General features: G+C 73.5%; 54 protein-coding genes and 1 pseudogene (1 of these 55 cut by a window edge). 24 read left to right on the top strand and 31 right to left on the bottom strand.

Translation table 11 applies throughout. From position 1 onward, the window contains the following. A protein-coding gene (locus ACWGN5_RS20820) for a glycoside hydrolase family 32 protein (RefSeq protein ID WP_453517200.1) crosses the window boundary here: on the top strand, positions 1–2,831 show its 3' portion. The gene continues 766 nt to the left of window position 1, outside the view; 2,831 of the gene's 3,597 nt are visible here — the last part of the coding sequence; its start codon lies off the left edge, out of view; it ends in the stop codon at positions 2,829–2,831. A gap of 3 nt (positions 2,832–2,834) precedes the next feature. Next, complete coding sequence (locus tag ACWGN5_RS20815) at positions 2,835–3,758, top strand: carbohydrate kinase family protein (RefSeq protein ID WP_453517198.1); 924 nt, start codon at positions 2,835–2,837, stop codon at positions 3,756–3,758. Here the strand turns inward: ACWGN5_RS20815 and ACWGN5_RS20810 are convergent. The 3 genes from ACWGN5_RS20810 to ACWGN5_RS20800 all read right to left on the bottom strand — a co-directional run bounded on the left by ACWGN5_RS20810 (position 3,736) and on the right by ACWGN5_RS20800 (position 6,228). Continuing rightward, positions 3,736–5,025, bottom strand: coding sequence for an ATP-binding protein (locus ACWGN5_RS20810; protein ID WP_453517197.1), 1,290 nt, complete (start codon positions 5,023–5,025; stop codon positions 3,736–3,738). The genes ACWGN5_RS20815 and ACWGN5_RS20810 overlap by 23 nt on opposite strands. A gap of 192 nt (positions 5,026–5,217) precedes the next feature. Then, complete coding sequence (locus ACWGN5_RS20805; RefSeq protein ID WP_453517195.1) at positions 5,218–5,574, bottom strand: DUF805 domain-containing protein; 357 nt, start codon at positions 5,572–5,574, stop codon at positions 5,218–5,220. 216 nt (positions 5,575–5,790) lie between these two features. Continuing rightward, the gene (locus ACWGN5_RS20800) at positions 5,791–6,228 is read right to left on the bottom strand and encodes an SPW repeat protein (protein ID WP_453517192.1); all 438 of its coding nucleotides are present in this window, start codon (positions 6,226–6,228) and stop codon (positions 5,791–5,793) included. Positions 6,229–6,523: 295 nt separating this feature from the next. Here ACWGN5_RS20800 and ACWGN5_RS20795 point away from each other — a divergent pair, with 295 nt between their 5' ends. Continuing rightward, a complete protein-coding gene (locus tag ACWGN5_RS20795) occupies positions 6,524–6,895 on the top strand; it encodes a cupin domain-containing protein (protein WP_453517190.1) in 372 nt (123 codons plus the stop codon). A gap of 49 nt (positions 6,896–6,944) precedes the next feature. On the opposite strand, the gene ACWGN5_RS20790 is transcribed toward ACWGN5_RS20795, so the two are convergent. Further along, a complete protein-coding gene (locus tag ACWGN5_RS20790; protein WP_453517187.1) occupies positions 6,945–7,886 on the bottom strand; it encodes a TauD/TfdA dioxygenase family protein in 942 nt (313 codons plus the stop codon). 513 nt (positions 7,887–8,399) lie between these two features. Here ACWGN5_RS20790 and ACWGN5_RS20785 point away from each other — a divergent pair. The 10 genes from ACWGN5_RS20785 (at position 8,400) to ACWGN5_RS20740 (ending at position 22,489) form a co-directional block, all read left to right on the top strand. Then, complete coding sequence (locus tag ACWGN5_RS20785) at positions 8,400–9,632, top strand: ROK family protein (RefSeq protein WP_453517185.1); 1,233 nt, start codon at positions 8,400–8,402, stop codon at positions 9,630–9,632. A 76-nt stretch (positions 9,633–9,708) separates the two neighbouring features. Further along, positions 9,709–9,780 (top strand): putative leader peptide, encoded by a 72-nt coding sequence (locus ACWGN5_RS20780; protein ID WP_313896399.1) that lies wholly within the window; start codon positions 9,709–9,711, stop codon positions 9,778–9,780. A 247-nt stretch (positions 9,781–10,027) separates the two neighbouring features. Further along, entirely contained in the window at positions 10,028–11,620 is a 1,593-nt protein-coding gene (locus tag ACWGN5_RS20775; protein ID WP_453517183.1) for an ABC transporter substrate-binding protein, read from the top strand. A gap of 1 nt (position 11,621) precedes the next feature. Next, positions 11,622–12,566 (top strand): ABC transporter permease, encoded by a 945-nt coding sequence (locus ACWGN5_RS20770; protein ID WP_453517180.1) that lies wholly within the window; start codon positions 11,622–11,624, stop codon positions 12,564–12,566. Positions 12,567–12,571: 5 nt separating this feature from the next. Continuing rightward, positions 12,572–13,435, top strand: coding sequence for an ABC transporter permease (locus ACWGN5_RS20765; RefSeq protein WP_453517178.1), 864 nt, complete (start codon positions 12,572–12,574; stop codon positions 13,433–13,435). Then, positions 13,432–15,285 carry an ABC transporter ATP-binding protein gene (locus tag ACWGN5_RS20760; protein ID WP_453517175.1) on the top strand — a complete coding sequence of 618 codons (1,854 nt, stop codon included), beginning with the start codon at positions 13,432–13,434 and terminating at the stop codon, positions 15,283–15,285. The genes ACWGN5_RS20765 and ACWGN5_RS20760 overlap by 4 nt, the downstream gene beginning before the upstream one ends. Continuing rightward, on the top strand, positions 15,282–16,214 hold the full coding sequence (locus ACWGN5_RS20755; RefSeq protein ID WP_453517173.1) for a formylglycine-generating enzyme family protein: 933 nt from the start codon (positions 15,282–15,284) through the stop codon (positions 16,212–16,214). The genes ACWGN5_RS20760 and ACWGN5_RS20755 overlap by 4 nt, the downstream gene beginning before the upstream one ends. Beyond that, positions 16,211–18,526 (top strand): arylsulfatase, encoded by a 2,316-nt coding sequence (locus tag ACWGN5_RS20750; protein ID WP_453517171.1) that lies wholly within the window; start codon positions 16,211–16,213, stop codon positions 18,524–18,526. The genes ACWGN5_RS20755 and ACWGN5_RS20750 overlap by 4 nt, the downstream gene beginning before the upstream one ends. A gap of 124 nt (positions 18,527–18,650) precedes the next feature. After that, positions 18,651–20,093, top strand: a complete 1,443-nt coding sequence (locus ACWGN5_RS20745; RefSeq protein ID WP_453517168.1) for a carboxylesterase/lipase family protein — start codon at positions 18,651–18,653, stop codon at positions 20,091–20,093. 164 nt (positions 20,094–20,257) lie between these two features. Further along, on the top strand, positions 20,258–22,489 hold the full coding sequence (locus tag ACWGN5_RS20740; RefSeq protein WP_453517166.1) for a sulfatase-like hydrolase/transferase: 2,232 nt from the start codon (positions 20,258–20,260) through the stop codon (positions 22,487–22,489). 12 nt (positions 22,490–22,501) lie between these two features. Here ACWGN5_RS20740 and ACWGN5_RS20735 read toward each other — a convergent pair whose 3' ends face one another. The 3 genes from ACWGN5_RS20735 to ACWGN5_RS20725 form a co-directional block, all read right to left on the bottom strand. Continuing rightward, positions 22,502–23,119, bottom strand: coding sequence for a DNA polymerase ligase N-terminal domain-containing protein (locus tag ACWGN5_RS20735; RefSeq protein WP_453517164.1), 618 nt, complete (start codon positions 23,117–23,119; stop codon positions 22,502–22,504). Between the two features lie 33 nt (positions 23,120–23,152). Continuing rightward, positions 23,153–24,058, bottom strand: a complete 906-nt coding sequence (ligD, locus tag ACWGN5_RS20730; protein WP_453517161.1) for a non-homologous end-joining DNA ligase — start codon at positions 24,056–24,058, stop codon at positions 23,153–23,155. Between the two features lie 134 nt (positions 24,059–24,192). Then, positions 24,193–24,564: a cupin domain-containing protein gene (locus tag ACWGN5_RS20725; protein WP_453517159.1), complete on the bottom strand. Its 372-nt coding sequence runs from the start codon at positions 24,562–24,564 to the stop codon at positions 24,193–24,195. Positions 24,565–24,671: 107 nt separating this feature from the next. On the opposite strand from ACWGN5_RS20725, the gene ACWGN5_RS20720 reads away from it, so the two are divergent. Beyond that, entirely contained in the window at positions 24,672–25,580 is a 909-nt protein-coding gene (locus ACWGN5_RS20720) for an AraC family transcriptional regulator (protein WP_453517156.1), read from the top strand. Further along, on the top strand, positions 25,574–26,266 hold the full coding sequence (locus ACWGN5_RS20715; RefSeq protein ID WP_453517155.1) for an RraA family protein: 693 nt from the start codon (positions 25,574–25,576) through the stop codon (positions 26,264–26,266). Before ACWGN5_RS20720 ends, ACWGN5_RS20715 begins: the two co-directional genes overlap by 7 nt. A gap of 15 nt (positions 26,267–26,281) precedes the next feature. Here ACWGN5_RS20715 and ACWGN5_RS20710 read toward each other — a convergent pair whose 3' ends face one another. The 3 genes from ACWGN5_RS20710 to ACWGN5_RS20700 all read right to left on the bottom strand — a co-directional run bounded on the left by ACWGN5_RS20710 (position 26,282) and on the right by ACWGN5_RS20700 (position 28,689). Then, positions 26,282–26,719, bottom strand: coding sequence for an OsmC family protein (locus tag ACWGN5_RS20710; RefSeq protein WP_369142413.1), 438 nt, complete (start codon positions 26,717–26,719; stop codon positions 26,282–26,284). A 19-nt stretch (positions 26,720–26,738) separates the two neighbouring features. Beyond that, complete coding sequence (locus ACWGN5_RS20705) at positions 26,739–27,521, bottom strand: type 1 glutamine amidotransferase (protein ID WP_453517152.1); 783 nt, start codon at positions 27,519–27,521, stop codon at positions 26,739–26,741. A gap of 514 nt (positions 27,522–28,035) precedes the next feature. Next, complete coding sequence (locus tag ACWGN5_RS20700) at positions 28,036–28,689, bottom strand: class I SAM-dependent DNA methyltransferase (protein WP_453517150.1); 654 nt, start codon at positions 28,687–28,689, stop codon at positions 28,036–28,038. 192 nt (positions 28,690–28,881) lie between these two features. On the opposite strand from ACWGN5_RS20700, the gene ACWGN5_RS20695 reads away from it, so the two are divergent. The 3 genes from ACWGN5_RS20695 (at position 28,882) to ACWGN5_RS20685 (ending at position 32,252) form a co-directional block, all read left to right on the top strand. Next, positions 28,882–31,254: a molybdopterin cofactor-binding domain-containing protein gene (locus ACWGN5_RS20695; protein WP_453517148.1), complete on the top strand. Its 2,373-nt coding sequence runs from the start codon at positions 28,882–28,884 to the stop codon at positions 31,252–31,254. Between the two features lie 14 nt (positions 31,255–31,268). Further along, positions 31,269–31,748: a (2Fe-2S)-binding protein gene (locus tag ACWGN5_RS20690; RefSeq protein ID WP_453517146.1), complete on the top strand. Its 480-nt coding sequence runs from the start codon at positions 31,269–31,271 to the stop codon at positions 31,746–31,748. A 72-nt stretch (positions 31,749–31,820) separates the two neighbouring features. Beyond that, positions 31,821–32,252 carry a MarR family winged helix-turn-helix transcriptional regulator gene (locus ACWGN5_RS20685; protein WP_453517267.1) on the top strand — a complete coding sequence of 144 codons (432 nt, stop codon included), beginning with the start codon at positions 31,821–31,823 and terminating at the stop codon, positions 32,250–32,252. Between the two features lie 23 nt (positions 32,253–32,275). On the opposite strand, the gene ACWGN5_RS20680 is transcribed toward ACWGN5_RS20685, so the two are convergent. Continuing rightward, complete coding sequence (locus ACWGN5_RS20680) at positions 32,276–32,968, bottom strand: FadR/GntR family transcriptional regulator (RefSeq protein WP_453517144.1); 693 nt, start codon at positions 32,966–32,968, stop codon at positions 32,276–32,278. A gap of 174 nt (positions 32,969–33,142) precedes the next feature. On the opposite strand from ACWGN5_RS20680, the gene leuA reads away from it, so the two are divergent. Next, on the top strand, positions 33,143–34,876 hold the full coding sequence (gene leuA / locus ACWGN5_RS20675) for a 2-isopropylmalate synthase (protein WP_453517143.1): 1,734 nt from the start codon (positions 33,143–33,145) through the stop codon (positions 34,874–34,876). A 285-nt stretch (positions 34,877–35,161) separates the two neighbouring features. Here the strand turns inward: leuA and ACWGN5_RS20670 are convergent, their stop codons facing one another. Further along, positions 35,162–35,542, bottom strand: a complete 381-nt coding sequence (locus ACWGN5_RS20670) for a MerR family transcriptional regulator (RefSeq protein WP_453517141.1) — start codon at positions 35,540–35,542, stop codon at positions 35,162–35,164. Between the two features lie 63 nt (positions 35,543–35,605). On the opposite strand from ACWGN5_RS20670, the gene ACWGN5_RS20665 reads away from it, so the two are divergent. Further along, the gene (locus ACWGN5_RS20665) at positions 35,606–36,823 is read left to right on the top strand and encodes an MFS transporter (protein ID WP_453517139.1); all 1,218 of its coding nucleotides are present in this window, start codon (positions 35,606–35,608) and stop codon (positions 36,821–36,823) included. Positions 36,824–36,974: 151 nt separating this feature from the next. Here ACWGN5_RS20665 and ACWGN5_RS20660 read toward each other — a convergent pair whose 3' ends face one another. The 6 genes and pseudogenes from ACWGN5_RS20660 to ACWGN5_RS20635 all read right to left on the bottom strand — a co-directional run bounded on the left by ACWGN5_RS20660 (position 36,975) and on the right by ACWGN5_RS20635 (position 42,053). Next, on the bottom strand, positions 36,975–37,802 hold the full coding sequence (locus ACWGN5_RS20660) for a hypothetical protein (protein ID WP_453517138.1): 828 nt from the start codon (positions 37,800–37,802) through the stop codon (positions 36,975–36,977). Further along, positions 37,802–39,076, bottom strand: a complete 1,275-nt coding sequence (locus tag ACWGN5_RS20655; protein ID WP_453517136.1) for a VWA domain-containing protein — start codon at positions 39,074–39,076, stop codon at positions 37,802–37,804. Before ACWGN5_RS20655 ends, ACWGN5_RS20660 begins: the two co-directional genes overlap by 1 nt. Before the next feature lie 93 nt (positions 39,077–39,169). Further along, positions 39,170–39,570, bottom strand: a pseudogene (locus ACWGN5_RS20650) (RNA polymerase subunit sigma-24); the annotation flags it as partial. Positions 39,571–39,863: 293 nt separating this feature from the next. Then, positions 39,864–40,421 (bottom strand): hypothetical protein, encoded by a 558-nt coding sequence (locus tag ACWGN5_RS20645; RefSeq protein ID WP_453517134.1) that lies wholly within the window; start codon positions 40,419–40,421, stop codon positions 39,864–39,866. 125 nt (positions 40,422–40,546) lie between these two features. Further along, on the bottom strand, positions 40,547–41,278 hold the full coding sequence (locus tag ACWGN5_RS20640) for an NUDIX domain-containing protein (protein WP_453517133.1): 732 nt from the start codon (positions 41,276–41,278) through the stop codon (positions 40,547–40,549). A 148-nt stretch (positions 41,279–41,426) separates the two neighbouring features. Continuing rightward, complete coding sequence (locus ACWGN5_RS20635; RefSeq protein WP_453517130.1) at positions 41,427–42,053, bottom strand: hypothetical protein; 627 nt, start codon at positions 42,051–42,053, stop codon at positions 41,427–41,429. A 100-nt stretch (positions 42,054–42,153) separates the two neighbouring features. Here ACWGN5_RS20635 and ACWGN5_RS20630 point away from each other — a divergent pair, with 100 nt between their 5' ends. After that, a complete protein-coding gene (locus ACWGN5_RS20630; protein ID WP_453517129.1) occupies positions 42,154–42,297 on the top strand; it encodes a hypothetical protein in 144 nt (47 codons plus the stop codon). Here ACWGN5_RS20630 and ACWGN5_RS20625 read toward each other — a convergent pair. The 4 genes from ACWGN5_RS20625 to ACWGN5_RS20610 all read right to left on the bottom strand — a co-directional run bounded on the left by ACWGN5_RS20625 (position 42,278) and on the right by ACWGN5_RS20610 (position 44,922). Then, complete coding sequence (locus ACWGN5_RS20625) at positions 42,278–42,637, bottom strand: STAS/SEC14 domain-containing protein (RefSeq protein ID WP_453517127.1); 360 nt, start codon at positions 42,635–42,637, stop codon at positions 42,278–42,280. The two genes, ACWGN5_RS20630 and ACWGN5_RS20625, sit on opposite strands and share 20 nt — an antisense overlap. A gap of 256 nt (positions 42,638–42,893) precedes the next feature. Beyond that, positions 42,894–43,610, bottom strand: a complete 717-nt coding sequence (locus ACWGN5_RS20620) for a flavodoxin family protein (RefSeq protein WP_453517125.1) — start codon at positions 43,608–43,610, stop codon at positions 42,894–42,896. Positions 43,611–43,844: 234 nt separating this feature from the next. Further along, entirely contained in the window at positions 43,845–44,081 is a 237-nt protein-coding gene (locus tag ACWGN5_RS20615; protein WP_453517123.1) for a DUF6296 family protein, read from the bottom strand. Positions 44,082–44,127: 46 nt separating this feature from the next. After that, complete coding sequence (locus tag ACWGN5_RS20610) at positions 44,128–44,922, bottom strand: N-formylglutamate amidohydrolase (RefSeq protein WP_453517122.1); 795 nt, start codon at positions 44,920–44,922, stop codon at positions 44,128–44,130. A 172-nt stretch (positions 44,923–45,094) separates the two neighbouring features. Between ACWGN5_RS20610 and ACWGN5_RS20605 the strand changes: the two genes are divergently transcribed. Then, positions 45,095–45,670 carry an HPP family protein gene (locus ACWGN5_RS20605; RefSeq protein ID WP_453517119.1) on the top strand — a complete coding sequence of 192 codons (576 nt, stop codon included), beginning with the start codon at positions 45,095–45,097 and terminating at the stop codon, positions 45,668–45,670. Positions 45,671–45,901: 231 nt separating this feature from the next. Next, the gene (locus ACWGN5_RS20600) at positions 45,902–47,377 is read left to right on the top strand and encodes a SulP family inorganic anion transporter (RefSeq protein ID WP_453517118.1); all 1,476 of its coding nucleotides are present in this window, start codon (positions 45,902–45,904) and stop codon (positions 47,375–47,377) included. A 23-nt stretch (positions 47,378–47,400) separates the two neighbouring features. Here the strand turns inward: ACWGN5_RS20600 and ACWGN5_RS20595 are convergent, their stop codons facing one another. Next, positions 47,401–47,829 (bottom strand): ATP-binding protein, encoded by a 429-nt coding sequence (locus ACWGN5_RS20595; protein WP_453517116.1) that lies wholly within the window; start codon positions 47,827–47,829, stop codon positions 47,401–47,403. A 180-nt stretch (positions 47,830–48,009) separates the two neighbouring features. On the opposite strand from ACWGN5_RS20595, the gene ACWGN5_RS20590 reads away from it, so the two are divergent. After that, a complete protein-coding gene (locus ACWGN5_RS20590) occupies positions 48,010–48,879 on the top strand; it encodes an RNA polymerase sigma factor SigF (RefSeq protein ID WP_453517113.1) in 870 nt (289 codons plus the stop codon). A gap of 58 nt (positions 48,880–48,937) precedes the next feature. On the opposite strand, the gene ehuA is transcribed toward ACWGN5_RS20590, so the two are convergent. The 8 genes from ehuA to ectA all read right to left on the bottom strand — a co-directional run bounded on the left by ehuA (position 48,938) and on the right by ectA (position 55,431). After that, on the bottom strand, positions 48,938–49,654 hold the full coding sequence (ehuA, locus tag ACWGN5_RS20585; RefSeq protein ID WP_453517266.1) for an ectoine/hydroxyectoine ABC transporter ATP-binding protein EhuA: 717 nt from the start codon (positions 49,652–49,654) through the stop codon (positions 48,938–48,940). 106 nt (positions 49,655–49,760) lie between these two features. Then, on the bottom strand, positions 49,761–50,396 hold the full coding sequence (gene ehuD / locus ACWGN5_RS20580) for an ectoine/hydroxyectoine ABC transporter permease subunit EhuD (RefSeq protein ID WP_453517112.1): 636 nt from the start codon (positions 50,394–50,396) through the stop codon (positions 49,761–49,763). Further along, the gene (gene ehuC, locus ACWGN5_RS20575) at positions 50,396–51,079 is read right to left on the bottom strand and encodes an ectoine/hydroxyectoine ABC transporter permease subunit EhuC (protein ID WP_453517264.1); all 684 of its coding nucleotides are present in this window, start codon (positions 51,077–51,079) and stop codon (positions 50,396–50,398) included. Before ehuC ends, ehuD begins: the two co-directional genes overlap by 1 nt. 108 nt (positions 51,080–51,187) lie before the next feature. Further along, positions 51,188–52,105 (bottom strand): ectoine/hydroxyectoine ABC transporter substrate-binding protein EhuB, encoded by a 918-nt coding sequence (gene ehuB / locus ACWGN5_RS20570; protein ID WP_453517109.1) that lies wholly within the window; start codon positions 52,103–52,105, stop codon positions 51,188–51,190. Beyond that, positions 52,102–52,998 (bottom strand): ectoine hydroxylase, encoded by an 897-nt coding sequence (thpD, locus tag ACWGN5_RS20565; protein ID WP_453517108.1) that lies wholly within the window; start codon positions 52,996–52,998, stop codon positions 52,102–52,104. The genes ehuB and thpD overlap by 4 nt, the downstream gene beginning before the upstream one ends. Before the next feature lie 96 nt (positions 52,999–53,094). Next, positions 53,095–53,511, bottom strand: coding sequence for an ectoine synthase (locus ACWGN5_RS20560; protein WP_453517107.1), 417 nt, complete (start codon positions 53,509–53,511; stop codon positions 53,095–53,097). A 37-nt stretch (positions 53,512–53,548) separates the two neighbouring features. After that, positions 53,549–54,814: a diaminobutyrate--2-oxoglutarate transaminase gene (gene ectB, locus ACWGN5_RS20555; RefSeq protein ID WP_453517262.1), complete on the bottom strand. Its 1,266-nt coding sequence runs from the start codon at positions 54,812–54,814 to the stop codon at positions 53,549–53,551. Between the two features lie 86 nt (positions 54,815–54,900). Continuing rightward, positions 54,901–55,431 (bottom strand): diaminobutyrate acetyltransferase, encoded by a 531-nt coding sequence (gene ectA, locus ACWGN5_RS20550; RefSeq protein ID WP_453517105.1) that lies wholly within the window; start codon positions 55,429–55,431, stop codon positions 54,901–54,903. Between the last annotated feature and the right edge of the window lie 271 nt (positions 55,432–55,702).

Here is a 55,702-nt window from a genome sequence, read left to right as displayed (position 1 = left end):
ACGACCCCTACGCCGTCGCCGCCCTCCTCGTCCGCGCCGACGCCACCGGCACCCGCGGCTACGCCGTCGAGGCCGACCCCAACCTGGGCCGCCTCCGCCTCTACCGCGTGGACGGCGACGTCACCCTCGCCACCCACTCCACCCCGATCACGCCCGGCACCGTCCACCGCCTGCGCGTCGAGGCCGAGGGCCGCCGCCTCCGCGTCCACTGGCAGAGCGACTTCCTCCGCCCCGACGGCTACGCCCCCGTCATCGACACCGAGGACCCGGCGCCCACCCCGCACCTCTCCGGCCGCCCCGGGCTCCTCGCCTACAACGGCCGGGCCTCCTTCGAGAACGTCACCGCCGCGGGCCCGCCCGCCGAACTCCCCGGCGCCACCACCCTCTCCGGCACCTGGACCCGCGACCTCAAGGGCCTGCGCGGGAACGACGGACTGCGCACCGCGCCCGCCCCCGACGGCCCCGACCTGGTCGTCTCCGCCGACGTGCGGCTCGCCGGGGCGCACGCGGCCGGACTCCTCGTCCGCGGCCACGAGCTCCTCCTGGACACCGCGACCGGCTCGATACGGCTCCTCGACCACACGAGCCGCGCCGTCCTCGCCACCGCGCCCCCACCCGTACGCCCCCTCCGCACCGGAACGCCGTACCGCGTCGAAGTCCACCTGCTCGGGGGCGAGTTCACCGCGTACGTGGACGGCGTGGACGTCCTGCGCGCCCCGAGGACCGCCACCGGCGACACCGTCGGGCTCGTCGCGGCCGGCGGCACCGCCTACTTCCAGGACGTGTACGCCGCCGACGTGCGCGACCACTACACCGAGCCGTACCGCCCGGCGGTCCACCACTCACCACGCTCCGGACCGGGCAGCGACCCCAACGGGCTCGTGCACCTCGACGGGGAGTACCACCTCTTCCACCAGGCCGAGGGCCGCTGGGCGCACGCCGTCTCCACCGACCTGCTCCACTGGCGCGCGCTGCCGATCGCCCTCGACCGGAACGAGTACGGCCACCGCTGGTCCGGCTCGGCCGTCGCCGATCCCGGCGACGCCTCCGGCCTGTTCGGCGGCGGCTCCGGCCTGATCGCCTACTACACGAGCTACCACCCGGACAAGATCGGCGGGAACCAGGCCGTCCGCGCCGCCTACAGCACCGACCGGGGCCGCTCCTGGCAGCCCTACGGCGGTCCCGAGCCGCTCGTCGGCAACCCCGGCGGCCCGGACGGCGGCTGGGACTTCCGCGACCCGAAGGTGGTCAGGGACGAGGCGCGCGACCAGTGGGTCATGGTGGTGTCCGGCGGCGACCACGTGCGCTTCTTCACCTCCCGGGACCTCCTCCACTGGACCCGCACCAGCTCGTTCGGCTACGGGGACTGGGTGGCCGGCGGCGGGGTCTGGGAGTGCCCCGACCTCATCCCGCTCCCCGTCGACGGCGACCCCGCCCGCACCGTCTGGGTCCTCACCTTCAGCACCGGCGCCGTCCGCTCCACCGACGGCTCCACCGCCCGCTTCCTCACCGGCGACTGGGACGGCACCGCCTTCACGGCGCACCAGGCCCCGGGCCCGGCCCCGCGCAGCGACCACGGGCGCGACTTCTACGCGGCCATCACCTTCGCCGACCTGCCCGACGCGCGCCGCGTCTGGCTCGGCTGGACCACCAACTGGGACTATCCGTTCAGCGCCCCTACCCACCCGTGGAACGGCCAGCACTCCGTCCCCCGCGAACTCACCCTCGCCGACGGCCCGGACGGCCCCGTCCTGCGCCAGTGGCCCGTCGCCGAACTGGCCTCCCTGCGCACCGGCACGACCGTACGCAGGGACCTCACGGCCGGACCCGGCGCGCCCGACCCCTGCGCGGGCTTCACCGGCACCACGTACGACCTGGAGGCCGAGCTCGTCCTCCCGCGGACCGGCGCCGCGACCGGCTGCTCCTTCCATCTGCGGACGAAGGACGGGCAGGCCACCCTCGTCGGCTACGACGCCGTCCGCGAACGCCTCTACGTCGACCGCACCGCCTCCGGACGCACCGACTTCACCCGCTTCTTCGCGGGCCGCACCGAGGCCCCGCTCGCCGCCGTACGGGCCGCCGACGGCAGCCGGACGGTGCGGCTGCGGATCCTCGTCGACTCCTCCTCCGTGGAGGTCTTCGGCGGCGCGGGCGAGGCCGTCGTCACGAGCCTGGTCCTGCCCGACCCCGACGCCGACGGGATCGCCTTCACCGCCGAGGGCGGCACGGTCCGGATCGCCGAACTCGCCCTCCACCGGCTCGCCTCCACCTGCCGCCTCTCCGCGACGCTCCCCGCCCTGCCCGCGCCCCCGCCGCCGGGGGAGTTCCGCACGGACCTCGGCACCCTGACCGCCGTCCCCGCCGGCCGCTGGGAGGCCACCGGCGCCGGGCACACCGGGGTCTTCGACCGCGACAGCGACGCGATGTCCACCCGCCGCTTCGCCGACCTCGAACTCACCACCCTGCTCCGGCTCGGCGGCCCCGACGGCACCCGGGGCGCCGCCTCACTGATCTGGCGGGCCTCCGCCGACGGCGCCGACGGGTACGTCCTCAACGTCGACCCCGACCTCCGGGCCGTCCGGCTCGTCGTCCGGCGCGGCGGCACCTTCGACGACGCGGCCGCCCTCGCCCGGGTCCCCGCGCTCGTACGGCACGGCGCCACGTACGATCTGCAGATCGTCCACCAGGGCACCCGCATCCAGGTCTTCCTCGACGGGAACCGGATCATCGACCTCACCGAACCGGCGGCCACCTACCCCGACGGCCACGTCGGCCTCAACGTCTTCGGCGGCCGGGCCGGCTACCAGAACACCCACGCCAAGGAGCTCTGACCCATGACCATCCTGGTGATCGGCGAGTGCGTCGCCGACATCGTGCGCGGCGCCGACGGCACCGAACGGGTCCACCCGGGCGGCAGCCCCGCCAACGTCGCCCACGGCCTCGCCCGCCTCGGCCGGGACGTCACCCTGCTCACCCAGCTCGCCGACGACCCCACTGGCCGGCTGATCGCGGACCACCTGAAGGGCGCGGGGGTACGGGTGGAGATCGGCGGCGCGCCCGAACGCACCCCGTCGGCGGTCGTCGCCCTCGACGCGCACGGAGCGGCCTCGTACACCTTCGACATCGCCTGGACCCTGGAGGCGGATGAGCCGCGCGCGGACCGGCCCGTCCATGTGCACATCGGCTCCATCGCTGCCGTCACCGCCCCCGGCGCGGCCACCGTCCTTGCCGAGGTCGAGCGGCTCCGCGGCCGGGCCACGGTCAGCTACGACCCCAACGTGCGGCCCGAACTGATGGGGGAGCACGCCGAGGCCGTCGCCCGCGTCGAGCGCTGCGTCGCGCTGAGCGACCTGGTGAAGGCGAGCGACGAGGACCTGGCCTGGCTGTATCCCGGCGAGGAGCCGGAGGCGGTCGCCGCCCGCTGGCGGGCGCTCGGCCCGGCCGTCGTCCTGGTCACCCGGGGCGCGGCGGGATCGCTCGCCCTCACCGGGCGGGAGACGGTCACCTCCGAGGCGCCGCAGGTCACCGTCGTCGACACGGTCGGCGCGGGCGACTCCTTCATGTCGGCCGTCCTCGACGTCCTGGCCGGACGGGAGACCTTCGACGGCCTCGGCGCCGAGTACCTCGCGAGGCTGCTGCGGAGGGCGGCCGTGGCGGCGGCCGTCACCGTCTCCCGGGCCGGCGCCCAGCCCCCCGACCGGGCCGAACTGGACGCGGCCGGGGAGCGGTTCACCGTCAGGTACGGGCGTGTGAGGTGATGTCCGCGGCGAACTGCTCCACCATCTCCGGCGTGACCGTCGGCCGGCACTCGGCGATGGCCTCCAGATAGTCCGCCGTGCTGGCGCCGGGCGCCGGGTCGTCGCCGCCGCGTCCGCCGACCGCGACGAGGTCCCGCTCGAAGGAGGCCTGGGCGGCGATCCGGGCCGCGTGCTCGATGTCGGCGGGCGTGAACAGCTCGCTCGCCAGCACCAGCTCGTCGATGTCGACGTCCGGCCGCCCGTCGGTGTACCGGGCCCAGATCGCGGCGCGCGCCGCCTTGTCCGGCGTACCGATCGGGATGAGGTAGTCGAAGCGGCCGGGGCGCAGGAAGGCCGGGTCGAGGGAACGGATCGAGTTGGTCGCGCAGACCAGCAGCCGCTCGTCCCGCTCCCGGAACCCCGGTATCAGCTTCAGGAGTTCGTTCGTCACGCCGTGCATGCCGCCGGGCTGGGCGGGCTCCGAGCGGACCGGGGCGATCTCCTCGACCTCGTCGATGAAGACCAGGACCCGCTCCAGCTCGGCGATCCGCGCGAACGCGGACCGCAGGGCGGCGGCGAGGTTCCCCTCGTCGGCGAGGCGGGACGGCAGGATCTCCACGAAGGGCCAGCCGAGCCGGGACGCGATGCCGCGCGCGAAGGTGGTCTTGCCGGTTCCGGGCGGGCCGAACAGACAGACCGCGCGCGGCGGTCGCACCCCGTGCCGGGTGGCGCGCTCCGGCTCGGCCAGGGGCAGCACCACCCGGCGCTCGATCAGGTCCTTCTCCCGCTCCATGCCGGCGACCTTCGCCCACAGGTCACCGGGGAGCAGCCGGCCGCCCAGGTCGTCGAGGAGACCCGCGGCGGGGCCGTGCAGCGGCTCCACCTTCTCGAAGTACGCCACGGCCGGCTGGCGCGTGTACCCGGCGTTCAGCAGGCCCTCGCCGAGGAGTTCCTCCTCCGGCAGGACGTAGGCGATGCGTCCGACCCGGGCCGCGACGAGCCGCCGCTCCAGCTCCACGAGCAGGGCGCTGGCGAGCCCCCGGCCCCGCCACGCCGAGGAGATCGCGATCCGCATGACCCAGGCCCGCTCGCCGGAGACACAGGCGAGCGCCGCGCCGATGGGGGCGCCCTGGTGCACGGCGACCACGGCCGGCTGACGGCTGGTGAGGGCGCCGATGCACTCGGCGAGCGAGAAGACGGACTCCTGCCCGAGCTCGGCGGTGGTGTCGATCAGATGGACGACGGCGGCGAGATCGCTCTCGCGGTAGTCGTGGATGTGCCAGTTCACCGGTGGTACCGCCCCTCGTTCGTGCTGTTGCGGCGAGGCTAGGCGGGCCCGTGGGGGCCGGTCGTGCGCCATCCTGCACAAGGCGGCGCGGGGAAACGCGCCGAACCGGCACTGGGCAGGAAACGGGTGCGGCCCCCGGAGGAGAACTCCGGGGGCCGCGTGCGTGAGCGGGTCCTGCGGCGGACGGGACCGTCAGTAGGCCGGGGCCAGCTTCGGGTTCGGGCCGTGCGCGTTCTGGTGCTGCTCGCCGTCCGTGGCGAGGAAGACGATCAGGATGATGCCGCCGACCAGGGGAATGAAGCCGATGAGGATGAACCAGCCGGAGCGGCCGGTGTCGTGCAGGCGGCGGACGGTCACGCCCAGGTACGGCAGCAGGACGGCCAGGAAGTAGATTCCCGTCAGCGCCGGGTAGATGCCGATCACGCTGTCGACGATCGCGAGGACGAACACCGCGATGACGTTGAACAGGTAGAACATCCAGAATTCCTTGCGGCGCGCACGGCCGCTGAACACCGCGTACTTCTTGAGAACGTCGAGGTACCAGTTCACTTTGTCCCCCCAAGGACTGGGTATGCGAGCGGGAGCCTGTCCCTGTGGAGCAAGCTTTACGCAGAACTTATGTGGCTGAAACCACGTGGGTCAATTCGTTACCCGGTAGTTGCCGTTCACACACAGGACGCGGTGAACGGCGGCACCTCCGGGAGAGGAGATGCCGCCGTTCCGGGAGAGGATCAGCGAAGGTCCGGGAGTCGGACGATCAGCAGGTCACGTCCTTCTCTTGCTCATGAGCAGTCCGCCGGCCGTGAGGGAGAACAGGCAGACGCACGCACCGGTGATCACATTGCTGAGGATCGTGCCGGTGTCGGGGTTCCGCGCGGCCACCCACGGAGCGATGATCAGCCATGCGCCGAGCAGCAGGACGACGAAGTTCAGGTCCTGCGACCGCTCGGGGGCCATCGACATGCACAGGCCGAGGACCGCGAGGGCGATGCCGACGACCAGGTTCGTGATGGCGAGGGTCGGCATGGCGGCGGAGAAGTGAACCACCCACGGGGAGATCGCGGCGTAGACACCGGCGAGGATCACGAGTTCTTCGACCGCCGTGACACCTCTGGTCTGGAGTACACGGGCATATCGTTCCCGCATTTCCGTCGCGTCCGGGTGTCCTGCGATATCACCACGACGGTGAGAGACGTCAGACATACGACCTCGCCTCCTTCTGGCGTCATGCACGTCTGACTGCACTTGCGGCAATCGCGCCGCTGCTTCATTGTGCGCTTATCTGGCCTTTATGTGTAGGTCTGCCCGATAAGGGATGTGCACAGAAAAGGGGTCGGGGATGTGCAGGGATCCACCAAACGGAGGGAATGTTCAACAAAAATTCAATGCAAGGGTGAACGGCTCTTCGTATCGGTATGCGTGAGGACGGCAACCGCCCCCGGGCGTAGCCTGGAAGTGGACTCGGGGACCGGACCTTTCCCACCGCCGGGAGTGCGCGATGGCCGGCATCGTACGGAAGACCTTCGACTCAGCGGACGAGACGCGTCCCTTTGAGGACGGCAAGGGCAGGCTCGACCTCCTCGTCGGCGACGGCGGTGCGGTCGGCCGCGCCGTCTTCGAACCGGGCTGGCAGTGGTCCAAGCACGTCAAGCCCATCGCCGGCACCGACAGCTGTCAGGCTGACCACGTCGGATACGTGGTCAGCGGCCGCATGAAGGTCGTCATGAACGACGGGGAGACGGCCGAGTTCGGCGCGGACGACTACATGGAGGTCAAGCCGGGCCACGACGCCTGGGTGCTCGGCGACGAACCCTGCGTGGTCCTCGACTGGCGCGGCTTCACGAACTACGCCCTGCCGCCGTCCTCCTGACGCCCGCGCGCCCTCCGCCCCGGGTGCGGCCACCCGGGGCGGACCCGGATCACCCCGCCGCCGGTGCCGCCGAGTCGCCGGACGCGATGCCGAACGCCGGCTCCGGCACCGACTCGGGCGCGAGCAGCACCGAGGAGCGGCCGTCCACGCCGACCGGCACGTCGCCGTCGATGGTCACCCGGCGCAGCTTGCGCTCGTGGTCGTCCGAGTCGTCCACGCCGTAGTGCTGGGTGGCGCGGTTGTCCCAGATGGCGACGTCACCGACCTGCCACTGCCAGCGCACCGTGTTCTCCGGGCGCTCGATGTGACCCTGGAAGAGGTCGAGCAGGGCGCGGGAGTCGGCGCCCGTCAGACCGCTGATCCGCTGGACGAAGTTGCCCAGGAGCAGGGTCCGCTCGCCGGTCTCCGGGTGGACCCGCACGACGGGGTGCTCGGTGAGGAACTTCGTCGACGCGAACACCTCGCGGAAGCGCTGGAGCTGCTCCGGCAGGACCCCGGGGCGCAGGGCCGCGTAGTCGTAGTCGTTGGAGTGCACGGCCCGCAGACCGTCGGCCAGGGTGCGCAGCGGCTCGGGGAGCTTCTCGTACGCCGTCGCGGTGTTGGCCCAGAGGGTGTTGCCGCCGTAGGGCGGGATGACGACCGCGCGCAGGATGGAGAAGGCGGGGTAGGCCGGCACGAAGGTCACGTCGCTGTGCCACTGGTTGGCCCGGCCGCCGTGGTCGGAGTCGATGGGGAAGGAGTAACGGCCGTCGGCCGACGGCACGGTGGGGTGGGCCACGGGCGTTCCGAGGAGTCGGCCGAAGGCCTCGTGGGCCTCCTCGTCCAGGTGGTCCTGGCCCCGGAAGAAGACGACCTTGTGCGCGAGGAGTGCGGCGCGGATCTCGGCGACGGTCTCGGCGGGGAGGTCGCCGCCGAGACGGACGCCGGAGAGGACGGCGCCGAGGCGGCCGCCGACCTTCTGGACGGTGACGGGGGTGGTCGCGGTCGACATGAGGGGGTCCTTTCGGCGGTCCGGGAAGTCCCGGAGGAATTAATCTCGGAGAGGAAGCAATGCGCTGACAGCTGTCCGAGGAGGGCGGTACGAGCCGGGCTCCGGGTCGGGGGTGACGCGGGGCCGGGGCGGTGAGTCGTACGAGACAGAGGTGTGCGAGGCGTGCGTGGGCGGCCGTCGGACCGGTGGGCCGGTCGCCGCGCGAGGGTCGCGAGGATCAGGCGCCGCGGACGGCGGGACAGGAGGAGGTCGCGAACATGTCCCGGAGACTCGCAGCGGCCGCCGCCGCACGTCAAGCGGCCGTCCGAGCACCGAACCGCCGCCCACGATGGTTGAATCGGCGCCTGCCCGGCGCCGGGTTCCGGACTCCGCGCACTCGGCGGAACCGCCGTTGACCAGCGACGATTCCCCTCCGTACGGAAGTCCCGGCCGGGGGCGAACGAGTGGTCGGCGGGCCCGCGTCCGGCGGCCCCGGGATTTCACAGCACCGCAACAGTGACCAGAGAGGCGACCATGACGACGACCACCCCGCACGGCTCCCGCATGGCGGGCGACGGCCGGCGCGAGGCCAACGCAGCCACCGTGCTGAGGACCGTCCTCGACCACGGCCCGGTCGCCCGCAGCGCCGTCGCACGGCTCTCCGGCCTCAGCCCCGCCGCCGTCTCGCGCCAGGCCACCGACCTGACCCGGCTCGGGCTCCTGCGCGAGCTGCCCGAACTCGCCGGGGGCGGGGGAGTGGGAAGGCCCCAGATCCCCGTCGACCTGCACGTCGGCGCCACCGGCGGCCCCGTCGCGGGCGGCGTCCACCTGGGCGTCCCCGGCTCGACGTTCGCCCTCGTCGATCTGCGCGGACAGGTGGTCGCCCGGCGCACCTACCCGCACGACGGCATCGCGCCGGACGCCCTGCCCGGCGCGATCGCCCGTGAACTGCGCGGCTTCCTCGACGCCCACACACGGGGCCGGCCCCTGCTGGGGGTCGGCGCCGCCGTCGGCGGCTGGGTGGACCCCGCCGAGGGGGTGGTGGTCCGTCACGACGCCCTGGGCTGGCAGCGCCGCCCGCTCGCCGCCGAACTCGCCCGCGGTCTCGGCGGCCGCACCGTACGCCTGGACAACCACGCCCGCTCCATCGCCCAGTCGGAGATCCTCTTCGGCCGGCCCGCCGCCCGCCGCAGCCTGGTCCACCTCTTCGTCGGCAATGTCGTCGACGCGGCCGTCGGCCTCGCCGGGGTCGTGCACCAGGGACCCGGCGCGGCCGCCGGGGTCGTCGCCCACCTCCCCGTACCGGACTCCACCGCGCCCTGCCCGTGCGGGCGTTCCGGCTGCCTGGAGGCCACCGCGTCCAACACCGCCCTCGCGGCCACCGCCGTCCGCCGGGGCATCGTGCCCGAGCCCGACACCTTCCTCGTGGTGGACGCGGCCGCGGCCGGTGACCGGCGCGCCGACCGGCTGCTGCGCGAACGGGCCCGTGCGGTCGGACGCGCCGTCGCGCTCCTGCTCGACGTCCTCAACCCCGATCTGGTCGTCGTGACCGAGCACTCCAGCATCCTCGAACCCGACTACCTGGAGGAGATCCGCGGGGCCGCGATCGACCTCTCGCACGTCTGCGACGACCCCGAACGCATCGTCAGTCCACATGCCGGACCGGCCACTCTCCCCGTCGCGGCGGGCACGGTCCTGCTGAATCCCCTGTTCAGAAGGCCTTTTGAGACCGTCGACGAGCTCCTGTCGGTGAGCGGCGCCGGTTGATTCCGTCTCGGTATGCGGTCAAGGGAAGTTGACCGCTCCACGAAGCCGCTGTCATATTGCTCCCGTGAATCAGGACATGCGCCTCATCTCCCGCAGGCACGTCGACCTCTGTCGACAGGCCAGCGCGGTCTGTGCCGTTCGCGCCTGATCCCGGCGCCGGTACCCGTACCGGCCTCGCCGCCCCCGCACCGGCCCTGCCGCACGCGGGCCCCTCGCACTTCTCCCGCTGAGACGCCCAGCGCCGATCCGGCGCGGCGGCGCGTCCTCCCCGTGTCCTTCCGCGGGCCCTCGCCGGCCCCGCGGGCGTCTCTGCGCGCCCTCTTCCTTCCGCAGCGGAACGAATCCGTGCACCCCGCACCCTGCGACCTCACACTCTCCTTCACAGGCAGGCATCGATGACCGAGCTGTACCCCTCCACGCCCACCGCCCTCTCCCGGCGCACCACCCTGCGCGCCGCGGGTGGCGGCACCCTGCTGCTCGGTCTCGGCCTCGCGGGCTGCCGCTCCGCGGTCTCCGAGGCCGAGGCGCCGGCCGGCCAGGCCGCCGCGGTGCCGAGGCGCGGGGGCACCCTCACGGTCGCCATCAACGCCGACTTCACGCCGAGCCTGCTCTTCGCCCAGAGCGGCCAGTCCCTCCAGCAGCGGCTCGTCTACAACACCCTCACCCGCTACGACGACCGGCTGAAGCCGCAGCCCGAACTCGCCACCTCCTGGGAGTACGCCAAGGACGGCCGCTCCCTCACCCTCAAGCTGCGCACCGGCGTGACCTACCACGACGGGCGCCCCTTCACCGCCGACGACGTGATCTTCGCGGTGAAGAACCTTCAGAACCCGGTCCGCGCCTCCCAGCTGAGGGCCACGGCCGCCGCCGTCACCGGCTTCGAGAAGCGCGGCGACCACGAGCTCGTCCTCAAGCTCGCGCATCCGGTGAACAACCTGTTCGACCTCTTCGAGTTCATGATCCTCACCGACCGGAACAGCGTCGAGGACGCCGTCACGGGCAAGAAGCTCAACGGCACCGGACCCTTCAAGCTCACCAGATGGAGCCCCGGCTCCGGCCTCTCCTTCACCCGCAACGAGAAGTACTGGCAGCCCGACCGCCCCTACCTGGACGCCGTCGAGTTCCGCGTCGTGCCCCAGGCCGACGCCCTGCTCTCCTCCCTCCGCACCGGCCAGTCCCAGCTCTCCTTCGACGTCCCCGGCAACAACCTCGCCACCGTCACCGCCACCCCCGAACTCGCCCTCAGCGAGTACGCCACCGGCGCCGGAGCCCTGTACCTCGGCGTCAACACCACGGTCGCCCCCCTGAACGACAAGACCGTCCGGCAGGCCCTCGCCCAGGGCGTCGACCGCGAGCGCATCCTCAAGCAGGTCCTCGGCGGCCACGGCCTCGCGTCCGCCACCCCCTGGCCCAAGTCCTCGCCCGCCTTCAGCGAGGCAGGCCGCACCCACTACACGTACGACCCCGGCAAGGCCCGCGAACTCCTCAAGTCCGCCGGCCACTCCCGGCTCGACCTCCCGCTGCTCCACCTGGGCCTGCCCGGCGACACCGCCGTCGCCGAAGCGATCCAGTACGACCTCCAGCAGATCGGCGTCCACGTCACCCTCCAGCCCACCGACCCGGCCACCGCCCAGAAGAAGCTCATCTCCCAGTCCATGCCCGCCCTGTGGACCATGGGCCACGGCTTCGCCCAGGTGCAGCCCGCCACCCTCGCCGTCAGCGCCTACCCCTTCAACGAGGCCAAGAACACCTCCAAGTTCCGCTCCGCCGCCTACAGCAAGGTCGTCCGCGAGGCCTGGACCACCCCCGAGACCGGCGCCCGCGCCAACGCGCTGCACCGGCAGATCACCGACACCCTCCTCGACGAGGCGTTCATCATCGACCTCGTCATCCGCGGCTCCGTCCAGGTCTCCGCGAAGAAGCTGCACGGCGTCACCCTCAACAAGTTCTCCTACCTCAACCTCGACGACGCCTACCTGGCGGGCTGACGTGCGCGGCTACCTCCTGCGGAGACTCCCCTCCGCCCTCCTCGTCCTCCTCGTCGCCTCCGTCCTCGCCTTCGCCGTCCTCCGGCTCGTCCCCGGCGATCCCGCCGCCGTCCTCGCCGGACCCGACGCGAGCCCCGAGGCCGAGGCCGCGATCCGGGCCCGCCTCGGCCTCGACGCGCCGCTGCCCACCCAGTACGCGAGCTGGCTCGGCGACCTCCTCACCGGCGACCTCGGACCCTCCTACGCGATCGGCGGACAGACCGCCGACCTCATCGGCGACGGACTCGGCGCCACCGCCGAACTCACCCTCGGCGCCCTGCTGTTCGTGGTCGTCCTCGGCGCCGCCTTCGGCATCCTCGGCGCGACCTCCCGCAACCGCTGGGTCCTCGGCACCGTACGGATCCTCACAACCGGTGCCCTCGCCGTACCGCCCTTCGTCACCGGCGTCCTCCTCGTCCTCCTCTTCTCCGTACTCCTCGGCCTCCTGCCCCCGGGCGGCCGCGTCCCCCTCCTCACCGCACCCGACCTCGGCGTCCAGTACCTGCTGCTGCCCTCCCTCTGCCTCGCCCTGCCCAGCGCCGCCGTCCTCGGCCGCTACCTCAAGGACGGCATCGAACGCGCCCTCGCCGAGGACTACGTCCGCACCGCCACCGCCGCCGGCATCGCCCCCCGACGGCTGCTCTGGCGGCACGCCCTGCCCAACGCCCTCCCGCCCGTCGTCACCCTCCTCGGCATGCAGACCGGCAACCTGCTCGGCGGCGCCGTCCTCGTCGAGGCGATCTTCGCCTGGCCCGGCCTCGGACAGCTCGCCCACCAGGCCCTGATACGCCGCGACTACCCCGTCGTCCAGGACCTCCTGCTCCTCCTCGTCACCGTCTTCGTCCTCGTCCAGCTGCTCACCGACCTCGTCCACGCCTGGCTCGACCCCCGGATCAGGTGGGAGTGACCGCCATGACCACCAGCACGCTCCTCCAGCAGGCGCCGCCCCGTGCGCGCCGCCCCCGCCACCCCTACCTCGCCGCCCTCGCCACCGCCCGCGGCCGCACCGGCCTCGCCCTCGTCGGCACCGTCGTCCTCGCCGGACTCCTCGCCCCGCTCCTCGCCGGACACGGCCCCACCGACCAGAGCGCCCTGGCGCTCGCCGGGCCCGGCGCCCCCGGGCACCCGCTCGGCACCGACGACCTCGGCCGCGACCTCCTCGCGCGCCTCCTGTACGGCATCCGCGCGGACCTCGGCATCATCGCCGCCGCCGTGCCCCTCGGCGCCGCACTCGGCTGCCTCCTCGCCCTCGCCGCGGCCGCGCACCCGCTCCTCGACACCGTCGTCCAGCGGACCTTCGACCTGATCCTCGCCTTCCCCGGACTGATCCTCGCGCTCGCCGTGACCGCGATCCTCGGCCCCGGCCGGCTGCCCGTGATCCTCGTCATCGCCCTCGCCGAGATCCCCGTCTTCGGACGCCTCCTGCGCACCGGCATCCTCGTCCAGCGCGGCCGGGAGTACGTGACGGCCGCCCGCGTCGGCGGCACCTCGGGGGGCCGGATCCTCACCCGGCACATCCTGCCCAACGCCGCCGACCCGCTCGTCGTCCAGATCGCCGTCTCCCTCACCGTCGCCGTCTTCATCGAAGGCGCCATGAGCTTCCTCGGCGTCGGCGTCCGGCCCCCCGAGCCCACCCTCGGAGCCGTCCTCAGCCAGTCCATGCCCTACCTCGCCCAGGCACCGCACTTCGCCGCAGGACCGCTCGTGACCGTGACCGCGCTCGTCCTCGGCCTCTCCCTGACCGCCGAGGCGCTGAACCGGGAGATCCGCCGATGACCACCCCGCCCCTCCTCGAAGTCCAGGGCCTCGACGTGGAGTTCAGCACCCCGGACGGCGGCACCCTGCACGCCGTACGGGACGTCTCCTTCACCCTCCGGCGCGGCGAGACCCTCGCCGTCGTCGGGGAGTCCGGCTCCGGGAAGTCCACCACCGCGCTCGCCCTGCTCCGCATGCTCCCCGGCACCGGCCGGATCAGCGGCGGCGCCGTACGCCTCGACGGCGAGGACCTCGCCACGGCCGGCGAGGACCGGCTGCGGGCCGTCCGCGGCGCCCGGATCGGGATGGTCTTCCAGGACCCGATGACCGCCCTCAACCCCGTCCTCACCGTCGGCCGCCACCTCGACGAGGTGCTCCGCGCCCACGGCGGCCGCGACAAACCGGAGCGTCGGGCCCGCGCCGTCGAACTCCTGCGCCTCGTCGGCATCCCCGACCCCGAACGCCGCCTCGACGACCATCCGCACCAGTTCTCCGGCGGCCAGCGCCAGCGCGTCCTCATCGCCATGGCCCTCGCCGGCGAACCCGACATCCTGCTCGCCGACGAACCCACCACCGCCCTCGACGCCACCGTCCAGGACCAGATCCTCACCCTCCTCGGCGAACTCACCCGCACCACCGGCACCGCGCTCGTCCTCATCACCCACAACATGGGCGTCGTCGCCCGCGCCTGCGACCGCGTCCTCGTCATGTACGGCGGCACCGTCGTCGAGGACGGCCCCACCGCCGACGTCCTCACCCGACCCCGCCACCCGTACACCGCCGGCCTCCTCGCCGCGGTGCCCCGCCTCTCCGCCCCCTCCGGCACCCGCCTCACCGGCATCCCCGGCACCCCACCGGACCTGAGCCTCCCGCTCACCGGCTGCGCCTTCGCCGCCCGCTGCGCCCTCGCCGAGGACCGCTGCCACACGGCCGCGCCCCCGCTCACCGCGGTCACCGGCACCGTACGCGTCGCCTGCCTGCCCGTCGTCGAGCGAGCCGCACACGCCGACGACACCGAACCCCCGCTCCCGCCGCCCCCGCCGCCCGCCCGGATCGACCGCCCCGCGCCCGGCGCCGTCGTCCTCGCCGCCGAATCGCTCAGCAAGACGTACGGCAGCCGCCGGCGCCGCTTCACCGCCCTCGACGGCGTCTCGCTCACCCTCGCGGCGGGCGAGACCCTCGGCATCGTCGGCGAGTCCGGCTCCGGCAAGTCCACCCTCGCCCGGGTCCTCGCCCACGCCCATCCCGCCGACGGCGGCCGCCTCCTCCTCGACGGCCGGGACGTCACCCGACCCGGCCGCGCCGAACTGCACGCCGTACGCCGCCGCGTCCAGATGGTCTTCCAGGACCCCTACGCCTCCCTCAACCCCCGCATGACCGTCGGCGAGATCGTCGCCGAACCGCTGCGCGCCTTCGGCATCGGCGCCCCCGGCGAGCGGGCCGACCGCGTCGCGGAGCTCCTCCGCCTCGTCGGCCTCGACCCGGCCGCCGCCGACCGCCACCCGCGCGCCTTCTCCGGCGGCCAGCGCCAGCGCGTCGGCATCGCCCGTGCCCTCGCCCCCGAACCGGCCGTCCTCATCTGCGACGAACCCGTCTCGGCCCTCGACGTCTCCGTCCAGGCCCAGATCGTCGGCCTGCTCACCGACCTCCAGCGCGACCTGGGCCTCGCCCTCGTCTTCATCGCCCACGACCTGGCCGTCGTCCGCCAGGTCAGCCACCGCATCGCCGTCATGCACGGCGGCAGGATCGTGGAGACCGGCGACGCCGACGAGCTGTGCGAACGCCCCCGCGACCCGTACACCCGGGCGCTGCTCGCCGCCGCGCCCGAACCCGTACCCGTACGCGTCGTGGCCGAGGCGGTGTCCGCATGAGCGCCTGCTGCACCCCCGGACGCGGCTGCACCGGACACCAGCCGGCGGCCTCCGCACTCCTTCCGCTGCCGACCGTACGGAAAGCCCCGCCCGCCCACTCCCTCCTCGAGCTGCCCGGAGGCACCTTCCGCATGGGCGACTCCTTCGGCGAGGGCTACCCCGCCGACCACGAGGGACCCGTACGGGAGGTCACCGTCGCCCCCTTCGCGATCGACGCCACCGCCGTCACCAACGCCCGCTACGCCGAGTTCGTCGAGGCCACCGGGTACCGCACCGACGCCGAACGCTTCGGCTCCTCCTTCGTCTTCCACCTCCGGCTCCACCCGGCCGCCGAGCGCCACGTCCTCGGCCGGGTCCCGCAGGCCCCCTGGTGGCTCGGCGTCTCCGGGGCCGCCTGGCACAGCCCGGAGGGCCCCGGCTCCGGCGTCGAGGACCGCGCCGACCACCCCGTCGTCCACATCTCCCACGACGACGCCCTCGCCTACTGCGCCTGGGCCGGAGTCCGGCTGCCCACCGAGGCCGAGTGGGAGTACGCGGCCCGCGGCGGCCTCGACGGCGCCCGCTACCCCTGGGGCGACGACTTCACCCCCGACGGCCGCGAGATGTGCAACACCTGGATCGGCACCTTCCCGCACGTCTCGGAACGCCCCGGCGGCCGGGTCGGCACCGTCCCCGTCACGGCGTACGAACCCAACGGGTACGGCCTCCACAACACCTCCGGCAACGTCTGGGAGTGGTGCGCCGACCCCTGGGACGAGGAGGGCCGCGAACGCGTCATCCGCGGCGGCTCCCACCTCTGCCACGCCTCCTACTGCAACCGCTACCGGGTCGCCGCCCGCTCCCACAACACCCCCGACTCCTCGACCGGCCACGGCGGCTTCCGCGTCGCCCGCTCGCTCGCCCTTCCGGAAGGAACCACCCCCGCATGAGCACCGCCCCCCGACGCGACCCCTACGAAGGCTTCGCCGGCCGTGTCGGCCGGACCTTCGCCGAGTCCGAGCCCGCCTGGCCGACCCGTACCACCCCGCCCGCCAAGGCCCCCAACATCGTCGTCGTCCTCGTCGACGACATGGGCTTCAGCGACATCGGCCCCTTCGGCTCCGAGATCCCCACCCCGGTCCTCGACGGCCTCGCCGACGGGGGAGTGCGGCTCGGCAACTACCACACCATGCCGCTCTGCTCCCCGGCCCGCGCCGCCCTGCTCACCGGCCTCAACCCGCACCGCGTCGGCTACGGCATGGTCGCCAACTTCGACCCCGGCTTCCCCGGCTACGGCATGGAGGTCGCCGAGGACATCCCCACCCTCGCCGAACTCCTCCACGACGCCGGCTACGCCACGTACGCCGTCGGCAAGTGGCACCTCGTCCGCGACTCCGCCTCCAACGCCGCCGACCACCGGGGCAACTGGCCCCTGCAGAAGGGCTTCGACCAGTACTACGGCGTCCTGGAGGGCCTCACCAGCCTCTTCCACCCGCACCAGCTCGTCCGGGACAACAGCCCCCTCGACATCGACGAGTTCCCCGACGACTACTACTACACCGACGACATCACCGACCAGGCGATCTCCATGGTGAAGTCGCTGCGTGCCCACGACCCCGACAAGCCCTTCTTCCTGTACCTCGCGCACAACGCCGTCCACGGCCCCCTCCAGGCCAAGGCCGAGGACATCGCCCGCCACCGCGGCCGCTACGACGAGGGCTGGGACGCCCTGCGCGAGCGGCGCTTCGCCGCACAGATCGCCGCCGGACTCTTCCCGCCCGGCACCGAACTCCCCGCCCGCAACAGCGAGACCGGACTCGACGTCCCCGCTTGGGACTCCCTGACGGAGGATCAGCAGCGGCTCTACGCCCGCTACATGGAGGTGTACGCCGCCCTCGTCGACAACATCGACCAGAACCTCGGCCGGCTCACCGACACCCTCGCCGCGCTCGGCGAACTCGACAACACCATCGTCGTCTTCACCTCCGACAACGGCGGCACCGGCGAGGGCGGCCTCGAAGGCACCCGCTCCTACTTCAGCCGCTTCGTCCACCACCCGGGCCTGCCCGGCGACTGGAACCCGGACGTCGACCGCGACCACGACCTCATCGGCGGCCCCCGCAGCCTCGTCCACTACCCCCGGGGCTGGGGCATGGCCTCCAACACCCCCTTCCGCCTCTACAAGGGCGACACCTACGCGGGCGGCGTCCGCGTCCCCTTCGTCCTCTCCTGGCCCGCGGGCGTCAGGGACGGCCGGCTCACCGGCGGGCACCGGCCCCAGTACCAGTACGTCACCGACATCGCCCCGACCCTCCTCGAACTCGCCGGCCTCACCCGCCCCGAGACCCGCCGGGGCACACCGCTCCAGGAGCTGGACGGCACGAGCTTCGCACCCGTCCTCGCGGACCCCGCCCACGACTCCACCCACCCCGAGCAGTACTGCGAGATGTCCGGCAACCGCAGCCACTACCGCGACGGCCACAAACTCGTGACCCTGCACGAGCCCGGAGCGCCCTACGACGACGCCGAATGGGCCCTCTACGACATCAGGACCGACCCCACCGAGATCCACGACCTCGCCGCCGAGAACCCCGAGCTCGTCAAGGAGCTCTCGGCCGCCTGGGAGGAGGCCGCCTGGCGCAACGGCGTCTTCCCGCTCCCCGACCACACCGGCGCCCTCGCCCGCCGCAACCCCGCCGAGGAGCGCCTGACCCGCCCCCTCACCCTGCTCCCCGGCACCCCGGAACTGGAGCGCTACCGCTCCTCACGGCTCGTCTCCCTGCGCTCCTTCGAGATCGCCGTGGCCGTCGAGGAGAGCGGCGAGGGCGTCCTCGTCTCGCACGGTGACCAGGGCGGCGGCTACAGCCTGTACGTCGAGAACGACCGGCTGGCCTTCGCGTACAACGAGTACGGCGACCTCCACGAGACCGACGCGGGCCCCCTCGCCCCCGGCCCCCACGCGATCCTCCTCACCGCGACGGCCGAGGAGGGCCTCCGCTGGCGCTTCACCGTCACCGTCGACGGCGAACACCGCGCCACGCCGGACAGCGTCCACCAGCTCATCGGCATGGCCCCCTTCCAGGGCATCAGCGTCGGCATCGACCGCAAGTCCCCGGTCTCCTGGCCCCTCTACGAACGTCACCGCTCCTTCCGCTACACGGGCCGCCTCCACTCGGTCACCTACCGTCCGGGCGCCCCGGGCCCCGACGCCCCGGACACGGTGGCGGCGGCCCTGAAGGAGGCGGCAGCGGCCTTCGAGTAGACGCCCCTCTCCCTACGGCTCCGGTCCAAGGGCCGGGGCCGCCCGCCCCCGGTGTTGACACGTGTAAGTGACGGTGACAGGCTCCTTCCCGGCCCCGTGTGCCCGCGCAGAAGGAGCAGCACCCATGAGCACCGTCGTCACCACCGCCCGAGGACCCGTGCGCGGCGAGCGCCGTGCGGACGGCAGTCTGCGCTTCCTCGGCATCCCGTACGCGCAGCCGCCGGTGGGCGAGCTCCGGTTCGCCGCTCCGGTGCCGCCGGAGGCGTGGTCGGAGCCGCTGGACGCGACGGCGTACGGGCCGACGGCGCAGCGGCGTCCGTTCGCCGAGGTCACGACGATTCCCGAGCCGTCGGTCCCGGGTGCCGGGGTGCTGAACCTGAACGTGTTCACGCCGGATGCGGACCCGGAGGCCGGGCTGCCGGTCCTGGTCTGGATCCACGGCGGGGGTTACGTGGCGGGGTCGGCCGCCAGCCCCTGGTACGACGGGGCCGCGTTCAACCGGGACGGGATCGTGCTCGTCTCGGTCGGCTACCGCCTCGGCATCGAGGGCTTCCTGCACCTGGAGGGCGCGCCCGACAACCGGGGCGTACGGGACTGGATCGCGGCCCTGGAGTGGGTGCGGGACAACATCGCCGCCTTCGGCGGCGACCCCGCCAAGGTCACCATCGCCGGCCAGTCGGCGGGCGGCGGCGCCGTGCAGACCCTGCTCGCCGTCCCCTCGGCGCGGGGGCTCTTCCGGGGTGCGCTCTCCGTCTCCGGTGCCGTCATGCGGCCCGACGGGCCCGAGGTCGCCCGTGCCGCGGCCCGGCTGTTCACCTCCCGCACCGGCGTCCCGGCGACCGTCGCCGCCCTGCGCGACCTGACCGACGACGAGCTCCTCGACCTCCAGGACCGCCTGGGCGAGCCCGGACCCGACCGCGAGGGCCTGGCGCCGATGCTGGCCCTCGCCCCCTTCGCCGACGGCGAGCTGATCCCCGTACCCGTGCTCGACGCCCTGACGACCGGCGAGGCGGGCGCCGACGTGCCGCTGATGCTCGGCTTCACCGAGGACGAGTTCTCGATGTTCCCCGCGCCCGGCCCGGACGGCCCGCCGCTGCCCGTCCTCCTCGGCGGGCTCGGCCTCGACCCGGCCAGGGCCGGGGCCTTCGCCGAGGCGTACGCGGCGGGCGGCGAGGAGCGGTACTTCGGCCAGGCCCTGACGGACACCGTCTTCCGCGCCCCGAACCTCGCCGTCGCCGACGCCCGCGCCGCGCGGGAACGGCCCACCTGGTTCTACGAGTTCCGCTGGCGGTCGCCCGCCCTCGGCCTCGCCTTCCACTGCCTTGACCTGCCCTTCGCCTTCGACCTCCTCGACGCCGAGGGCGTCGCGGCCGTCGCCGGGGACGCGCCGCCGCGCGCGCTCGCCGACGGCATGCACCGGGCCTGGGTCGCCTTCGTCACCGACCAGGACCCCGGCGCCGACTGGCCGCGCTACACCTCCACGGAGCGCGCCACGAAGATCTGGGACGCGGAGCCCCGGGTCGTCGCGGACCCCGTGCGGCGGGTCCGCGAGCTCTGGCTCGACTGAGCGGGGCGGCTGCCCCGGGACCGTGTCACACGTTCTTCACGCGCCGTGCATGGTCCCGCGGGGCGGCTGCGCCGATGATCGACTGACGTCCAAGGCCCGTACCGGGGCCCGCTGTTCGGACGACGTCGTTCCTCGCCCCCGCAGCCTCCCCAAGGAGCCCCGACATGTCCAGCCGCCGCCGCTTCCTCGCCGGGTCCGCCGCCACGCTCGGCCTCGGGGCCCTGCCCGCGACCGGCGCCGCCGGGACCGCGGTGGCACAGGCAGCGGCGGCGGTGCCGGAGGACACCACCCGCCCGCCGAACCTGGTCGTCGTCCTCGCCGACGACCTCGGGTACGGGGAGCTCGGCGCGTACGGCCAGAAGCTCATCGCCACCCCGCGCCTCGACGGACTCGCCGCCGAGGGACTGCGGTTCACGGACGCGTACGCGGCGGCGGCCGTCTGCGCCCCCTCCCGCTGCTCGCTCCTCACCGGCCTGCACACCGGTCACGCGACCGTGCGCGCCAACCCGTCCGGGGCGCAGGGCTCCCTCACCGCCTCCGACACCACCTTCGCCGAGGTGCTCAGGGCCCGCGGCTATCGCACCGGCGTCATCGGGAAGTGGGGCTTCGGGCCGGAGAGCGCCGGCCAGGACAGCCACCCCAACGCCCGCGGCTTCGAGGAGTTCCACGGCTACATCGACCACACCCACGCCCACCAGTACTACCCGACGTACCTGTGGCACAACGGCGTCAAGGAACCGATCCCCGCGAACGAGAACGGCGCCCGGGGCGTGTACGCACCGGACCTGCTGCGGCAGCGGGCGCTCGACTTCCTCGACCGGCACGCCGCCGAACCGTTCCTCCTCCTGCTCACCCCGACCGTCCCGCACGCCCCCAGCGACATACCCGACACCGGCGCCTACGCCTCACGCAGCTGGACCGCGGCCAACAAGGGGCACGCCGCACAGGTGAGCCTCTTCGACTCCCTCGTCGGCGACGTCGTCGACCGGCTCCGCGCCCTCGGCCTGGAGGACGACACCGTCCTCCTCGTCACCAGCGACAACGGCCCCCACGAGGAGGGCGGGGTCAACCCCGACCTGTTCGACGCCAACGGGCCGCTGCGCGGGTACAAGCGGAACCTCTACGAGGGCGGCGTTCGCGTTCCCCTCGTCGCCTGGGGCCCGGGCCGCGTCACGCCCGGCACCAGCGACCGCCCCACCCCGCTCACCGACCTCCTCCCCACCCTCGCCGAACTCGGCGGCGCGCCCGCCCCGTCGGACGTCGACGGACTGTCCGCCGCGCCCCTCCTGACCGGCGGGGGAGCGGCCGTCGCCCGCCACGACCACCTGTACTGGTTCCGCGACGAGCGGGGCGTCACCTCCCGCGCCGACGCCCAGGACAAGCAGCGCTCCACCTGGCTCGCCGAGGCGCTCCGCAAGGATCAGTGGAAGGCGGTCAGGTTCGCCCCCGTACGCGACCACGCCCTGCCCGACGACCAGTGGCAGGTCGAGCTGTACGACCTCGCCACCGACCTCGGCGAGACCTCCGACCTCGCCGCCCGCCACCCCGCCCGGGCCGCCGAGCTCGTCGCCCTGATGCGCTCCTCCTGGCAGGACCCGTACCCGCGGGCCGCCTTCGGCGCCACGCTGGCGGTGCCGTCGCTCGCGGTGCCGGGGCAGCCGTTCACCGCGACCACCACGCTCGCCAACGGCTCCTCCAGGGCCTGGAGTTCCGCCGCCCTCACCCTGCGCGCCCCCGCCGGCTGGACCGTACGCGCCACCACGGCCACCGCCGCCGCCCAGCTCGCCCCCGGCGCGCGGCTCGCCGCCACCTGGCAGGTCACCCCGCCCGCCGACGCCCCGACGGCCACCCCGTGGACGCTGACCGCCGAGGGCACCGGCCTCGCCCCCGGCGGCCCCGTGCGGTACACCGCGGACGGCACCGTCACCACCCCGCCCCCGCCGCCCGTCCGGGACAGCTACCTCTCCGACCTGCCCTGGATCCGCGCCGTCAACGGCTGGGGGCCCGTCGAACGCGACACCTCCAACGGGAAGAACGCCGCCGGGGACGGCACCCCCATCGCCTTCGGCGGCACCACCTACGCCAAGGGCCTCGGCGTCCACGCGTACAGCGACATCGCCTTCCACCTCGGCGGCGTCGGCAACCGGTTCACCGCCCTCGTCGGCATCGACGACTTCTCGGCCCGCCAGAGCTCGGCCGGAGCCACCCGCGCCACCGTCTACGGGGACGACCGGATCCTCCTCACCACCCCCACCCTGACGGCCGCCACCGGCCCCGTGCCGGTGGACGTCGACGTCCGGGGCGTCCGCGTCCTGCGCCTGGAGGTCACCGACGCCAACAACAAGACCTCCTTCGACCACACCTCCTGGGCCCTGGCCCGCGTCACGGTCGGGTAGACCGGGGATCGCTCAGGAGGCCTCGTCCCCGGTCGCGGCGGTCTGGCCGAGCGTGTGGCCGCTGCGGGCCGAGCGGGCCCGCCTCGGGTCCGGGGTGCCGTCGGGGGCGGCCCGCTCGTCGTCGTGCTTGACGAGCAGCCACGCCTCCCGGTCCCCGTCGTCGCCCGTGCGGATGCGGGTGAGGGAGTACCCGCCGTGCAGCTTCCGGCCGTCGAGCCAGAACGAGGCGTGGCCCCGCTCCAGGGCCTCGCCCAGCGGCAGGGCGTCGCCGTGGCGGTCGGTGGACAGGTCGCGGTACGTGCCCTCGTCCCAGACGATCACGGTTCCCGCTCCGTACTCCCCGGCCGCGATCACCCCTTCGAAATCCCGGTACTCCAGCGGATGGTCCTCGGTCGGCATCGCGAGCCGCCGGTCGTGCGGGTCGGTGGACGGGCCCTTCGGGACCGCCCAGGACTTCAGCACACCGTCCACTTCGAGCCGGAAGTCGAAGTGCATGGCGGTCGCGTCGTGGATCTGCACGACGAAGCAGGGCCGGTCGCCCGTCCTGCCGCGGCCGCCGCCCTTCGGCTCGGTCGTCCTGGAGAAGTCGCGCCTGCGACGGTACGTCGCCAGCGTCTGCCGGGCGGTCATGGCCACCTCCTCGGGTGTCGGGGCCCGTGCCGCTCAGGGGCCGAGCCGGCGGAGGCGGTCCGCGGCCGCCTTGAGCGAGCGGGGCCGCGGGGCCGGGCTCCAGGGGTTCTCCTTGCGGAGCAGGTCCGCGTCGGCGAGGCTCCACCGGCGGGCGCCGAGGTCCGGATCCTCCACGTCGTCCCAGGTGAGCGGGGCCGCGACGGGCGCACCGGGGCGGGCCCGTACCGCGTAGGGCGCGACGGCGGTCTGCCCGTAGCCGTTGCGCTGGACGTCCAGATACAGCCGCCCCGCCCTGGCCTTCTTCCGCGCCTCGGTGGTGAGCCGGTCGGGGTGACGGCCGGCGAGGACGGCGGCGACGTCGGAGGCGAAGGCCCGTACGTCGTCGAAGGGCGCGCGCCGGTCGAGCGGGACGAGGACGTGCAGGCCGCGCGAGCCGGTGGTCATCGCCAGGGAGGGCAGTTCCAGCTCGTCGAGCAGCCCGTGGAGCCACCGCGCGGCCTCCCGCACCCGGGAGAAGTCGTCGTCGGGCGGGTCGAGGTCGAAGACCAGCCGGTCGGGGTGGTCGGGCCGGTCGGCCCGGGAGAGCCACCGGTGGAGGGTGACGCAGGCCTGGTCGGCGAGGAGGACCAGGGTGGCCGTGTCCTGGCACAGGACGTACGTGACGGTGCCGCCCTCCTTCGGCAGTTCGGCGCGGTGGACCCAGTCCGGGAAGTGCGCGGGGATCTCCTTCTGGAGGAAACCCTGGCCGCCGGTGCCGTCCGGGTGCCGCTCCAGCATCAGGGGCCGGCCGCGCAGCTGCGGCAGCATCCGCGGGGCCACCGTGCGGTAGTACGCGGCCAGGTCGGCCTTGGTGATGCCGTCCTCCGCGAAGAGCACCTTCTCCGGCCTGCCGACGGTGACGGAGTGCCGTCCCGTCCCGCGCTCGCCTCGTGGGGTCACACCGGGCGGCTGCCCGCTTCCGGGCTCCCCATGCATCCCGTGCATCCCGTGTACGGCGAGCCGGGCGGGGACGTCCAGGAGCCCGCCATCCAGACGTCCACCACCCTGCCGGCCGCGGCCCCGGCGCCGCACCCTCAGTCGAGGGTCTCGGCCGCCCTGGTCATCGGGCCGCCCGCGTCACCGGTGTTCATCGTTCCCGCCGGTTCCAGCAGCAGGATCGCGGTCTCCTCGTCCGCCACGGTGCGGTGCTCGACCCCGCGGGGAACCACGAACAGCTCACCGGGGTCCACCACCACGTCGCCGTCCCTGAACTGGATCGTGAGCCGTCCGCCGATGACCAGGATCAGTTCGTCGGTGTCCTCGTGGGTGTGCCAGACGAACTCCCCCTCCAGCTTGGCCAGCTTGACCTCGTAGTCGTTGAGCACCGCCACCTTCTTCTGCGACCACAGTTCGCTGAACTGCGAGAGCTTGTCGGCGAGGTTGACGGCAACAGCTGACGTGGACATACGGCATCCCTCCTCAAGGCCGGCTACCGGAAGGGCCCTCCGAGGCCCTCCCGCCGGTGTGACGAGCCTGCCGCGCCCCCGCTCCGCCGGTCTTGTACGTTCCTGGCATGGCCTCTGACCGCCCCCGCACGTCCATCAGCGCCTGGAGGCCGCCGGTTCCCGGGATCACCGAGGTCTTCCACGCCCACTTCACCGACCACGCCTACCCGGCCCACACCCACGACACGTGGGACCTGATGATCCTCGACGACGGCGCGGTGGACTTCGCGCTCGACCGTCGCCGCCATGGGGCGACCGGTAGCTCCGGCGTCCTGCTGCTGCCGCCCGGCGTTCCCCATGACGGCCGGACCGTCACCGAGTCCGGGTTCCGCAAGCGCAACCTCTACCTCGACGACTCCGTACTCCCGCAGCGTCTGGCCGGCCGCGCGGCGGACACCCCGGTCCTCAGCGATGGGCTGTTGCGCCGCCGGATCGACCGACTGCACACCGCGCTCGTTCATGCCGGAGACGCGTTCGAAGCCGAGTCCCGCCTCGCGTTCATCCGAGAGCGGCTCACCTTCCACCTCGCGGCGCTCCAGCCCCGCGCACCAGGACGTGAGGCGAACCGGCTCGCCGCCCAGCTGCGAGAACTACTGGATGCACGGATCCGCGCCGGCCTCTCCCTGCACGAAGCCGCGGCCACCCTCCATGCCCACCCCACCCACCTGATCCGCTGCTTCAAACAGACCTACGGTCTTCCGCCACACGCCTACCTCACCGGCAGGCGCATCGAACGCGCGCGCCGCCTCCTCCTCGAAGGCCACCGACCCGCCGAGGTCGCCACGGCCGTCGGACTGCACGACCAGGCCCACCTGAACCGGCACTTCACCCGCCATGTCGGCACCACACCCGCGCGTTACCAGGGCACGCGCACCGCTGCGCACGCGACCACTCCCCCTGCCGCCGGAGCACTAGCATCGCGCTCAGCACACCGCACCACCGCACCCGCCACGGACGGATCGGAACGCCCATGCTGAAGGAATTCGCCGAGCTCTCCACGCCGTTGATCGCCGACGCCTGTGTACGGCTCGGGGAACCGCTGCGGGCCGCGCCCGCCGGGATCCTGCCCGTCGTCCCCGGACAGCGCGTCGCCGGGCGGGTGCTGCCCGCCCGCCACTACGGAAGCGTCGACGTCTTCCTTGAGGCCTTCGCGCGGGCCGCGTCCGGCGACGTCCTGGTCATCGACAACGCCGGCCGACGCGACGAGGCCTGCATCGGCGACCTCGCCGTCCTGGAGGCCGAGGCGGAGGGCGTCGCCGGAGTCGTCGTCTGGGGGCTGCACCGGGACACCCCGGACCTGGTGGAGATCGGACTGCCCGTCTTCTCGTACGGACGCCACGCGCCCGGCCCCGTGCGCCTCGACGACCGGGACCCGGACGCGCTGACCACCGCGCGGTTCGGCGACCACGAGGTGACCGCCGCCGACGTGGTGTTCGGCGACGACGACGGCGTGGTCTTCGTGGCGGCCGACCGCGCCGACGCGGTCCTGGAGGCCGCCCGGGCCCTCTTCCGTACCGAGCGGGAGCAGGCCCGCCGGATCAGGGCGGGGGAGACCCTGCGCACCCAGACCCGGTTCGACGCGTACCTCGCGGGCCGCGCCGAGGACCCCTCGTACACCTTCCGCCGCCATCTGCGCCGGATCGGCGGCGCGATCGAGGAGTGAGGCCCCCGCTGCCCGTCAGCCCTCGAAGCCGACCGTGCCGTCCGGCAGGATCGCCTCCACGCGCGCGCCGTGCTCCACGGTCCGGCTGACCGTGCAGAACTTCTCGTGCGTCAGACGCACCCCGCGGGCGAACACCTCGGCCGCCTTCGGGTTGTTGTCCGGCAGGTCGAACTCGTAGCTCACCCGGATCCGGCCCAGGCGGCCGTCGTCCTCCGGCCCCGACACCGACTCCACCACGATCCTCAGGTCGTCGTGGTCCACGGCCCGGGCCGTCCGGTCGATGACGAGGCCGCCGCAGCCGCCCATCGCCGCGAGCAGCAACTCGACCGGGGTGAACGACGGCTGGGCGTCCGCGTCGTCGGCGGCGGCCATCCGGACCTCCGCGCCCCGGTCGTTGCGGGCGGTCCAGTTCCGGTACCCGGTGCGGACGGTCTCGATCCGGTAGTCGGCCATGGCGGCGAAGCTCCTTCGTTCACGTGCGTGTCCTCGTACCGTACGCGCCGGGTACGCGCGCGTGGGTGCGGGCGCGGACGACGGCGCCCCAGGCCTCGGACACCGCGCCCCAGACCGTACGGAGCTCCGCCTCCGCCTCCCGTACCGACGCGACCGTGGCCGCCGGGTCGATGCCCGCCGAGCGGAGGTGCTCGTCGTCGGCGGCCGCCCAGGCCGTGAGCGTGTCCGCGCCCGCCTCGGGATGGAACTGCAGGGCCCAGCCCACGCTCCCCGCACGGAACGCCTGGTACGGGCAGTCGTCCCCGGTCAGCAGCGGTACGGCCCCGGCCGGGAGGCGGTCCACCTCGTCCCAGTGCCACTGCGCCGCCGGGGCGCCCTCCGGCACTCCGCCGAGCACCGGATCGCCCTCGGCGCGCGGCAGCCTCCGCAGGGGGACGGCCCCCACCTCGGGGCCCTGGGCCCGCCGGGCCACCGAACCGCCCAGGGCGTGGGCGACGATCTGGCCGCCCAGGCATATCCCGAGCAGCGGGACCTCCCCGGCCACGGCCTCGCGGACGAGCGTACGGACCCGGGGGAGCCACGGCGCGGCCTCGTCCTCCTCGCAGTTGACGGACCCGCCGAGGACGAGGAGCCCCGCGTGGCCGTCGAGGGTCTCCGGGAGCGGCTCGCCCTTCCAGGCGCGGACCACGTCGAGCCGGAGCCCGGTCCGTACGAGGTGCTCGCCGACCAGGCCGGGACCGGCGTCCGCCTCGTGCTGCACGACCAGCACGGCCGGCCCCGTCTCCTGCGTCTCCGTCGTCACGGTCGCCCCGCCTCCCTGCGTCCCCGGGAACGCCCCAGCGCGTTCGCCCTCCCGAGGATCGCCGAAGCGGAGCCGGTACGGGAGCCCCGGGGGACCCGTGCCCGGTCACATCTGAGTAGCGCGGTACGGGCAGCTGAGTACGGCGACCGATCCGGCGACCGCCGCCCGCTGATGGACTGGGGCCATGACCTTCGACGCCCGGCGCACCCGCCGCCTCCAGCACGTCACCGCCACCGGCACGGCCCTCGCGGTGGCCCTCGGCCCGCTGCTGCTCGGCGCGCTCCTCGCCAAGTCGGTCGGTGGGGACCCGATGGCCTCGGTCAACGCCCTGATCGCGGGCGGCGGCCAGCGCGCCCGCGTCTCCCACGCCCAGCTCCGCTCGGGCGCCCGCCTGCGGCCCAGGGCCCGCCTGCGGAGCCGGGGGGCCCTGCCTCGATCCGGCTCGGCCGCGCGGCGGGAGCGGGGCGTGCGCCTCGGCTCGGGCCCGCGGTCGCGCTCCGTCGCCAGTTCCGGCTCAGGCGTGCGGCCTGCGCGCAAGCAGGAAGGCCTGCGGCGTCTTCTCCCCGGCGTCCGGCTCCCGCACAAGACGGGCCGACTCGACCAGGCCCGCCGCGCCCAGCAGGCCCGCGATTCGGTCGGGTGACCAGCGGTACACGTCGAGGGCGACCTCGTGCCCGTACGCCCGCTCCAGCCGCACCCGCTCGTCGCCCACCTTGAAGGCGACCAGCGCGTACCCGCCGGGCGCGAGGACCCGGTGGAACTCGGCGAAGGAGGCGGCGAGTTCGTCCGCGGGCATGTGCACCGTCGAGTACCAGGAGAGGACCCCGCCGAGCGACGCGTCGGGCAGGTCGAGTCCGGTCATGGACCCCACCTCGAAGCGCAGCCCCGGGTGGGCGTCCCGGGCGACCGCGATCATTCCGGGCGACAGGTCCACGCCGAAGACGTCTGCGCCGGCGTCCCGCAGGTGGGAGGTCACCCGTCCCGTCCCGCACCCCAGGTCGCCGATCGTGCGCGGCCCGTCCGCCGCCCCCACCTTCTCCACGAAGGCGGCGAGCATCGCCCGGTCCAGTGGCGTCGTCGCCAACTGTCCGGCGAGCAGCCGCTCGTAGTCGGCGGCGACGGTGTCGTAGGAGCGGCGGGTGGCGGTGACGTGCGCGGCTTCGGTCATGGACGGGACCCTACGACGGCGCCATGACGCCACGTGCGCGGCCCCAGGGGCCCCGCACGACCCCCTCGCGCGACGTCTTCGCGAGACGTCCACGTCCGAACGGCTCCCGTAGGTCGCGCACATGAGCGATGATCGTCGCCACTGAGAATACTCGGCAGTAGCAGGCCGGGTTCCTGGCGAAAGGCACACCGAATGGCGAGGCGGCACCCCGCGCGGGACGAGCACCACACGAGCGGCACCGGGGACGGGAGCCCCGGCGAACGCGGCATCGGACGGCGGCGGTTCCTCGGGTACGTCCTGGCCGCCCCCACCCTCACCGTCGCCGCCCAGCTCGGCGCCGAGGCCCTCGCCCCGCGGCAGGCCGCCGCCGCGGCGCCGGCGCTCATCCCCTCGCTGCCGGGACCGGCCGAACTCCTCGACCTCAACGAGCTGCTCACCCTCGCCGCCCTGCCCACCAGCAACCTCATCACCATCCGGATCGACACCGACGGCACGGCCCACTTCGCCCTGCCCCGCGCCGAGGTCGGCCAGGGCGTCACCACCTCCAGCGCCATGATCGTCGCGGAGGAGCTCGACCTCCCCCTGGACAAGGTGAAGGTCACCCTCGCCGACGCCCGCCCCGAGCTGCTCTTCAACCAGCTCACCGGCGGCTCCAACACCACCTACTCCACCTACACCCCGATCCGGGTCGCCGCCGCCCTCGCCCGGGCCCGGCTGCTGCACGCCGCCTCCCTCGTCCTCGGCGACGCCGTCGAGACCCTCACGACGAAGGCCGGCACCGTCCTCTCCCCGGCCGGCGCGCTCCTCGGCTACGGCGAACTGGCCGTGAAGGCCGCCGCCGTCACCGACGCGGCCGTCGAGGTCACGCTCAAGGACCCGGACCGCTTCCGCGTCATCGGCACCGCCCAGCGCCGCGTGGACGCCCTCGAAGCGGTCACCGGACGCAAGAAGTTCGCCATGGACCTCCAGGCCCCGGACGCCCTGCCCACCATGGTCTGCCGTCCGCCCACCATCAACGGCACGGTGCGCTCCGTCGCCAACCTCGCCGAGGTCCGGGCCATGCCCGGCATCACCGACGTCGTCACCGTCTCCACCGGCGTCGCCGTCCGCGGCCGCACCTTCGGCCAGTGCGTCGACGCCGTCCGCGCCCTGCGCGTCGACTGGGGACCCGGCACCGCCGAGGGCGCCTCCGACGCCACGGTCCTGGAGAAGCTCCGCCGGGCCGAACTCCCGCTCGTCGTCCCGGCGCTGCCGCTCCTCACCAAGGCCGTCGACGCCCGCTTCACCTTCCACTTCGCCAGCAACGCCGCCCTGGAGACCAACTGCGCGATCGCCGACGTGCGGAAGGACTCCGCCGAGATCTGGGCCTCGCTCAAGGCGCCGATCGTCGCCCAGGAGCAGATCGCCCTCAAGCTCGGCCTGCCGCCCACCGCCGTCCGCGTCCACGTCACGGAGGGCGGCGGCTCCTTCGGCCGCAAGCTGTTCTCCGACGCCGCCCACGAGGCCGCCGAGATCTCGAAGGCCCTCGGCAAGCCGGTGAAGCTCATGTGGCACCGTACCGACGACTTCCGGCAGGGCCGTACGCACCCGATGTCCACCTCCCGGGTCCGGGCCACCTACTCGCTCGGCGAGGTCCTCACGTACGAGCAGCGCCACACCTCCGTGGCCACCGACTTCGGGCACGGCGTCGGCGAGGTCCTGACGGCGGAGGCGGCCCGGCTGCCCGTCGCCGACGCCACCTTCTCCGAGACGATGTTCCAGCTGACCCAGATCAGCCCGTACCACCTCGGCGTCACCACCCAGCTCCTCGCCGAGACCGACAAGGGCTTCAACACCGGTTCCATGCGGAACATCTACTCGCCCAACGTCCGCTGCGCCCAGGAACTCGTCATGGACGAACTGGCCAGGCGGATGGGCCAGGACGGCTACGCGATGCGGCGCCGCCTCGTCAAGGACGCCCGGGCCCGCGCCGTCCTCGACAAGGTCGCCGAGGTGGGGGAGTGGGGCCGGAGCATGCCGGCCGGCACGGGCCAGGGCATCGCCGTGCACACCGAGTACCACTCGGCCGTCGCGATCCTCGCCGAGATCGACTGCCGTCCCGAGACCACCGGACGGAAGATCCCGGGCGCGTACACCGGACCGCGCGTCACGAAGATCGTCTGCGCCGTCGACGTCGGCCTCGCGGTCAACCCGCGCGGTCTTGAGGCCCAGATGATGGGCGGCATCGCCGACGGCATCGCCATCACCCTGACCTCCGGACTGCACCTGAGCGACGGGCACTTCCTCGAAGGCAGCTGGGACCAGTACTTCTACACCCGGCAGTGGAACACCCCGCCCGAGCTGGAGATCATCGTGATGCCCCCGAGCGGCGACAAGCCGGGCGGCGCCGGCGAGCTGGCGGTCGCCGGCGCGATGGCCGCGGTGGCCTGCGCCTACGGGCGGGCCACCGGCACGATGCCGACGGTCTTCCCCGTCAACCACGCCGAGCCGCTCGCCTTCACGCCCCTGCCGACCGTCCCGCCCGTCCCGGCCTCGCCCACCGACGGCCGCGACCGCACCATCTGAGACCTGGAGTCCCCGTGCCGCAGCACACCTTCATCCTGAACGGCAAGGCCGTCACCGCCGACGTCGAGGGCGACGTCCGGCTCCTCTGGGTACTCCGGGACGTCCTGGGCGTCACCGGACCCAAGTACGGCTGTGGGGTCGGCGTCTGCCGGGCCTGTACGAGCCACCTCAACGGCAAGGCGTTCACGCCCTGCGCCGTCCGCGTCGACGACGTGGCCCCGACCGACGAGATCACCACCATCGAGGGCCTCCCCGACACCGTCGGCGCGGACCTGCACCCGATGCAGGAGGCCTGGCTCGACCTCGACGTCGCCCAGTGCGGCTTCTGCCAGCCGGGCCAGATCATGGCCGCGGTCGCCACCGTCCGCCGGGCGCGCGAGGCCGGGCGCGAGGTCACCGAGGCCGACCTCGACACCATCCGCAACATCTGCCGCTGCGGCACCTACCACCGCATCCGGCAGGCCGTCCTGGAGGGCGCCCGCCGGATGACGTGACATCGGACTGCCTGAGATTGGTTCGCACCACGAAGGTATTCTTGCCGCATGGCGAGAGACGACGGCGGGAAGATGAGCGTGGTCACCGCGCTGGTGCGCGGCGCGTTCCTCGTGAACGCGGTCTACGCGGAGTCGGGCAGGGAGTACGGGCTGACGCCGCAGCAGGGCCAGCTGCTCTGCGTCCTGATGCCGGGCCCGTCCGGGATGGGCGAGCTCGGCACCAAGCTGGGGCTCGCCAAGTCCAGCCTGACCGGGCTCGTCGACCGGACCTCCCGCCTCGGCTTCGTCCGCCGCGAACCCGACCCCGAGGACGGGCGGGCCGTGCGGGTGGCGCTCACCGAGGACGGCGCGCGCGTCGCCGAGGACTTCTACACCGAGACCTGCCGCCGCATCGAGGAACTGCCCTCCGGGCTCGACGCCCCCGAACGCGCGCAGCTGGCGGGCCTGCTCGGCCGGGTCGTCCAGGACAACGAGGTCCCGGTGGTCTTCGTCGACCCGGCCTGAGCCGTACGTCCCGGCCCGCGGGGTCAGGGCGTCGACTGGAGCAGGGCCAGGGTGGACTCCAGCTCCTGCCGGGTCAGCCGGGCGGCCTCCTCCGGGTCGCCCGCCTCCACCGCCCGGACCACGTCCGCATGGGCGTCCTCGCCGTGCCGGAGGTCCGTGCCCCGCAGCCCGAGCAGATCGAGCAGCTCGATCAGGCCCTCGCGGAGCACCGGCGCGAACTCCCCGAACAGGTCCGTCAGGACGGGGTTGCGCGCCGCGGCCACGATCGCCGCGTGCAGCGCGATGTCGGCGTCGACGAAGGCCGCGTCGTCGCCCTCGGCGGCCGCCACCCGCCCCGCCAGCGCCTCCCGCATCGCCGTCACGTCCTCCTGGGTCCGCCGCGCCGCCGCGAGCCGCGCCGCCTCCACCTCGACCAGCATCCGGACCTCGTACACGTCCGTCACCGCCGCCCGGCGCAGCCGGGCCGGCCAGTCCTCCGTCGGCCGGGTCGCGATCACGAAGACGCCCGCGCCCTGCCGGGGCTGGACGAGACCCGCGCCCGTCAGGGCCCGCAGCGCCTCGCGGACCGTGGAGCGCCCCACGCCCAGCTCCTTGGCGAGCGTCGTCTCCCCGGGGAGCTTGGTGCCGACCGGCCAGTGGCCGCGGACGATCTGTTCACGGAGCCGCTCGGCGGCCTGTTCGACCAGGGGGCTGGGGCGTAGGGCACCGAGCGACATAGGGGTCACCTGATTCTCTGCTGGTCCGTTGGTGCTCCGGCGGTCGGAGGTGCTGCGGAGGTCCGGACCGTCGGGCGCGTCCCCCGGATCACGGGGGTCGCTGCCGAGGAATCTACCCGAACTTGTCTGAGGAGTACTTGTCTGAGGAGCTGAGGAGTGGTTACGGTACCCGCCATGATCCGCAATCCCCAGCGCCCCAGCCCCATGCCGTACCACCGCTACCGCCCCTTCCAGGACCGCGTCCACGTCCCCGACTTCGACCGGCACTGGCCCACCGCCCGCCTGGAGCGGGCCCCGCTCTGGGTCCCCGTCGACCTCCGCGACGGCAACCAGGCCCTCGCCGAGCCCATGGACACCGAGCGCAAGCACCGCTTCTTCGAGCTGCTCGTCCGCACCGGCTTCAAGGAGATCGAGGTCGGCTACCCCTCGGCCAGCCGCGCCGACTTCGACTTCGTCCGCCACCTGGCCGGCCTCGTCGCCTCCGGAGCCGTACCCGAGGACGTCACCCCCGTCGTCTTCACCCCGGCCCGCCCCGAACTCATCGAGCGCACCTTCGCGTCCCTCGACGGCCTGCCCCGGGCCGTCGTCCACCTCTACATCGCGACCTCGCCGGTCTGGCGCGACACCGTCCTCGGCCGCGACCGCGCCGAGGTCCGCCGCACCGTCCACGAGGCCGCCACCCTGATGGCCCGGCTCGCCGCGGCCCGCCCCGGCGCCGACATCCGCTTCCAGTTCTCCCCGGAGACCTTCAACCTCACCGAACCCGACTACGTCCTGGAGCTCTGCGACGGCCTCACCGAGCTGTGGGACGCCAGCCCCGACCGGCCGGTCACGCACAACCTGCCCGCGACCGTCGAGATCTCCACCCCCAACGTGTACGCCGACCAGATCGAGTACGTGCACCGCCACCTCGCCCGCCGCGACTCCGTGATCCTCTCCGTCCACCCGCACAACGACCGCGGCACCGGTGTGGCCTGCGCCGAACTCGCCGTCCTCGCCGGCGCCCAGCGCGTCGAGGGATGCCTCTTCGGCAACGGCGAACGGACGGGCAACGTCGATCTGGTGACCCTCGCCCTCAACCTCTACGCCCAGGGCGTCGACCCCATGCTCGACCTCTCCGACATCGACGCCGTCCGCGACGTCGTCGAGCACTGCAACCGGATCCCCGTCCACCCCCGCCACCCCTACGCGGGCGACCTCGTCCACACCGCCTTCTCCGGCACCCACCAGGACGCCATCAGCAAGGGCCTCGACCGGCACGCCAAGGACGCCGCCGAGGCCGGGATCCCGCCGGAGCTCGCCCCCTGGAACGTGCCGTACCTGCCGCTCGACCCCGCCGACCTGGGCCGCGGCTACGAGGCCGTCATCCGCGTCAACTCCCAGTCCGGCAAGGGCGGAGTCGCCCATCTGCTCCGCACCCACCACGGCCTCGACCTGCCCGAGCGGATGCGTCCTGACGTCTCCCGGGCCGTCCAGGCCGTGACCGACGACAGCGGCCGCGAGGCCACCCCCGACGACCTCCACGCGATCTTCCGCGCGGACTACCTGGAGCCCGGCCGGGGCGCCGGCCCCGTCGCCCTGGAGTCCTGGAGCACCGAGCGCGACGCGGCGGGCGAGCACCGCTTCACCTGCGTCCTGCGGGTCGGCGACCGCACCGCACCGGCCGAGGGCACGGGCAACGGACCGCTCTCCGCCCTCGCCGACGCCCTCACCCGGGCCGAAGTCCCCGTCGACGTCCTCGACTTCACCGAGCACGCCGTCACCACCGGCAGCGCGGGCGAGGCCGCGGCCTACGCCGAGTGCCGGGTGGGGGAGCGCACGGCCTGGGGCGCGGGCCTGGACACCTCCGTCCTCACGGCCTCGGTCCAGGCGGTCCTCTCCGCGGTGAACCGGGCGTACGAGACGTGAGACGGCCCGCGGACGCGGCCGCGCACCGGGCTGCGGTCCCGCGCGTCGGGCCGCGGTCCCGCGCATCGGGCTGCGTCCGCGCGTCGGGCCGCGGTCCCGCGCACCGGGCTGCGTCCGCGCATCGGGCCGCGTCCCCGCGCCCGGCTGCGCGCGCGCATTCGGCCGCGGCCCCGCATCCCGGGGTCCGTCGGCGAGGTGCTCGCCGGGGAGCTGCTCGGCGCCTGCTTCGGCCTGCCGCTCGCCGTGGAGCGGACGGCGGCCGGTACGCCGTACGGGCCGTCCGCGCTACGCCGACGATCCCGCCGCCAACTTCTCCCGCACCACGTCGAGATACTCCGCCACCGCGTCCCGGTTCCTGGTCAGGCAGCGGATCCGGTCGGTCATCCGGTCCCGCTCGTCCTCCAGGGTCGCCAGCATCTCCGGGGTCGCGTCCGGGAAGTGGATGATCCGCGGCTTGTTCAGGCACGGCAGGATCTGCTTGATGATCCGGGTCGGCAGACCGGCGTCGAGGAGGCCCCGGATCTGCATGACCCGGTCCACGTTCGACTCGTCGTAGACGCGGTAGCCGTTCGGCAGCCGGTCGGCGACGATGAGGCCCTGCTCCTCGTAGTAGCGCAGCAGCCTGCGCGGTGTTCCGGTGCGCTCGGACAGCTCGCCGATCCGCATGGGAAGCCCCCTCCAGGGAATCGCTTGACCCTCACATCAATGTGAGGGTTCGAGCATACGAACATGACCCACGACACGACAGTGGCGGCAGGTCCCGCCACCCACGCGCCCGAACACCGCCCCGCCTCCGACCGGTTGCCGCTCCCGGCCCTTCTCGCCCTCGCCACCGCCGTCTTCGTCACCAGCCTCACCGAGACGCTCCCCGCCGGAGTCCTGCCGGGCATGAGCGCCGACCTCGGCGTCGGCGAGGCCGCCATGGGCCAGTCCGTTACCGGATACGCCCTCGGGACGGCCCTCACCGCCGTCCCCCTGGCCGCCCGCACCGCCGGCTGGCGCCGCAAGCGCCTGCTGCTGACCTCCATGGCCGGATTCGCCGCCGCCAACACCGTCACGGCGGTCTCCTCCTCGTACGCCCTCACCATGGGCGCCCGGTTCCTCGCCGGGGTCGCCGCGGGCGTCGCCTGGGCCCTGCTCGCCGGCTACGCCCGCCGCATCGCCCCGGCGCACCTCCAGGGCCGTGCCGTCGCCGTCGCGATGACCGGCATCCCGCTGGCGCTCTCCCTCGGCGTACCGGCCGGCACCTTCCTCGGCGAGGCCGTCGGCTGGCGGGCCGCCTTCACCGCCATGACCGTGATCGCCGTCGTGCTCCTCGGCTGGATCGCCCTCGCCGTCCCCGATCTGCCCGGCGAACCGCGCGGCGGGCGCGCCCCGGTCGCCCGCACCCTGAAGGTGCCCGGCGTGCTCCCGGTCCTGGCCGTCACCTTCACCCTCGTCCTGGCCCACACCGTCCTCTACACGTACGTCGCCGCCTATCTGGACCACCTCGGCCTCGGCGGCTCCACCGGGCTCGTCCTGCTGGTCTTCGGCGCCGCCTCGCTCGCCGGGATCTGGTTCACGGGCCGTCACATCGACCGCAGGCTCCGGGCCCTGACCCTCGCCGGAACGATCCTCTTCGCGGTCGCCGCGGCCGCGTTCGCCGTCCCGGCGGCGAGCGCCGCCCTGGTCCTGGTGGCCGCCGTGCTCTGGGGCTTCGGCTGGGGCGGCGCGCCCACCCTCCTGCAGACGGCCGTCGCCGAGGCGGGCGGGGACGACGCGGACACCGCGCAGACGATGCTGGTCAGCCTCTGGAACGCGGCCATGGCGGCGGGCGGTGTCGCCGGCGGCCTCCTCCTCGACGGGCTCGGCGCGGGCGCCCTGCCCTGGAGCGTCCTGGTGCTGCTCGTCCCGGTGGTCGCCCTCGTGACCGGCGCCCGCGCCCACGGCTTCCCGGCCCGCGGGTGACCCCCGTCTGTCCCACCGGGCCGGCCTGTCCTACTCGACGGCCCGTCCTACACGACGGCCCGTCCCACCGGCCGGTCCGCCCCGCCGGACGCACCGAGGCCCCCACCGCGCGCGGTGGGGGCCTCCGTACGTTCCGACGCCTGCTGCCGGGTCAGGCGGCCGGCGGGACCCGGGGCGGGCGGCCCGTGCCGCGCGTCAGGGCGTAGCCGCCGATGCCCGCGAGCGCGGCCAGGACGCCGCCCGCCACGGTCCAGATCCAGCGGTCCGACCACCAGCCCGAGGACCAGCCGTCCTCCGGGGCCGCCGCCTCGACGGCGGTCTTCCGGCCGGCGTCCTCGTCCGCCTTCGCCTGGTCGGCGGTGGTCGCCCCCGGCACCAGCGGCGCGGCGAGCGAGCCGTCCGTGGCGTAGGCGCCGCCCTCGTCCAGGACGTCGGCCCCGATCCGGGCGGTGAACGGCTGGCCGAGGTCCTCGTCCGGCAGGCCGGTGACGGTCAGCCGGACGTAGTAGCTGCCGGGCAGCGGGTCGTTCGCCCAGGCGTCGGCCGAGGCGCGGACCGGGCGCAGCACGCAGGCCAGCTCCACGGCCGTGGCCTCCTTCGCCGCCGTACGGGACTGCATCCCGTACATGCACGGCTGGCGGCGCCGCAGCCCGTCGTACACGTCGATCCGCCAGGTGGCGGGCCCGTGCCGGAGTGCCGCGTCGGGGAGCGTGACCGTCGCCTTCACGGTCGGCCGCTCGCCGGTGTCCGCCGGGAAGACCCAGTACAGGTAGTCACCCGCGGCGGCCTGTGCCGTGGCCTGCTGCCCCGGCAGGAACCGGGCGGCGGTACGGAAGGTGGTGCCGGCCTCCGTGGGCCCGGCCTCCTCGGAGGGGGAGGCGGAGGCGCTGGGCGTGTCGGCCAGGGCGGCCGGGGCCGCGAGGCCGAGCAGGGCGGCGCCCGCGAGCGCGGCCGTGGCGAGCATGCGTACGGTACGCATCAGTTGGTCCTCCAGACAGCGACGCGCCAGCGGGACAGCCAGCCCCAGAGCAGACCGGCGAGGAAGCCGGCGAGCACCAGCACGCCGAGCAGCCACCAGCCGCGGCCGAGACCGAACGAGGCGATGTCCGAGGCGGTGGAGGGGCCGTCGACGACGTCCACGGTCAGCTCGACCGGCATGCCGGGGGTCGTCTTGACCGACGGGGGAGCGGAGAAGGAGTTGCTGACCTGGAGGCACACGGTCTCGGCCGCGGGCTTCGCGTCGCCGGGACCGTCGTCGGCCTCCGGCTTCGGGTAGCGAAGCCCGGTCGAGATCACGTCGGTGCGCCCGTCGCCCGCCTCGGAGCCGCGGACGATCTCCCGGCCGTGGAGGGTGACGGCGCGCAGCAGCACCCCGTAGTCGTTGTTGACGGCCCGGTCGGCCGACACGCTGACGGAGGCGCGCAGTTCCTGGCCGGGCAGCAGGTCCACCCGGTACCAGCGGTGCTCGCCGAAGGACTCGCGGTCCGTGTAGAGACCGGGCTTCAGCTGCGGCGCCTTGTCGCACCGGGTGGCGCCCTGGGTGGCCACGGGGGTGACGACCGGGTCGGCCGCGCGGTCGACCAACTGCTTCACACGCCGGGAGAGTTCCTCGGTGCGGTGGACCGAGGTGTACGTGCCTCCGGTGGCCTCCGCGATGCAGGTGAGCTGCTGCCGGGTCTTGGCGTCCGGCACGAGGCCCAGGGTGTCGATGACGAGGTGGATGCCCTTCGCCGCGATCTCGCGGGCCACCTGGCACGGGTCGAGCGGGGCGCAGGTGTCCTCGCCGTCCGTGATGAGCACGATCCGCTTGGTCGCGCCGTCCTCGCCGAGGTCGTCGGCCGCGCCGAGCAGCGCCGGGCCGATCGGGGTCCAGCCGGTCGGGGCGAGGGTGGCGACGGCGGTCTTGGCCTCGGTGCGGTCGAGCGGCCCGACCGGGTACAGCGAGCGGGTGTCCTTGCAGCCGCGCTTGCGGTCGTTGCCCGGGTAGTCGGCGCCGAGCGTGCGGATGCCGAGCCGCACCTCCTGGGGCACCGCGTCGAGGACCTCGTTGAAGGCCTGCTTGGCGGCGCTCATACGGGACTTGCCGTCGATGTCCTTGGCCCGCATGGAGCCGCTGACGTCGAGGACCAGCTCGACCTTGGGGGATTCCTTCGCCGCCGGCTCGTCGGCGGCCGCGCCTGTCGGCAGGAGCGCGACGCTCAGGGCGGCGAGCAGCGCGCAGGCCCCGGTCGCCAGCCGTTTTCTCGTGATCATCGCCGGATCGTATTGATGATCGTGCGACAAACCAAAACGGGGGTGGGGGCCGGGGCCTGAGACGCGGTCGGTGCGGGCGTTCCGAGGTCCCGCTCAGCGGCTCAGGACGGTCTCCCGGGCCATGTGCGTCAGCTTCTCGGGGTTGCGGACGGGGTAGATGCCGGTGATGGCTCCGTCCTCGACCCGCAGGGCCACGACCAGGTCGATCTCCCCGTCGATCCGCAGGGTCAGTGCCGGGTGGCCGTTGGTCTGCGTCGGTTCGACGGTCGCCAGGGGCCCCAGGCCGCGACCGCGGCGGCGCCTGCTGCCGGGCCACCTTCCCGGCTCCCGACGGTGGGCCGTGGCATGGCCTGCTTGATGCCCCCGCCGTCGCTCAGGGCGACGCCGTCCGGCGCTGGGAGGTCCAGCAGGCCCTGCCGGCCGCCGGTCTCGACCGCCCGCCGAAAGGCGCCCAGCGCGGCCCGGGTCTCGGCCGTGGAGACGACGCCGCGCGGCGACGTGGGACCGTGCCCGGAGCTCGGTTCGCCTGCGTACTCGCCGGGCCGCAGGCCGCCCACGCGGTGAACGGCCTGATCCGGCTGATCGAGGGGCGCCGGCCCGAGCCGTACTCCCCGCGCCATGTCGGACGGGCCGTCACCCTCGGACGGAAGGACGCGGTGGCGCAGTTCACCCGGCCCGACGACTCGCCGCGGCCGACCTGGATCACCGGGCGCACCGCGGCCGTGATCAAGGAGCCGGCGTCCCGGGGCGGGAGATTCGGTGCCCGCACGGGGGCCGGGGCCTGGGCTCAGGAGCCCTGGCTGTTGAGGAAGCCGATGAGGCACGCGCCCCACCAGCCGGTCTGGCTGATGGTCGCGGCCAGGCCCGAGCGGACGAGCAGCCGGCGCGGGACGGTGCCGGTGCGGTGGGCATCGAGGCGCTGGCCGAGGCGGTGCGCCCAGAGCCCGTTGAGGGTGACGGCGACGACGAGCCCCAGCTTGACGAGGGTCAGCGGGGAGTGGAGGTCGGGGCGGAGGAAGAGGCCGGAGACGACGAGCCCGCCGAGGCCGGCCCAGATCGGCGTCTGGAGGGCGACGGCCGTGTCGAGGACGCCGGCGAGGGGGCGCTTCCCGGTCAGCCAGAGCACGGCGAACCAGTCGACGGCGAGCACCGAACCGAGCCCGACGACGAGGAAGACGACGTGGAAGAAGCGGGCCACCGTGAGCAGGGCGGCGTCCGCGTGGACGTGTCCGGCGGTCCAGCAGGCCGCCGCGATGCCGGCGGTGGCGACGAGCCCGAGGGCGGTGAGGAGCCAGGAGGGGGTGAGCTCCTGCGCGGGTCTGAGCTCCTGCGCGGTTCTGGACATGAGTTGATCTTCCGGACGTATGGGCGACGTAAATTAGGTAAGGCGAAGCTAAGTACCCACCCGTGTGCACGTCAAGCCGGTGTGGTGCACGTCCCAGCCCTCGGAAGGCCTGATCAGGCGCCGGATCAGGCCGAGAAGTATCGGCCCAGGACCTGGTGCAGATAGTCCGCGCCCGGGCCGAGACGGGCAGCCCGCTCGGCCGAGGGGACGAACGCGATCTCGTCGAGCTCCGGTTCCACCCCGCGCTCCGTCTCCGCCACCGCGAGCGCCGCATGCCGGCGCCGTACGACTGCGCTGGCCACGGCCGGGGCGAGGAAGTGGAAGCCGAGGCTGCCGAACCGGGTTCCCCGAGTGAGCCCCCACAGCCGCAACTCCGCGTCGAAGGCGGGTACGCCGAGCTCCTCGGCCAGTTCGCGAGCGGCATGCCGCCGGAGCGACGCCATGTCCAGCGGCCGGCCGGCCGCAGGGGGCTCCGCCGAGCCGCCGGGGAGACTCCAGCGGCCGGGCGCCGCGGTGGTGGGGGACCCGCGCCCGACCGCGAGTCCGGCCTCCGTCGGCAACAGGACGGTGACGAAGACGGACCCGGGGACCTCCTCGGCCGGCCGCAGTCTCCGCAGGGCCCGATGCCGGTACGTCATCCTCGCCCATCGCACCACCGACGGGCCGGGCCCGGGCAGGTCGAAGCCCACGCTCGCGACGAGCGGGCCGTCGAATGTGGTGGGGTTGTGGGCCTTCGTCTCGGCCCAGAGACGGTCGACTTCGCCTCGCTCCTGTGGCGACAGGGCCGGTGGAGGGTGCTCGACGAAGTCGATCCGTTGCGCGTCGAGGAACTCGACAGGGAGACGTCCGGGCTGCATCGGAGATCCTTCCCGCCCGTCGGGGCGCTCGACTCGATCGAAAGAGGCGTCCCCCTCGCGCAGGGCCGGTGCGCCGGCCGATGCCTGCCGGCCCGTGATCAACGGGGTGGCGGGAAATCACCAGGCACGAGGAGGCCGGCCGCGGGGATCAGCCGCCGGACGTCTCTGCCTCGGCCCGACGGCGCCCTCCCGCGGAGGCGACCAGCGCGTCCGCGACGACCGCCGCGTCCGCCTCCGCGACATGCGCCGGATATTCCGGCAACAGGTCGTCCCACACCGGCAACCACGAACCGTACAGCTGCGCTTGGCCCGCGGGTCGGGCGAAGAACCAGATGTGCAGGTGCGCCCCGCCGTCCCCGATCCGGTAGACGTGAGCGCGCGAGATGTGCTCCAACGCCTGCACGTGACGGACGATGTGCGTGGTCAGGACGCCCAGCTCGGCCGCCAGCTCGTCGGGAAGGTCGGCCATGTCGTGGTGGTCGAGCGGGTGCAGCATGAGCACCAGCGGCACCCCGACGCCCGTGATCCGCGTCAGCCGCCAGTTGTCGTTGAACCAGATCCCCTCACCGCGCCGGCGGCAGGAATCGCAATCGGACGGATCCTCGCCGTGCCGCGCCGGCTCGGGCAGGACGGGAGGCCGCAAGGGCGAGACGCGCAGCCCGTCCTCCTCGAACGGGCTGATGTCCCAGCCGGTCATCCGCGCCAGCGGAAGCCGACGCTCGGCGTCCGAGGCCGCGAGCGCGTGGTCGTAGAACTCTTCAGGTCGCAAAGCCATGATGCGAAGACTAGTTCGAGCAGTGGCCTCGACGGGGACGGTGGGGGAGGGCGGTTCGCCTCGGCGAGCGAGTACGCCGAGGTGGTGACCCGCAGCAACCGTGCCGGACCGTCGCGGCTCACCCGCCCGGCTGAAGCTGCTGGCGGTCGTCACCGCTCTCTCCGTCGGCTCGTTCACCTTCATCGTCGACGCCGGCCACGACCCGTCGCCGAACGGGGCGCTGGTCACCCCGAGACCCAGGTGACCGCCTCTTCCTTCTGGCCGACCGGGAACACCCTCGTCTCTCCCGGAGTCATCCAGCCGAAGAGCGACGTGACATGCGTCATCCACTCGATGTCAGTGACCAGCGCGATCCGTTTCCAGGCACGCAGGTGCTCGACCCCCACCTTGAGGTCTTGCCACAACGCCCCACCCGACATGCCCTCGAAGTCGCGCACGACGATCAGGAACCGCACCTCGCCCGCACGCGCGGCGTCGACGAGCGCGGGGAGCACCGTGTCGCGGTAGTCCTCGGCGGACAGCTTGCCGGACGCCTCGAAACCGATGACCCCCGCCGGCATTCCTTCGAGCTTCTTGATCACCATGCCTCCGGTTCCGATTGAGCCCAGGGTGCCTTCACGAGCCCGAACTCGGTACGGGCACAGGCACTGTCGAAACTCCAGTCTCGGGGCCACTCGCCTCTCCCGACACGCGGAGCACCCGAGCGGGTGAACCGTGGGTGGCGCAGTGGCGAGGACGTGCGGGGTCCGGGTGTGGCGGACCAGCGGCAGGACGAACCCGTTCCAGCCGGCCCCGAGCCGGGTCTTCCTCAGTCGCGTTCCCCGGGTCGGCGCTCATCGCTCAACGGTGCTCGGGGTTCTCGAAGTCGAAGCGGCAGCCGGCGTCCCACTCGGAGCGCTGGTTTCCGTGGGCGGGAATGCCGCCGGCGTCCTTGAGCATCCGGGCGAGGTGGAGCTGGTTCCAGGTCATGAAGGTGGTGTTGCGGTTGGTGAAGTCGTTCTCCGGACCGCCCGAGCCGGGGTCGAGGTACGACGGGCCCGGGCCGGCCGGACCGACCCAACCCGCGTCCGCCTGGGGCGGGATGACGTAGCCGAGGTGCTGGAGGCTGTAGAGGACGTTCATCGCGCAGTGCTTGGCGCCGTCCTCGTTGCCCGTGATCAGGCAGCCGCCCACGCGACCGTAGTAGGCGTACTGGCCGCGGTCGTTGAGGATCGAGGAGCAGGCGTACAGACGCTCGATGACCTTCTTCATGACGGAGGAGTTGTCTCCCAGCCACACGGGCCCCGCCAGGGTGAGGATGTCGGCGGCCATCACCTGCGAGTAGATGACCGGCCACTCGTCCGTCTCCCACCCGTGCTCCGTCATGTCCGGCCAGACACCGGTCGCGATGTCGATGTCCACCGCCCTGAGCACCTCGACCTGCACGCCCTGGCGCTCCATGATCCCGGTGCTGATGTCGATCAGCCCCTGCGTGTGGCTCCGCTCCGGTGACCGCTTGAGGGTGCAGTTGATCATCAGGGCGCGGAGATCACGGTAGGACGTGCCGGTGTCGGTCATCGCTGCGTTCCCCTGAGGGCGAGTGGGTGTCGGGTGGCGAACCGTGCCTCGGTAGGGCCCCGGGCCGGTCCGGCCGAAAAATCCCGACCACTGTCTCGCCTCGTGGGGCGGAATGATCGAATGCCGCGCCAATGGTCACGGAGTCGGCCGCCCGATCACCCGCATGGCCCCGCACCCCGACGACATGTACCCCGACATCGGATCGGCCGAGCGCATGGGGGACCGGGCGTGACCTCAGGCGGGGTCGGGGAGGGGGCGGGCCCGGACGCTGTGGGAGGGTTCCTGATGGCCGCCCGACGCGAGGATGCGCACCTCGTCCTGGTCGCTGATCTCGGCCCGGATGATGCCGGTGGCGTCGCTGTAGACGGGATGGCCCCCGGCGCCCTTGAACTCCGTGCGCTCCACGATCACGACGTCCCGGGCCGAGCCTGTGCTGTCGGAGAACACCAGCTCGTAGCGGAGTGGGTTCATCTCCCCGATTTTACGCCGATCGGGGAATGCCACCCCTCGGACGGACTCAGGCCACCGCGTCGACCAGCGCCGCCAGGGCGAGGCCCAGCGCCTCGGCCCCCGGGCCCGCGGGACCGCCCGGCTCGCTCATGTACTGATCGCGGCGGATCTCCACCATCAGGGCGCTCACCCGCGGATCCCGGCCGTAGTGCGCCAGCGGCACGTACGTCCCCGCGAAGGGACTGTCCGTGCCGACGCCGCCGAACCCGCCGAACGCCTTCCGCGCCGCGTCGAGCAGCGCGGGCGGCGTGTGGAAGGCGTCCGTGCCGAGGCAGACCGGCGGACGCGGCCCCTCGCCGTGCAGCTCGTACGGCAGCCGCTCCGTCGGGTACGAGTGGACGTCGACGATCACCACCCGTCCCGCCACGGCCAGCCGCCCGGCCACGGCCTCCGTCATCGCCCGGGCGTACGGGGCGAAGTACCGGTCGAGCAGCGGCGCCGGGTCGAAACCCTCCGCCCGCAGCGCAGCGCGGTGGGTGGTGCGGGTGTACACCGCGCCCATCCCGACGGACAGCATCTCCTCACGCTCGTCCGGGAAGCGCTCCGGGTCGACGACGAGCCGCGAGAGCCCGTTCACGAACCGCCAGGGCGTCGTGCCGGCCGCCGCGGCGGCCACGGCGGCGATCTCCGCCGTGTGGGAGTCCGTGATGTGGTCCAGTTCGCGGGCGAGTTCCGCGTCGCCGAGCAGGATCCCCTCCCGTACGTCCGGGGGCACCTCGCGCGACGAGTGCGGCACATGGAGGAGGACGGGGGAATCCGGGGCTCCGGGGAGGAGGCGGAAGGAGGGCGCGGTGTCGGTCATGCGGCGATCTTGCCCCCCACCCCACCCGCGCCGTGGCGAAACGGCTGGTTACAGTGGTGCGAGGTCGCGCCGCCGCACCAGGACCAGGCGTGAGACCGGGCCGACTGTCGACCACAGGGACCCGTACGACCACACGCCCTGCCCGTCCCCGCCCCGGAAACCCGCGCACCCCATGAGCACCGACACCGCCCTGCGTCCCGACGCCGACGCCGACGCCGACTCTGACACCCGCGCCGGCCGGGCGCCGCGCCTGCCGTGGATCGCCGGACGCGCCCCGGCCCGGCCCGCGCCCGGCGCCGCCGTCCACAGCGTCAGCGCCGCGACCGCCGCCCTCCTCGGGCTCGTCGCCGTCGGCGCCCTCATCCACGAGCCGGTGCTGATACCCCCGCTGGCCGCCAGCGCCGCGCTCGTGCACTGCGCCCCCGCGCTGCCCCTGGCCCAGCCCCGGAACGTCGTCGTCGGCCACCTCTTCGGCGCCGCCGCCGGCTACGCCGTGGCGGCCGTCGCCGCGCACGGCAGCGCCTGGGCCGCCGCCGTCGCCGCCGGCATCACCCTCGCCCTGAACACCCTGGCCCGCACCCCGCACTCGCCGGCCTGCGCGACCGCCGTCGTCATCGTGCTCCAGGCCCCCGCGCCCGCCCGCTTCGTCCCCCTGCTGTTCGGGTCCACGGTGCTGCTCGTCCTGACCGCGTTCGCCGCCTCCCGCATCCGCCGCGCGGCACCGAAGTACCCCGCCTACTGGTGGTGAGCACCCCGCCCCGCTGAGGCTCCGGGCCCCTGCGCCCCGGCATGGCGCCCGTACGCCCTCCGTCTGATCGCGTGTGCGGGCGCCTGCGGCCCGGTGCGCCCCGGTGGTCCGCACCCCCGGGCGCCTTCCCCGGGGGTGATCGCGTCACCTTCCGGCCGGTTCCGGCCGGAAGACACCGGTCGGCGCCGATCCGTCCCGAACAGGCCCCGACGAGCGCGTATCACCCTGTGTATGGCCTCCTCCTTTCCGTACCTCCGGCAGGACTTCGCCGCCTCCCTCGTCGTCTTCCTCGTCGCGCTGCCCCTCTGCATCGGCGTGGCGGTCGCCTCCGGCGTCCCCGCCGAACTCGGTCTCGTCACCGGCATCGTCGGCGGCGCCGTCACCGGCCTCATGCGGGGCAGCAGCATCCAGGTCTCCGGCCCCGCCGCCGGCCTCACCGTCCTCGTCCTCGACGCCGTCCGGACGCTCGGTCCGGCCGCGCTCGGCGTCGTCGTCCTCCTCGCCGGGCTGCTCCAGGTCGCCATGGGTCTGCTGCGCTGGGGCCGCTGGTTCCGGGCCATCTCCCTCTCCGTCGTCGAGGGCATGCTCGCCGGGATCGGCCTCGTCATCGTCGCCGGCCAGCTCTACGCCGCGGCCGGCCTCAGCGCCCCCGCCTCCGGGCCGGCCCGGCTCGCCGGACTGCCGGCCGCCCTGGGGCGCGCCGTGACGGCCGGTGCCGGCCTCGTGCCGCTCGCCGTCGCCGCCGCCACGGTCCTCGTGATCGTCGGCTGGCGGCACCTGCCCCGCCGGGCGCGGGCCGTCCCCGGCGCGCTCGTCGCCGTCCTCCTCGCGGCGCTCGCGACCGCCCTGTTCGACCTGCCGGTCGCGAGGGTTCGGGTCAGCGGGGTCCTGGACGCCGTCGGACTGCCCGGGGCGGACGGGCTCGCCGCCCTGACCGACGTCGCCCTGCTCGGCACCGTCCTCGCCTTCGCGCTGATCGCCTCCGCCGAGTCCCTCTTCAGCGCGGCGGCGGTGGACCGGCTGCACGACGGAGCGCCCACCGACTACGACAAGGAACTGCTCGCCCAGGGATGCGGCAACACGCTCTGCGGACTGCTGGGGGCGCTGCCCATGACCGCCGTGATCGTCCGCAGCTCGGCCAACGTCCAGGCGGGCGCCAGGACCAAGGCCTCCCGCGTGCTCCACGGCCTGTGGCTGCTGCTCTTCGCCGCCCTGCTGCCCGGCACCCTGGAGTACGTACCGCTCGCGGCCCTCGCCGGCATCCTCGTCCACGCCGGCTGGAAACTGATCCCCTTCCGGGGCCTCGTCGCCCTCTGGCGCGGCCACCGCGGCGAGGCGCTCGTCCTCGTGGTGACGGCCCTGGCGATCGTCACCCTGAACATGCTCGAAGGCGTCCTGATCGGACTCGTCGTCTCCGTCGCCAAAGCGGCCTGGGACGCCTCCCACCTGCGCGTCGACCACACCGACGAGGGCGAGGGGCCCGTGCGCGTCGGGCTTTCGGGCACCGTGACTTTCCTGCGGCTGCCGAAGATCCTGGACACCCTGGAGGCCCTGCCGCGCGACCGCCCGGTCGTCCTGGACCTGTCCGGACTCCACCACCTGGACCACGCCTGCCGATCCGCGCTCGAGTCCTGGGCCGAGCGGCACCGCACGAGCGGCGGCCCCGCGTCCGTACACCTCCACGGGCCGCCGGAGCAGCACGTCTGAGGCCCGGACCACCGGGGGACGGCTCAGCGGTCGACCATGACCGCCGCGTGGACCGTCTTGCCGTCCGGCCGGGTGTCCACCGTCACCTCGCGGCACAGGCGCAGCACGATCGGCCAGCCGAAGCCGCCGGGCCGCAGCCCCCCGCGGAGCTCGTGGCGCGGCGGCTCCTCGCTGGCGTCGGCCACGGAGACGGTGACCCGGTCGCTGCCGACGGCGATCCCGAACGAGGTGACCCCGCCGCCGTGGCGGTGGGCGTTCGTGACCAGTTCCGAGGTGACGAGCAGCAGGTCGTCGACCTGGGAGGCCCGCAGCGGGCCCAGGGCCGTGAGCGTGTGGCGGACCAGCTGCCGGGCCTGCGCCGGGGTGACGAGCGGTGACGTGCCGGCCCTCCCGGCGGCGGCCCGGGCACCCGCGGCGTCCATGCGGGACCTGGTTTCGCTCCGGCTGTTCATCGCGGGTCCCTTTCTTCCCGATACGTCGAGTGGTGACGGGTTACGCCTGCCCGGTCACGCCCGAGTGATGCCTCCCGCCCGGGCCGAAGACGGCGCCTGCGGAAGAGGAATGCGTCCGTACGGAGCGGGTACGCGAACCGGGACCGCCGAACGGACAGAGAGCAGGAGGAGGTCGTCCCCGTGCGGACCGAGGTGCCCAAGGCGACGGAGACGTACGTGACGAGCGGTACGGGGGAGGGGCTGCCCGACATAACGGCCCCCCACGAGGTCGCGCCCCGGGACGCGCGCGCCCTGTCGAGAGTGTTCCTCCGCGAGCTCGCGGCGCGGGAGGAGGGGACGGCGGAGCACCAGTACGTGCGGAACACCCTGATCGAGATGAACATGACGCTCGTGCGGTACGCGGCGGGCCGGTTCCGCGGGCGGACCGAGGAGATGGAGGACATCGTCCAGGTCGGCATGATCGGCCTGATCAAGGCGATCGACCGCTTCGACCTGTCCCGCGAGGTGGAGTTCACGACCTTCGCCGTGCCGTACATCGTGGGCGAGATCAAGCGGTTCTTCCGCGACACCTCCTGGGCAGTCCACGTCCCCCGCCGGCTCCAGGAGGCGCGGGTCGAGCTGGCGAAGGCGACCGACGAACTGAGCTCCCGGCTCGGCCGCGCGCCCCGGGTCGCGGAACTGGCGCCCGTCATGGACCTGTCCGAGGAGCAGGTGGTCGAGGCCCAGTTGGCCGCGAACGGCTACCACTCCACGTCCCTGGACGCCGCGATCGGCGGCGACGACGAGACGGACGACGCGGCCCTGGCCGACCTCATCGGGGAGGAGGACACGGCGCTCGCGCTCTTCGAGGACTTCCACACCCTCGCCCCGCTCGTGGCGGCCCTCGACGAGCGCGACCGGGTGCTGCTGCACCTGCGGTTCGTCGAGGAGCTGACCCAGACGCAGATCGGCGAGCGCCTCGGCGTCTCCCAGATGCACGTCTCGCGGCTCCTGGCCCGGAGCCTGAACAGGCTGCGGGAAGGCATGGTCGGCACGGGCGCCGGAGCCTGAGACGGCGGGTACGCCCGGGACCACCCGGGCGTACCCCCGCCTCGCCGGATCGGGCGTCTCAGCGGACCGCGCCGAGGAACGCGCGCGTGCGTTCGTGCGCGGGCGACTCCAGGAGCTCCTCGGCCGGGCCCGACTCCACGATCCGGCCCCGGTCGAACATCAGGATCCGGTCGGAGACGTCCCGCGCGAAGCCCATCTCGTGCGTCACGCACAGCAGGGTGATGTCGGTGGAGCGGGCGATGTCCCGCAGCACGTCCAGCACCTCCGCCACCAGCTCCGGATCGAGCGCGGACGTCACCTCGTCGAGGAGCAGGATCCCGGGCCGCATCGCGAGGGCACGGGCGATGGCCACGCGCTGCTGCTGGCCGCCGGAGAGCCGGGTCGGCCGCGCGTCGGCCCGGTCGCCGAGCCCGACCAGGTCGAGCAGCTCCCGCGCCCGGCGGTCCGCCTCCTCCCGGCTCTCGCCGAGCACATGGACGGGCGCCTCGACGATGTTCTCCAGGACGCTCATGTGCGGGAACAGGTTGAACTGCTGGAAGACCATGCCGATCCGCCGCCGGCGCACCGCCAGATGGCGCTCGCTCGCCGGCACCAGCTTCCCGCCCGCGCCTGCCGGCATGTGCGAGAAGGGCTCCCCGTCCACGTGGATGACGCCGTCGGTGACCCGTTCGAGGGTCATGAGCAGCCGGAGGATCGTGGTCTTCCCGGAGCCGCTCGGGCCGATCAGCGTCACGCGCTCCCCGTGCCCGACCTCCAGGTCGAGGCCGTCGAGCACGGTGTGGTCCCCGTACCGTTTGGTGACCCGGTCGAAGCGGACCGCGGGAGCGGCCGGGTCGCTCGGCTCCGCCGGGTCCTCCCGCTCCGCGGGGTCCTTCCGGGCGTCAATGGGCAAGGCGTGCCTCCAGTCGTCGTACGAGCACGGACGTGGGCCAGCTCGCGAGCAGGAACACCGCGGCGGCCAGGGTGAAGCTCTCCAGATAGGCGAAGTGCGTACTGCCGAAGGTGTTCGCCTCGTGCACCATCTCGTGCACGGTGATCACCGACAGCAGCGGTGTCTCCTTGAACATGGACACCGCGTAGTTCCCGAGCGGCGGCAGCACGTTCCGTACGGCCTGCGGCAGCACCACCGCCCGCCACACCCGCCGGCGCGGCAGCGACAGCGCCGTGCAGGCCTCCCACTGCCCGCGCGGCACGGCGTCGATGCCCGTCCGGTACACCTCCGACAGGTACGTGGCGTAATGGGTGCCGAGGACCAGGACGCCGAGCACCGGCGCGTCGAGCGCGGGCACGAGCACCCAGGCGGCGAACAGCTGCACCAGGAGCGGTGTCGAGCGGACGAACGTGGCCGCCCCGCGCACCGGAAGCGCCACCCACCGGGGGCCCGCCCGCTGGACGAGGGCGAGGACGAGCCCGAGGACCATCGCGACGGCGAACGCCGGGACGGTCGCCAGGACCGTGACGCCGAACCCCTCCAGTACGGCGGGCAGCGCGTCCCGGGCCGCCTCCCCGTCCCACATCAGGCACCGCCTTCCTGCCCGAGCCGGGCCTTCGCCGCCCGCTCCAGGGCGTTCATGAGGAGGCTCAGGCCGACGGCCATGCCGAAGTAGAGCCCGAGGAGCAGCAGGTACGAGGCGGCCGTCGCGCCCGTCGCCGAGCGCAACTGGTCGATCTGGAAGGTGAGATCGGGGACCGTGACCAGGGAGAGCAGCGGTGTCGCCTTGAGGAGCTGCACGAGCAGGTTCTTGAACGGCGCGACCATCAGGGCGTGCGCCTGCGGCAGGACGACCCGCCGCAGCCGCAGCCCGGCCCCCATGCCGAGGGCGATCCCCGCCTCGGTCTGGGCGCGGGGGACCGCGGCCACCGCGCCCCGCACCACCTCGGCGCCGTACGCCCCGTAGTTGAGGCCGAGCGCGAGCACCGCGCAGGCGAGCGGTTCGAGCCGGAAGCCGACCATCGGCAGCGCGAAGAACAGCCAGAACAGCTGCACGTACAGCGAGGTCCCCCGGAAGAACTCCACGACGAGGCGCGCCCCGCCGCGCACCGGCAGCCGCGCCGACCGGGAGAGCAGCCCGAGGACGTACGCGAGGAGCAGGGCGAGCGCGGCGCCGAGCACCGTGGCCTCGACCGTGACGAGGAGCCCCTCGGCCAGCCGGGGCAGCGCGCTCCGCAGCTCGGGCAGGAAGTCGGCGGCGACGGTCACGGAGCCGGACCCGACGGAGTGCGAGCCGGCCCCGACGGAGTGCGAGCCGGCCCCGACGGAGTGCGAGCCCGCCCCGACCGACAGGACGTCAGCCACGCCGACCACCCCTCACCCGGCGCACAGGTCGGCCGTCCGCAGCGAGCGTGGCGGCACCTCCCGGGCGGTGAAGCCGTACTTCCCGACGAGTCCGACGAACCGCTCGGGGGAGCCGGTGATCTTCATCAGCTCCCGGTCGAAGGCGTCCCGGAGCCCGCTCGCCCCGGGCCGGAACACCGCTCCGCCCGCGCCGAGCTGCCGTACCCCGCCGACCACCGGCACGAACGCCTCGCCCACCTCGACGGGCGCGCCCGCGTTCGTCCTGGCCAGCCAGCGCAGCGAGATCGCGGTGAGCGCGAAGGCGTCGATCCGGCCGGCCAGGAGGGCGTCGAGCCCGTCCTGCTGCTTGGCGAGCGTCTTCACCGACCCGTCCGGCACCCCCGCCGCCTTGGCGTAGGACGCCTCGACGGCCGCGGTCAGCACCCCTACGGTGGCGCCCTTCGCCGCGCAGGACTCCAGGTCGCTCACCCCCTTCGGGTTGCCCTTGCGGACCATGAGGGCGGTGGGGGAGACGAACTCCGGCTCGGAGAAGATCACCTTGGCGCAGCGCTCGGGCGTGATCGACATGCCCGCGCTCACCACGTCGAAGCGGCCGGCGAGCAGTCCCGGGATCAGCGCGCCGAACTCCGTGAGGGTCGGGCGCAGTTCGCGGACGCCGAGCGCGGTGAATATCTCGCGGTGGAGGGTCGGGGCCTCGCCGGCCAGCTCGCCGCCGTCCTGGAAGCCGTACGGTGCCTCACCGGCGAAGCCGACCCGCACGAAGCCCTCCTCCCGCAGGTTCGCGAGGAGCTTCCCGTCGTCCGCCGGGGCTCCCGTTCCGGCCTGGGTGCGGGTGCACGCGGCGAGCGGCCCGGCCGCCAGGGCGAGACCGCCGAGGAGCGAGGCTCTGGTGAGGAAGCGGCGGCGGTCGAGCGGCGCGGAGCCGCTCATGCCAGGTCCTCCGGGCGGGCGGCGATGAAGGAGGGGCGGCGCACCGGGGCGGCGAAGGGCGCCTCGGGGGCGTTCTCGACGCTGTTGAAGACGAGGAACACATTGCTCCGCGGGTACGGGGTGATGTTGTCGCCGGAGCCGTGCAGGGCGTTGCAGTCGAACCAGGTGGCGGATCCCGCCGCGCCGGTGAAGTGCCGGATGCCGCAGGCGTCGGCGAAGGTGGTGAGCGCCTCGTGGGACGGGGTCCCGGCGTCCTGCATCTTCAGCGACTGCTTGTAGTTGTCCTTGGGCGTCTCGCCCGCGCAGCCCAGGAAGGTGCGGTGCGAGCCCGGCATGATCATCAGGCTGCCGTTGGTGGTGTGGTTCGGGGTGAGCGCGATGGACACCGACACGGTCCGCATCCGGGGCAGACCGTCCTCGGCGTGCCAGGTCTCGAAGTCGGAGTGCCAGTAGAAGCCGCTGGCGCCGAAGCCGGGCTTGACGTTGACCCGCGACTGGTGGACGTAGACGTCGGAGCCGAGGATCTGCCGGGCCCGCCCGACGACCCTCGGGTCCTCGGCCAGCCGGCGGAAGACCTCGCTGATCCGGTGCACCTCGAAGACGGAGCGGATCTCCTGGGAGCGGGGCTCGACGATCGCCCGCTCGTCCGCCCGCACGGCGGGGTCGGCGACGAGCCGGTCCAGCTCGGCGCGGAGCTCGTCGACCTCGTCCGCGGTGACGAGCTCGTCCACCGTGACGAAGCCGTCGCGGTCGTACTCCTCCAGTTCCCTGGCCCAGAAGGGCCCGGGCGTGCCGGGTTCGGACCACACGACGGGGTCCTTGCGGCCGATGAGCTCCTCCCGGGAGCCGCGGGTGGGGTAGAGGTCGACGGGACGGGTGGGTGCGGAGGCCATGGGGCGGGGTGCCTTCCTTTCGCGTACGGGGTCGTCGGGGGCGCGGGCCGCTCTCGGGCCCGGCCGGGTGGGGCTCGTCGGGGTCCCGGGCGGGGCTCAGGCCTGGCCGGGTTCGGATTCGGGCTCGGTGAGGAGCGGGTAGACGCCGTTCTCGTCGTGGTCCTCGCGCCCGGTGACGGGCGGGTTGAAGACGCACAGGCAGCGGAAGTCCCGCTTGACCCTGAGGGTGTGGCGCTCGTGCCCGTCGAGCAGGTACATGGTTCCGGGCAGGATCGTGTACGTGCGCCCGGTCTCGTGGTCGGTGAGCTCGGCCTCGCCGGCGGTGCAGACCACGGCCTCGACGTGGTGGGCGTACCACATGGAGGTCTCGGTGCCGGCGTACAGCACCGTCTCGTGGAGGGAGAAGCCGACCCGCTCGCGGGCGAGGACGATGCGCTTGCTCTCCCAGGTGCCGGACGCGGCCCTCACGTGCCGGTCGGTGTTCTCCAGCTCGCCGAAGGTACGGACGATCATGGCGGTGGCCTTTCGGGTGGTTCTGTTCGGTGCGGTGTCAGGCGGAGTGGCGTACGGAGCGGGCCAGCATGCCGAGGCCCTCGTCGAGTTCGTCGTCCGTCGCGGTCAGCGGCGGCAGCAGCTTGACCACCTCGCCGCGCGGCCCCGAGGTCTCCAGGAGCAGACCGATCTCGAAGGCCCGCCGGCACACGGCCGCGGCGCGCTCCCCGTCGGCGAACTCCAGGCCCCACACGAGGCCGCGGCCGCGCACGGCCAGGCCCGAGCGGTCGTCGTCGCCGCACAGGTCGAGGAGGGCGCGCTCGACCCGGCCGGCCCGGCCCAGGGTGCGTTCGCGCAGGGTGCCGTCGCGCCAGTACGCGTCGAGGGCGGCCGTGGCGGTGACGAAGGCCGGGTTGTTGCCGCGGAAGGTGCCGTTGTGCTCGCCGGGCTCCCACAGGTCGAGCTCCGGCCGGAAGAGGCAGAGGGACATGGGCAGGCCGTAGCCGCTGATGGACTTGGACAGGGTGACGATGTCGGGCGTGATGCCGGCCTCCTCGAAGGAGAAGAAGTCGCCGGTGCGTCCGCAGCCCATCTGGATGTCGTCGACGATGAGGAGCATCTCGTGCCGGCGGCAGAGCTCCGCGAGGGCGCGCAGCCACTCGGCCCGTGCGACGTTGATGCCGCCCTCGCCCTGGACGGTCTCGACGATCACGGCCGCCGGGTGGTCGAGGCCGGAGCCGGCGTCGTCCAGGAGCCGTTCGAACCAGAGGAAGTCGGTGACCTGCCCGTCGAGGTAGTCGTCGAAGGGCATCCGGGCGGCGTGGTGCAGCGGGACGCCCGCTCCGGCGCGCTTGGCGGCGTTGCCGGTGACGGCCAGCGAGCCGAGCGACATGCCGTGGAAGGCGTTGGTGAAGGAGACGACGGTCTGGCGTCCCGTGACCTTGCGCGCGAGTTTGAGGGCGGCCTCCACGGCGTTGGTGCCCGTGGGGCCGGGGAACATCACCTTGTAGGGCAGGGCGCGGGGTTCGAGGACCGTGGTGCGGAAGGTCTCCAGGAAGGCGCGTTTGGCGGTGGTCGACATGTCGAGGCCGTGGGTGATGCCGTCGTCGGCGAGGTAGTCGAGGAGGGCGCGCTTGAGCACCGGGTTGTTGTGGCCGTAGTTGAGTGAGCCCGCCCCGGCGAAGAAGTCCAGGTACGGACGGCCGTCCTCGTCGTACAGCCGGCTCCCGCCGGCGCGCTCGAAGACGACGGGCCAGGCACGGCAGTAGCTGCGGACCTCGGATTCGACGGTCTCGAAGACGGAGGGGGCGGCGATGTCGGTCAGGGTCACGAAGTCTCTTCTCCAGGGTGTGGTGCGGGTCGTCGTGCGGGTCCGTGGACGCCGGGTCGGCTCGGGTGGCCGGGGCCTGCTCAGGACGCCGGGGGCGCGAGGGGGCCGATGCGGTAGAGCACCTCGGCCTCGTGTCCCGCCACGGGGAAGGAGGCGGACGGGAAGAGGACCTCGCGTGTCAGGTCCGCGCCGTGCCTGCGGGCGTAGGACCGGAAGAGCCGGTCGGACGCCAGGTTTCCCGGTGTGACGGTCGCCTCCAGCCGGTCGAGTCCGTGCTCGGCCGCCACGCGGGCGGACAGAGCGTCGAGCAGGGTCCCGGCTACCCCGCCTCCGCGGTGCGAACCCTCCACGGCGACCTGCCAGACGAAGAGCGTCCCGGGCGCGTCGGGCCGCAGATAGCCGGTGACGAAGCCGACCGGTCGTCCGGAGGCGTCACGGGCGACGGCGGTCGTGTCGGCGAAGTCGCGGCACCACAGCAGGTAGCTGTACGGGGAGTTGAGGTCGAGTTCTCCCGAGCCGCGGGCGATCCGCCAGAGGTCGGCGCCGTCCGCGATCTCGGCCGGTCCGACGGAGAGGCCGCCGACCGGGGATGTCTGGGGGGCAGTGGTCATGGGCGCCGAAGCTACCGAGCAGGCGGCGGAACTTCCTGGGCCGAAGGGCTTGTTCGGTCCCGCCGGGGCGTGATAGATGCGTCGGTTGCCTTCGTGGAGGGATTGTCCACAAGGACGCGCGGCGAAGTGGCTCAGAAGCGCACAAACTACCCGTTTATAACGGCTGGGTAACGCCTCCGGGTGGTTTGATGGGATCTCTCAAGAACGTGAGAACATCCGGGATTTCCCGTTTGAAGGCGCCGGAAACGGGGAGCCGGGCCGGGTGCGATGC

The sequence above is a fragment of the Streptomyces sp. NPDC055815 genome (assembly GCF_053616475.1).
Note: the sequence above shows the minus strand (reverse complement) of the source record. Positions and strands in the feature narration are given on the sequence as shown.

Coding starts and splice junctions, on each gene's coding strand:
- ACWGN5_RS20815 (WP_453517198.1), top strand. CDS start 2,835: ATGACCATCCTGGTGATCGGCGAGTGCGTCGCCGACATCGTGCGCGGC.
- ACWGN5_RS20800 (WP_453517192.1), bottom strand. CDS start 6,228: ATGTCTGACGTCTCTCACCGTCGTGGTGATATCGCAGGACACCCGGAC.
- ACWGN5_RS20795 (WP_453517190.1), top strand. CDS start 6,524: ATGGCCGGCATCGTACGGAAGACCTTCGACTCAGCGGACGAGACGCGT.
- ACWGN5_RS20790 (WP_453517187.1), bottom strand. CDS start 7,886: ATGTCGACCGCGACCACCCCCGTCACCGTCCAGAAGGTCGGCGGCCGC.
- ACWGN5_RS20785 (WP_453517185.1), top strand. CDS start 8,400: ATGACGACGACCACCCCGCACGGCTCCCGCATGGCGGGCGACGGCCGG.
- ACWGN5_RS20775 (WP_453517183.1), top strand. CDS start 10,028: ATGACCGAGCTGTACCCCTCCACGCCCACCGCCCTCTCCCGGCGCACC.
- ACWGN5_RS20765 (WP_453517178.1), top strand. CDS start 12,572: ATGACCACCAGCACGCTCCTCCAGCAGGCGCCGCCCCGTGCGCGCCGC.
- ACWGN5_RS20760 (WP_453517175.1), top strand. CDS start 13,432: ATGACCACCCCGCCCCTCCTCGAAGTCCAGGGCCTCGACGTGGAGTTC.
- ACWGN5_RS20755 (WP_453517173.1), top strand. CDS start 15,282: ATGAGCGCCTGCTGCACCCCCGGACGCGGCTGCACCGGACACCAGCCG.
- ACWGN5_RS20750 (WP_453517171.1), top strand. CDS start 16,211: ATGAGCACCGCCCCCCGACGCGACCCCTACGAAGGCTTCGCCGGCCGT.
- ACWGN5_RS20745 (WP_453517168.1), top strand. CDS start 18,651: ATGAGCACCGTCGTCACCACCGCCCGAGGACCCGTGCGCGGCGAGCGC.
- ACWGN5_RS20740 (WP_453517166.1), top strand. CDS start 20,258: ATGTCCAGCCGCCGCCGCTTCCTCGCCGGGTCCGCCGCCACGCTCGGC.
- ACWGN5_RS20735 (WP_453517164.1), bottom strand. CDS start 23,119: ATGACCGCCCGGCAGACGCTGGCGACGTACCGTCGCAGGCGCGACTTC.
- ACWGN5_RS20725 (WP_453517159.1), bottom strand. CDS start 24,564: ATGTCCACGTCAGCTGTTGCCGTCAACCTCGCCGACAAGCTCTCGCAG.
- ACWGN5_RS20720 (WP_453517156.1), top strand. CDS start 24,672: ATGGCCTCTGACCGCCCCCGCACGTCCATCAGCGCCTGGAGGCCGCCG.
- ACWGN5_RS20715 (WP_453517155.1), top strand. CDS start 25,574: ATGCTGAAGGAATTCGCCGAGCTCTCCACGCCGTTGATCGCCGACGCC.
- ACWGN5_RS20710 (WP_369142413.1), bottom strand. CDS start 26,719: ATGGCCGACTACCGGATCGAGACCGTCCGCACCGGGTACCGGAACTGG.
- ACWGN5_RS20700 (WP_453517150.1), bottom strand. CDS start 28,689: ATGACCGAAGCCGCGCACGTCACCGCCACCCGCCGCTCCTACGACACC.
- ACWGN5_RS20695 (WP_453517148.1), top strand. CDS start 28,882: ATGGCGAGGCGGCACCCCGCGCGGGACGAGCACCACACGAGCGGCACC.
- ACWGN5_RS20685 (WP_453517267.1), top strand. CDS start 31,821: ATGAGCGTGGTCACCGCGCTGGTGCGCGGCGCGTTCCTCGTGAACGCG.
- ACWGN5_RS20680 (WP_453517144.1), bottom strand. CDS start 32,968: ATGTCGCTCGGTGCCCTACGCCCCAGCCCCCTGGTCGAACAGGCCGCC.
- leuA (WP_453517143.1), top strand. CDS start 33,143: ATGATCCGCAATCCCCAGCGCCCCAGCCCCATGCCGTACCACCGCTAC.
- ACWGN5_RS20670 (WP_453517141.1), bottom strand. CDS start 35,542: ATGCGGATCGGCGAGCTGTCCGAGCGCACCGGAACACCGCGCAGGCTG.
- ACWGN5_RS20665 (WP_453517139.1), top strand. CDS start 35,606: ATGACCCACGACACGACAGTGGCGGCAGGTCCCGCCACCCACGCGCCC.
- ACWGN5_RS20660 (WP_453517138.1), bottom strand. CDS start 37,802: ATGCGTACCGTACGCATGCTCGCCACGGCCGCGCTCGCGGGCGCCGCC.
- ACWGN5_RS20655 (WP_453517136.1), bottom strand. CDS start 39,076: ATGATCACGAGAAAACGGCTGGCGACCGGGGCCTGCGCGCTGCTCGCC.
- ACWGN5_RS20645 (WP_453517134.1), bottom strand. CDS start 40,421: ATGTCCAGAACCGCGCAGGAGCTCAGACCCGCGCAGGAGCTCACCCCC.
- ACWGN5_RS20640 (WP_453517133.1), bottom strand. CDS start 41,278: ATGCAGCCCGGACGTCTCCCTGTCGAGTTCCTCGACGCGCAACGGATC.
- ACWGN5_RS20635 (WP_453517130.1), bottom strand. CDS start 42,053: ATGGCTTTGCGACCTGAAGAGTTCTACGACCACGCGCTCGCGGCCTCG.
- ACWGN5_RS20625 (WP_453517127.1), bottom strand. CDS start 42,637: ATGGTGATCAAGAAGCTCGAAGGAATGCCGGCGGGGGTCATCGGTTTC.
- ACWGN5_RS20620 (WP_453517125.1), bottom strand. CDS start 43,610: ATGACCGACACCGGCACGTCCTACCGTGATCTCCGCGCCCTGATGATC.
- ACWGN5_RS20615 (WP_453517123.1), bottom strand. CDS start 44,081: ATGAACCCACTCCGCTACGAGCTGGTGTTCTCCGACAGCACAGGCTCG.
- ACWGN5_RS20610 (WP_453517122.1), bottom strand. CDS start 44,922: ATGACCGACACCGCGCCCTCCTTCCGCCTCCTCCCCGGAGCCCCGGAT.
- ACWGN5_RS20605 (WP_453517119.1), top strand. CDS start 45,095: ATGAGCACCGACACCGCCCTGCGTCCCGACGCCGACGCCGACGCCGAC.
- ACWGN5_RS20600 (WP_453517118.1), top strand. CDS start 45,902: ATGGCCTCCTCCTTTCCGTACCTCCGGCAGGACTTCGCCGCCTCCCTC.
- ACWGN5_RS20595 (WP_453517116.1), bottom strand. CDS start 47,829: ATGAACAGCCGGAGCGAAACCAGGTCCCGCATGGACGCCGCGGGTGCC.
- ehuD (WP_453517112.1), bottom strand. CDS start 50,396: ATGTGGGACGGGGAGGCGGCCCGGGACGCGCTGCCCGCCGTACTGGAG.
- ehuB (WP_453517109.1), bottom strand. CDS start 52,105: ATGAGCGGCTCCGCGCCGCTCGACCGCCGCCGCTTCCTCACCAGAGCC.
- thpD (WP_453517108.1), bottom strand. CDS start 52,998: ATGGCCTCCGCACCCACCCGTCCCGTCGACCTCTACCCCACCCGCGGC.
- ACWGN5_RS20560 (WP_453517107.1), bottom strand. CDS start 53,511: ATGATCGTCCGTACCTTCGGCGAGCTGGAGAACACCGACCGGCACGTG.
- ectA (WP_453517105.1), bottom strand. CDS start 55,431: ATGACCACTGCCCCCCAGACATCCCCGGTCGGCGGCCTCTCCGTCGGA.